Raw genomic sequence first — 57,671 nt, forward strand, 5'->3', positions numbered from 1 at the left:
TACGCATCGGCGAAGACGGGGAACGCCGCGTACAACTCACGCCCCATACCGATCCGCTGCGAACCCTGACCCGAGAACAGAAAGCCGACCTTGCCCTCGGAGCCGGCGCGTCCCAGCGTCACGTTCGCCGCCGGTTCGCCGGTGGCGACGGCGGTGAGGGCTTGCCGGAGCTGGTCCGAGCCCTGTGCCAGGAGCACCGCGCGGTCCTCGAACGTCTCACGGGAGGCCAGGGAGAGGCCGATGTCGGAAGCCGTCCAGCCGTCGTTCGCGTCGAGGTGGCCGGCCAGGCGGGCCGCCTGGGCGCGCAGCGCCGGCTCGCCCTTGCCCGACAGCACCCACGGAACGAGCGCGCCGGAGTCGGGCGTGGGGGGCAGCTCCGCCGTGGCGGGGGCCTGCTCGATGATGGTGTGGGCGTTGGTGCCGCTGACGCCGAAGGACGAGATCGCGGCGCGGCGCGGGCGGTCCGACTCGGGCCATGCGACGGCCTCGGTCAGCAGCCGGACGTCACCGGCCGACCAGTCCACGTGCGGCGTCGGCTCGTCCGCGTGCAGTGTCCGCGGCAGGATGCCGTGGCGCATCGCCATGATCATCTTGATCACACCTGCCACGCCTGCCGCGGCTTGCGTGTGGCCGATGTTGGACTTCAGCGAGCCCAGCCACAGCGGCCGGTCCTCCGGCCGCTCCCGGCCGTACGTGGCGAGCAGCGCCTGCGCCTCGATCGGGTCGCCCAGCGTCGTGCCCGTGCCGTGCGCCTCGACGGCGTCCACGTCGCCCGGAGCGAGCCCGGCCGAGGCCAGGGCCTGCCGGATGACCCGCTGCTGCGCCGGGCCGTTCGGCGCGGTCAGACCGTTGGACGCGCCGTCCTGGTTCACGGCGCTGCCCCGTACCACCGCCAGGACCTCGTGACCGTTGCGCACGGCGTCGGAGAGGCGCTCCACGAGCACCACGCCCACGCCCTCCGCCCAGCCGGTGCCGTCCGCGTCCGCGCCGAACGCCCTGCAGCGGCCGTCGGGCGCCAGGCCGCGCTGGCGGCTGAACTCCACGAAGACGCTCGGGCCGGCCATGACGGTGACGCCGCCGGCCAGCGCCATCGTGCACTCGCCGTTGCGCAGCGACTGCATGGCCAGGTGCAGGGCGACCAGGGACGACGAGCAGGCCGTGTCGATCGTGACGGCGGGCCCTTCGAGTCCGAAGGTGTAGGCCACCCGGCCGGAGACGACGCTGGACGCGCCGCCGACGAGCCGGTGTCCTTCCACGCCTTCCGGCGTGCGGCGCACATCGGCTCCGTAGCCCTGGTAGGCCATGCCCACGAAGACGCCGGTCCGGCTGCCGCGCAGCTGCGCGGGGGCGATCCCGGCCCGCTCGAAGGCCTCCCACGAGGTCTCCAGCAACAGGCGCTGCTGCGGGTCCATCGCCAGGGCCTCACGCGGAGAGATCCCGAAGAAGCCAGCGTCGAAGTCGGTGGCGCCATAAAGGAATCCGCCGTCGCGCGCGTACGTCTTGCCGGGGCGATCGGGGTCGGGGTCGTAGAGGGCCTCGACGTCCCAGCCGCGGTTCGACGGGAACTCGGAGATGGCGTCGCCGCCGGACGTCACCAGGTCCCACAGCGCCTCGGGCGAGTCGACGCCGCCGGGCAGGTGGCAGCTCATCGCCACGATGGCGATGGGCTCGTCGTGGGCGGCCGCGTGCTGCGCCTCCTCCACGGCGGCCTGCGATCCGAGCAACTCGCTCTGCAGGAAGCGGGCGAGCGCCGTGGCGTTGGGGTAGTCGAAGACCAGCGTGGGCGGCAGCGCGAGCCCGGTCGCCGTGTTCACCTTGTTGCGGAGTTCGACGGCGGTCAGGGAGTCGAAGCCGAGGTCCTTGAAGGCCCGGTCGGGCTCGACCTCCACCGCCGAGGAGTGGCCCAGGACGGCCGCGACGTGCGTGCGGACCAGGTCGATCAGGGTCTCCGTGCGCTCGGCCTCAGGCAGTCCGGCGAGCCGGGCCGCCAGGGGCGCGGCGCCGGTGGCGGCGTCGGCCGGCGCCGCGGTGCCGGCGCGGCGCACCTCGGGCAGTTCGGACAGCAGGGCGCTCGGGCGGCCGAGGGTGAACGGTCCGATGAACCGTTCCCAGTCGATGTCGGCCACGACGACCGCGGTGTCGTCGCAGTCCAGGGCGCACTGGACCGCGGTAACGGCAAGTGCGGCGGGCAGGGTGACGACGCCGCGGCGGCGCAGGTGTTCCTCGTCGGCGTCGGTGACCATGCCGCCGTCGGCCCACGGGCCCCAGGCGATCGCGGTGGCGGTCAGGCCCCGGGCCCGCCGCCGGGCGGCGAGCCCGTCGAGGAAGGCGTTACCGGCCGCGTAGGCGGCCTGCAGTCCGCTGCCCCACACGCCGGCGATCGAGGAGAAGAGGACGAAGGCGTCCAGCTCGCGGTCGCCGAGCAGTTCGTCCAGGTGCGCGGCGCCGCGGGCCTTCGCCGCCACCGTGCGGGCGAAGTCGGCCAGCGTCAGCTCGTCGAAGGGGGCGACCTGTTCCACGCCTGCGGCGTGGAAGACGGAGGTGAAGGTGTGCTCGGCGAGCAGCGCCGCCACCGCGTCGCGGTCGGCGACATCGCACACGGCGAGGGTGACGCGCGCTCCCAGCTCCTCCAGTTCGGCCTTGAGCGCGGTCGCGCCGGGCGCGTCGGCGCCGCGGCGGCTGGTGAGCACCAGGTGTTCGGCACCGGCACCGGCGAGCCAGCGGGCGACGTGCCCGCCCAGCGCACCCGTACCACCGGTGACCAGCACTGTGCCGCGCGGCGCCCACGGCCGGCCGGCGCCGCTTCGGGCGTGGGCGAGCCGGGCGGTGAACACGCCGGTGGCGCGGACTGCGACCTGGTCCTCTTGTCCATCCGCAGCGCCGGCTCCCTGGCTCAGTACGGCGGCGATACGGCCGGCGGCGCGCTCGTCGACGGCCGCGGGCAGGTCGATCAGGCCGCCCCAGCCTCGGGCGTGCTCCAGGGCCAGGGCGCGGCCGAGGCCCCACACCTGGTTCTGCACCGCGCTGAGCGGTGCGTCGTCGGAGCGGCCGGTGGCGGCCGCGCCGCGGGTGGCGCACCACAGCGGCGCGTCGACGCCCGCGTCGCCCAGCGCCTGGGCCAGGGCCACGGTCTGCGCGAGACCCTGGGAGAGCGCTGGGTGCTCGGGCGAGGCGGTCTCGTCGGTCGCGAGCAGCGACAGGACGCCGTCAAGCGATCCGGCTTCGGCTGCGACCCGGGGCAGCTCGTCGGCCAGGGACGCGCGGTCGGCGTCGGCGCCGACCGTCAGCGGGATCAGGTGCGCGCCGCGTCCGGCGAGGGCCGCGCGGACCGTCCCGGCCCACTCGTCGCCCTCGGGCGCGGCGAACAGCCATGTGCGGCCGGAGAGGTCCCCTGCGGACAGGCCCTTCAGCGGCTGCCAGGCCAGCCGGTAGCGCCAGCCGTCCACGACGGACTGCTCGCGCCGCTGGCGCCGCCAGGCGGACAGCTTCGGGACCACGACGTCCAGTTCCTCGGGGCTCAGCCCCAGCGTGGCGGCGAGGGCCTGGGCGTCCTCGCGCTCGACGCTCGCCCAGAACTCGGCGTCGACCGCGTCCACGGCGGCCGTCTCGGCCTCGGGGGCCTCCAGCCAGTAGCGCTGCTGCTGGAAGGCGTACGTGGGCAGGTCGACACGCCGGGCGCCCGGGAAGAGGGCGTGCCAGTCCACTACGGCGCCGCTGACGTGCAGTTCGGCGAGCGCGGTGACGACGGCCTGCTGCTCGGGGCGGTCGGCTCGGAGTACGGGGATGGTGACGATGTCGTCCACACAGCCCTGCGCCATGCCGCTGAGGACACCGCCGGGACCGATCTCCACGAACGTGGTCACACCAAGGTCGCCGAGGGTCTCGATGCCGTCGGCGAAGCGCACCGCTTCGCGCACGTGCCGGACCCAGTACTCGGGGGTGTACGCCTCGGCCAGGCGACCGGTGAGGTTCGAGACCACCGGGATCCGCGGCTCACCGAACGTCAGACCGCGGACGACCTCTGCGAACTCCTCCAGCATCGGGTCCATCAGCGGCGAGTGGAACGCGTGACTGACCTTCAACCGGGAGGTTTTGCGGCCCTGTTGGATGAAGACCTCGGCGATCTCCAGCACGGCATCCTCGGCTCCGGAGACCACGACGGACCGAGGCCCGTTGATCGCCGCGATACTGACGCCGTCGGTCAGGCGCGGCAGCACCTCGTCCTCGGCTGCCTGGACCGCCACCATCGCGCCGCCGGCGGGCAGGGCCTGCATCAACGCGGCACGCGCCGACACCAGCTTCGCCGCATCCTCGAGCGACAACACACCCGCCACATGAGCAGCCGCAATCTCACCCACCGAATGACCCGCCACATAATCCGGCCGGACACCCCACGACTCCAGCAGCCGGAACAGCGCCACCTCAACGGCGAACAGCGCCGGCTGGGTGCAACCGGTCTGGTTGAGCTGCTCCGCGTCCGCGTCGAGCGTGACGTCGAGGTGGACGCGGATCTCGTCGTAGGCCGCGGCGAACGCCGGGAAGGCGTCGTAGAGTTCGCGACCCATGCCGGGCCGCTGCGAGCCCTGGCCGGAGAACAGGAATCCGGTCTTGTCGCCGTGGCGGGCCGCGTTGTGGACGACGGCCGCGGACGGGGTGCCGGACACCAGTGCCCGTACGCCTTCGGTGAGTTCCTCCAGGCTCTCGCCGACGACGGCCGCCCGGCGGTCCCAGGCGGTGCGCGTCGTGGCGAGGGAGAAGCCGATGTCGGCCGGGGCGCTACCGGGGCCGCTCCGGCCGTGCTCCAGGAAGGCGAGCAGGCGCTCCGCCTGGGCGCGCAGCGCCGCGTCGCTCTTCGCCGAGAGCACCCACGGCAGCGTGCCGGCGGCCGGGTCCCTGGCCGGCTCGGCGGCGGGCTCCTGGTCGAGGGCCGGGGCCTGCTCGATGATCGTGTGCGCGTTGGTGCCGCTGACGCCGAAGGACGAGACCGCGGCGCGGCGGGGGTGGTCCGACTCGGGCCACTGGACGGCCTCGGTCAGGAGCTTGACTCCGCCCGCCGACCAGTCGACCTGAGCGGTCGGCTCGTCCACGTGCAGCGTCTGGGGCAGGACGCCGTTGCGGATGGCCATCACCATCTTGATCACACCGGCGACACCCGCGGCGGCCTGCGTGTGACCGATGTTGGACTTGATGGATCCCAGCCACAGCGGCCGGTCGCCCGAGTGCTCCTGGCCGTACGTGGCGAGCAGCGCCTCCGCCTCGATCGGGTCGCCGAGGGTGGTGGCCGTGCCGTGTGCCTCGACCGCGTCGACCTGGGAGGCGGTCAGGCGTGCGTTCTCCAGCGCCTGCCGGATCACGCGCTCTTGCGAAGGGCCGTTCGGGGCCGTGAGGCCGTTGGAGGCGCCGTCCTGGTTGACGGCGCTGCCGCGGATGACGGCGAGCACGTCGTGGCCGAGTCTACGGGCGTCGGACAACCGCTCCAGCAGGAGCACGCCGACGCCTTCGGACATGCCCGTGCCGTCGGCGGTCGAGGAGAACGCGCGGCAGCGGCCGTCGGGCGACAGGCCCCGCTGCGCACTGAACGCGATGAAGGTGTTCGGCGTGGCCATCACGGTCACGCCGCCGGCGAGGGCGAGCGAGCACTCGCCGCGGCGCAGCGCCTGGGCGGCCAGGTGGAGCGCCACCAGCGAGGACGAGCAGGCCGTGTCGACGGTGACCGCCGGGCCTTCGAGGCCGAGGGCGTAAGAGATGCGGCCGGACACCACGGCGGCGGTGTTCGCGGTGACGAGGTGGGTCTCGATGTCGCTGTCGCCCTGCCGTTGGAGGTAGGCGTGGTCCTGGCCGTTGGTGCCGACGAACACGCCGGCCCGGGTGCCGCGTGCGGTGACGGGGTCGATGCCCGCGCGTTCGAGGGCCTCCCAGGAGGTCTGCAGGAGCAGTCGCTGCTGCGGGTCCATGACCAGGGCCTCGCGGGGGGAGATCCCGAAGAACGCGGGGTCGAACTCGCCGGCGTCGTGGAGGAAGCCGCCCTCGCGCACGTATGTGCGGCCCGTCCGCCCGGGCTCGGGGTCGTGGATCGTGTCCAGGTCCCAGCCGCGGTCGGTGGGGAATTCGGACACGCCGTCGCCGCCCGAGGCAACCAGTTGCCACAGGTCCTCGGGCGAGCCGACCCCGCCCGGGTAGCGGCAGGCCATCCCGACGATGGCGATGGGTTCGGTGTCCTTCGCTTCCAGCTCACCTAGCTGCCTGCGGGTCTGGCGCAGGTCCACCATCACGCGCTTGAGGTAATCCCTGAGCTTGTCGTCGTTCGACATGTTTTACGTCCTCGGTAGCAGTGCGTGAGATGAGTCAGTGAGACCCGAGCTCTTGGTCGATGAGGTCGAACATCTCGTCGTCGGTGGCGGCGTCGATCCGGTCGAGGTCGAAGTCGCGGTCGGTGCCGGGGCCGGCGTCGGCGGTGTTCGCCGCGGCGTCCTGGTGGGTGTCGGTCCACTTCCAGAGCAGCGCCTTGAGCCGGGCGGTGACCTTGTCCCGCACCGCGCCCTCCATGGCGAGCGCGGCGAGCTGCGCCTCCAGCCGGTCCAGTTCGCCGAGCACGGGCGGGGCCTCGGCGGTGAGGTCCAGCACCAGGTCCTTGTGGAGGAGCCGGGCGATCGCGACGGGGGTGGGGTGGTCGAAGACCAGGGTGGGCTTGAGCCGGAGCCCGGTCGCGGCCTTGAGCCGGTTGCGCAGCTCCACGGCGGTCAGGGAGTCGAAGCCGATGTCCCGGAAGGCCGTGGTGGGCTCGATGCGGGCAGCGGTGGCGTGGCCGAGGGCGGCTGCCGCCTGATGGCGCACCAGGTCCAGCAGGACCTTCTCCTGGTCGGCCTCCGTTATCCAGGCGAGGCGGCGGGCCAGCGCGGGAGTCCCTGCGGCCGCGGCCTCGCCGGCCGCGGCGCCGATGTCGCCGACGAGGCCGCGGAGGACGGCGGGCAGCATGCCGGCGCGGGCCATGGCGCGCAGTCCTGGAACGTCCAGCCGGACCGGCACGATCACCGGCCGGTCCACGGTGAGGGCGGCGTCGAACAGGGCCAGCCCCTCCGCCGGGGTGAATGGCAGGACTCCGGCCCGCCCCATCCGGTTGCGGTCGGCGTCGGTGATCCGGTCGCCCATGCCGCCGTTGTCCGTCCACAGGCCCCACGCCAACGAGGTGCCGGGCAGGCCTGCGGCCCGGCGCTGCCGCGCCAGCCCGTCCAGGAAGGCGTTCGCAGCGGCGTAGCTCGCCGCGCCGGCGCTGCCCAGGACTCCGGCCAGGGAGGAGAAGAGCACGAACGCGGAGAGGTCCAGGTCCTTGGTCAGCTCGTGCAGGTGCAGCGCCCCGTCGGCCTTCGGCCGCAGCACGGTGTCCAGGCGCTCCGAGGTCAGGGCGGTGACCACGCCGTCGTCCAGGGCCGCCGCCGCGTGCACCACGGCCACGAGCGGGTGCTCGGCCGGGACGGAGGCCAGCAGTTCGGCGAGGGCGTCCCGGTTCGCGATGTCACAGGCGGCCACGTCGACGTGCGCGCCCAGCTCGGAGAGGGCGGCGACGAGTTCGCCGATGCCTTCGGCCGCGGGGCCGCGGCGACTGGCCAGCAGCAGCCTCCGTGCGCCGCGTTCGGCGACGAGGTGCCGGGCGAGCAACCGTCCGAGGCCACCGGTCGCGCCGGTGAGCAGCACGGTCCCCTCGGGGTCCCACGCGTGACCGGTGGGCTCCTCGGGCGGGGTGATCCGGGCGAGGCGCGGCACGTACAGCTTTCCGTCGCGCACCGCGGCCTGCGGCTCGTCCAGAGCGGCGAGGGCCGCGGCCAGCGCCGGGTCGAGGCCGCCGTTCGTGACCATGCCGCCGTTCGTGACCGAGTCGTCCGCGTCGACGAGCAGGAGCCGGTCCGGGTGCTCGGTCTGGGCCGACTTCACCAGACCGGAGACCGCGACGTGCGCGAGGTCCAAAGCCGTGCCGTCCAGCTCGACGGCTCCGCGCGTCATCACCACGAGCCGCGCGTCGGAGAACCGCTCGTCGGCGACCCACTCCTGAACGGCCGACAGCACATCGGCCAGCGGCCCGCGCGTCGCCTCGGCGGCATCGCCCTCGCTCGGGGCGCAGGGCAGGAGGACGTGGGCAGGCGTGGCCGCACCGCCGTCGACTGCCTTGCGGAGCCCGTCGATATCAGAGTGGGAACCCTCGTTGCCGAGGACCGCCCACTCGGCTCCGGGAGTAGCAGCGGGAGCGGAAGCCGCGGTGTGCTCGACCCAGTCGACCTCGAACATCCAGTCCTGGTGCGCCACGCGCGAGGCCAGTACCTGCTGCGGGGACATCGTCCGTGTCCGGACGGACGCGACCGAGGCGACGGGAGAACCGTCGGCGTCGGACAGTTCGATCGCCACCGCGTCGTCGTCGGCGGGCCGGATGCGTATGCGTACGGCCCCGGGTCCCGGAGTGTGCACGGACATGCCGCTCCAGGCGTGGGGCATGAGCATCTCGCCGGGGTCTTCGGTGCGGTCCGACGCCAGCATGCCGAGGGCAGCGTCCAGCAGTACGGGGTGCAGGCCGTAGCGGTCCGCCCGGTCCCGCTCTGTGACAGGCAGTGCGGCCTCGGCGTACAGCTCGTCCCCGGCGCGCCAGGCGGCGCGCAGACCCGGACGGCCCTCGACGTCCACGGGTTCGGCACCCGTCGGCGGCCACATCATCATGTCGAACTCCGGCGCCGGAGCGTTCCGGGTGAGTTCTCCGGTGACGTGGCGGACCCACGGCTCGCCGGCGCCGCCCGCGGCGGGCCGGCTGAAGACGCGCACCGAGCGCCGGTCAGGGTCGTCGCCCGCACCGACCTGCACCTGGATGCGGACGGCGCCCTGTTCGGCCAGAACCAGCGGGGCGTCCACGTCGAGCTGTTCCAGGTGCGGGAACCCGGCCTGCCGTCCCGCGGACAGGGCGAGCTCCACGAACGCGGCGACCAAGAGCACCGGTACGCCGCCGACCGTGTGTTCCGCGATCCAGGGCATGTCGGCCGGGGACAGTCGGCCGGTGAACAGCATGTCCTGCGCCCCGGCGGTCTCCACCACCGCGCCGAGCAGGGGGTGGCCGGAGGAGTCCAGGCCCGCCGAGGAGACGTCGAGCGCGGCCGTGCCTTCGAGCCAGTAGCGCTCGCGCTGGAAGGCGTACGTGGGCAGGTCGACACGCTGGGCGCCAGAGAACAGCGCCTGCCAGTCCGGGGAGACACCGTGCGCGTGCAACTGCCCGAGGGCGAGAGTGAGCGCCTGGGGTTCGGGGCGGTGGGTACGCAGGGCCGGAACGGTGACGATGTCCGCGTCGTCGAGGCAGCCCTGGGCGAGGGCGCTCAGCACACCGCCGGGGCCGATCTCCACGAACGTGGTCACACCCAGCCCGTGCAGGGTCCGAACGCCATCGGCGAAACGGACCGCCTCCCGGACGTGCCGGACCCAGTACTCGGGGGTGTAGGCCTCGGCCAGTCGGCCGGTGAGGTTCGAAACGACAGGGATCCGCGGCGCGTTGAAGGCCAGACCGCTGACGACCTCCGCGAACTCTGCCAGCATCGGATCCATCAGCGGCGAATGGAACGCGTGGCTGACCTTCAGCCGGGACGTCTTACGACCCTGCTCCCGGAAGGCCTCGCCAATGGCGACGACCACGTCCTCGGACCCGGAGACAACGACCGACCGCGGGCCGTTGATCGCCGCGATGCCGACCTCGTCGGTCAGGTGCGGCAGCACCTCGTCCTCGGTGGCCTGGACCGCGACCATGGCGCCGCCCGTGGGCAGGGCCTGCATCAACGCGGCACGCGCCGACACAAGCATCGCCGCATCCCCGAGCGACAACACACCCGCCACATGAGCAGCCGCAATCTCACCCACCGAGTGACCGGCCACATAATCCGGCCGGACACCCCACGACTCCAGCAGCCGAAACAACGCCACCTCAACCGCGAACAACGCCGGCTGCGTCAAACCCGTCTGATTCAACTCCTCCGAGTCGACGTCGACGGGCGCGTCCAGAAGCGCGCACACCTCGTCATACGCCGCAGCGAACACCGGGTACGACGCGTACAGCTCACGCCCCATCCCCAGCCGCTGCGAACCCTGACCCGAGAACAGGAACCCAACCCTGCCCCCGACGGCACCGGCACGCCCTGTCACCACCTGTCCTGCGGGCTCGCCCGCTGCGAGGGCGGTCAGCCCCGCGCGCAGCTCTTCCCCGTCGGCGCCGACGACCGCCGCCCGGTGCTCCAGCGCCGAGCGGGTGGCCGCCAGCGAGAACCCCACGTCGGCCGGGGACGCGGCCGCGAGGTCCACGGACGACAGCAGTCGTTGTGCCTGCTCCCGCAACGCCTCCCCGCTCTTCGCGGAGAGTACCCACGGCACCACCGTGGTCCCGGCCCGCACCAACTCCTCGGCCACGCCCTCGCCTTCAGTCATGTCGTCGGCCGGGTCCTCCGCCTTCGGTTCGGGCGCCTGCTCGACGATGATGTGCGCGTTGGTGCCGCTGATCCCGAACGACGAGATCCCGGCGCGGCGAGGGTGGTCGGTCTCCGGCCACGCGATCGCCTCGGTCAGCAGCTCGACCGAGCCGGCCGACCAGTCGACCTGCGGCGTCGGCCGGTCCACATGGAGCGTTTTCGGCAGCACGCCGTGCTGCATCGCCAGCACCATCTTCATCACGCCGGCGACGCCCGCCGCGGCCTGCGTGTGACCGATGTTGGACTTCAGCGAGCCGAGCAGGAGCGGCCGTTCGCGCTCTTGTCCATAAGTCGCCAGCAGCGCCTGCGCCTCGATCGGGTCGCCGAGATTCGTGCCCGTGCCATGTGCTTCGACGGCGTCGACCTCCTCGGCGGACAGCCGGGCGCCGGCCAGCGCTTCGAGGATCACGCGCTGCTGCGAGGGGCCGTTGGGCGCGGTCAGGCCGTTGGACGCGCCGTCCTGGTTGACGGCGCTGCTCCGGACGACCGCGAGCACCTTGTGGCCGAGTCGGCGGGCGTCCCGCAGCCGCTCCACGAGCAGCAGGCCGGCGCCTTCGGACCAGGACGCGCCGTCCGCCGCCGCAGCGAAGGACTTGCAGCGGCCGTCGGGGGCGAGTCCGCGCTGGCGGCTGAACTCGACGAAGGCACTCGGACCCGCCATGACCGTCACGCCGCCGGCGAGCGCCATGGAGCAGTCGCCGTTGCGCAGCGCCTGCACGGCGAGGTGCAGGGCGACGAGCGAGGACGAGCAGGCGGTGTCGACGGTGACCGCGGGACCCTCGAAGCCGAAGGTGTAGGCGATGCGCCCGGAGGCGACACTGCCGGAGTTGCCGGTGCTCATCAGCCCCTCGACCCCTTCGGGCAGGACGCCGGGCGTGAAGCCGTAGTCGTGGTACATCAGGCCGGCGAAGACGCCGGTGCGGCTGCCCTTGAGGCCGGCGGGATCGATGCCCGCGTGCTCGAAAGCCTCCCAGGCGGTCTCCAGCAGCAGCCGCTGCTGCGGGTCCATGGCCAGCGCCTCACGCGGCGAGATCCCGAAGAACCCGGAGTCGAAGTCCGCCGCGTCGCGGAGGAAGCCGCCCTGCCGGGTGTAGACCTTCCCGGGTTGCTCGGGGTCGGGGTCGTAGAGCGCGTCGACGTCCCAGCCGCGGTCCTCGGGGAATTGCGAGATGGCGTCTTTGCCCTCGGCCAGCAGCCGCCACAGCTCCTCGGGGGAGCCGACGCCGCCGGGGAACCGGCAGCTCATGCCCACAATGGCGATCGGCTCCTGGTCGCGGGCCTCCAGCTCGCGCACGCGCCGCCGGGCCTGGCGCAGGTCGGTGGTGGCCCGCTTGAGGTAGTCCCGGAGCTTGTCTTCGTTCATCATCGGTGTCGCCCGCCCCTTTTGGCCTGCACAGTTCAGGAGATGCCGAGTTCGTCGTCGAGGAGCTCGTACAGCTCTTCGTCGCTCGCCGAGCTGAGGTCGTCTTCGTCCTCGGCTCCGCCGGCGCCTCCCGGATCGGCCGACTCGTTCCCGTTCCAGCGGGCGAGCAGCGCCTGGAGACGCATATTGATCTTGGTTCGGCTGACGTTGTCGATGCTGTCCGCACCGGCGCCGTCGAGGGCGGCGGCGAGGCGGTCGAGCTCGTCGAAGACCGGCGCCGTCCCGGCCGTGCCACCGGGGAGGTCCTTCAGTACCTGCTGCGCGAGCGCCGCGGGCGTCGGGTGGTCGAAGACCAGCGTCGCGGGCAGCCGCAGGCCGGTGGCCTGGTTCATCCGGTTGCGGAGCTCCACCGCGGTCAGCGAGTCGAAGCCCAGGTCACCGAAGGCCTGGTCGGGCTGGACGGCCTTGGCCGAGCTGTGTCCGAGAACGGCGGCGACCTCGGACCGGACGAGGTCCAGTACGGCCTCTTCGCGCTCACCCTCGGGCAGGCCCGCGATCCGCTGCGCCAGCGGTACGGAAGCCGCCCGGTCCGTACGCCGCGGCCGGCCGCCGACGAGCGCCCTGAGCAGCGGCGGCACCGGTGCGGTCGCGTTCCGCAGGGCGGCGAGGTCCAGCCGTGCCGCCACCACCAGGGGCTCCTGCAACGCGATTGCGGCATCGAGAAGTTCCAGGCCGTCCTCGTCGGACAGCGGCAGCACGCCGCCGCGGGCGAGCCGGATCCGCTCGGCGCCGCCGAGGACCTCGGTCATGGTGCCGGTGCGCTGCCACAGGCCCCACGGCAGCGACACCGCGGGCAGCCCCTGGGCCCGGCGGCGCCGGGCGAAGGCGTCCAGGAAGGCGTTGGCCGCGGCGTAGTTGGCCTGGCCGGGGGTGCCGAGCGTACCCGCGAGCGAGGAGAAGACCACGAACGCCGACACGTCGCCCGCCAGTTCGTGCAAGTTCAGCACCGCGTCGGCCTTGGGGCGCAGCACCGTCTCCAGGCGCTCCGGCGTGAGCGAACCGATCACGCCGTCGTCGAGCACGCCGGCCGTGTGCACGACGGCCGTCACCGGTGTGCCGGACAGCACCTCGGCGAGGGCGTCCCGGTCGGCCACGTCGCAGGCGGCCCAGAGCACTTCGGCACCCGCGGCGGTCAGTTCCGCCCGGAGCTCCGCCGCACCCTCGGCGTCCGCGCCGCGCCGGCTCATCAGCAGCAGGCTGCGCACGCCGTGCTCGGCGACGAGGTGCCGGGCGACGAGCCCGCCCAGGGCGCCGGACGCTCCGGTCAGGAGCACCGTGCCGGTCCCGAAGTCCGAGGTGGCCCGCGGGGCGGAGGTGGCCCGCGGGGCGTCGGCGGCGGACCTGGCGAGCCGGGGCAGCAGGAGCGCGTCGCCGCGCAGTGCCGCCTGCGGCTCCTCGGAGGCGAGGAGCCGGGGGACGGCCGTCGACGCGACCCGCTCTACGTCGGCGCTCTCTTCGGTGTCGAGGAGGACGATGCGGTCCGGGTTCTCCGACTGTGCCGACCGGACCAGGCCCCACACGGCCGCCTGCACCGGGTCGCCCTCTGCCGGGTCGTCCCCGGCGGCGACCGCGCCCCGGGTCACCAGCACCAGGCGGGCGGCCCGGTCCTCGACCAGCCACCACTGCACCAGCCGGAGCACCTCGGCGAGGACTTCCCGGACCCGTTCGGCGTCGGTGCCCGACCCGGCCGGGCAGGGGACGACGACGGCATCCGCGTCCGCCTGCGCCCCGGTCTCCGCCGCGGGGGCGGCGAGGAGGGCGGCGATGTCGTCGTAGGCCCCTACGACGGGGGCGTGCGCATCGGCAGGGGCGGCGAGCCGTGCCCACTCCACGGTGAACAGGGAGTCCCGGGAGCTGGTGCGCAGTTGCTCGGCCGACACCGGGCGCAGCGTCAGCGACTCCACCGACACGACGGGACGGCCCATGCCGTCGGCGGCCTCCAGCCGTACGGTGTCCCCGCCGGCCTGGGAGAGCCGTACCCGCAGGCCGGCCGCTCCGGTTCCGTGCAGCGTGACGCGGGACCACGCGAAGGGCAGCAGGGGCCCGTCGGCGGCCGGTACGAGGCCGCCCGCGCCCAGCGCGTGCAGCGCGGAGTCGAGCAGAGCCGGGTGCAGGCCGAACGCGCCCGCGTCCGTCTGCGCCTCGTCGGTGACGGTGAGTTCGGCGTAGACCGCGTCGTGGCCGCGCCAGGCGGCACGCAGCCCCTGGAAGAGCGGGCCGTAGCTCAGGCCGAGGTCGGCCAGGCGGTCGTAGAAGCCGTCCAGGTCCACCGGCTGGGCGTCGGCCGGGGGCCAGCTGCTCAGGTCGGTGCCGGAGGGGGTCGCGCCGGTGGTGAGGACGCCGGTGGCGTTGCGTATCCAGGGGCCGTCCCCGGCTCGCGAGTGCACGCTCAGCGGGCGGCGGCCGGAGTCGTCCTGGGCGCCCACGAGCACCTGGAGCGCGACGCCGCCGTGCTCGGGCAGCACCAGCGGTGCCTGCAGGGTGAGTTCCTCGACCAGGTCGCAGCCGGTCTCGGCCGCGGCGTGGGCGGCCAGTTCCACGAAGGCCGTGCCCGGCAGCAGCACCGTGCCCAGCACCGCGTGGTCGGCCAGCCAGGGCTGGGCCCGCAGGGACAGCAGCCCGGTGAGCAGGTGGCCGCCGGCGTCCGGCAGCTCCACCGCCGCGCCGAGGAACGGGTGGTCGGTGGCGTCCAGCCCGGCCGCTCGCACGTCACCGGCCGGGGCGCCCGCCTCCAGCCAGTACCGCTCGTGCTGGAACGCGTAGGTCGGGAGGTCGACGCGGCGCGCACCCGGCACGACGGCGTCCCAGTCGATGGCGACGCCGTGCACGTGGGCCTGGGCCAGGGCCAGCATCAGCCGAGTCCGTCCGCCGTCGCGGCGGCGCAGCGTCGGTACGACCGCGGCGTCCGCGTCGGCGGCCTCGATGGCGTCCTGGATGCCCGCCAACTGGACGGGGTGCGGGCTGACTTCGACAAACACGTCGTGCCCGTCGGCCAGAGCGGCCCGGATCGCGTCGTGGAACCGGACCGTCTGCCGCATGTTGCGGTACCAGTAGCCGGAGCCCAGTTCGTCCGCGGCCAGCTTCCCGCCCGTCACCGTGGAGTAGAAGGGCACGGAGCCGGGGAGCGGGCTGATGCCGGCGAACCCCTCGCTCGCCTGCGCTTCGACGCGTTCGATCTGCGGCGAGTGTGCGGCGTAGTCGACGGCGACCCTGCGGGCCTGGATGCCCTCCTGTTGGCAGTGCGCGAGGACTTCGTCGAGGGCGTCGATGTCCCCGGAGACCACGACGGTGGCGGGCCCGTTCACGGCGGCGATGCCGAGGCGGCCGGTCCACCGGCCGACCAGTTCCCGCGCCTTCTCGTCCGGGAGCGGCACCGAGGCCATGGCGCCGCGGCCCTGGAGTTCGCGCACCGCGAGGCTGCGCCGTACCACGATGCGCGCCCCGTCCTCCAGAGAGACCGCTCCGGCGATCACCGCCGCGGAGACCTCGCCCTGGGAGTGCCCGACGACCGCGTCGGGGGTCACTCCGAAGGAGCGCCACACCTCGGCAAGGGCGACCGTCATCGCCCAGAGCACGGGCTGCAGCACGTCGACCCGGTCCTGCTCGACCTCGGACGTGCCGCGCAGCACCGCGGTCAGCGACCAGTCCACGTGCGGCGCGAGGGCGCGCTCGCAGGCGTCGATCCGGTCGCGGAAGACCGGGGAGGTCTCCAGCAGTTCGGTGGCCATGCCGACCCACTGCGACCCCTGCCCGGGGAAGACGAAGACGGTCTTGCCGCCGGTGCGTGCGGTGCCGGTCACCACGCCGGGCGGCATGGCGCCGCCGGCGACACCGGCCAGTCCCTGCCGGAGCTCCTGGAGGGTCTGCCCGACCACCACGGCGCGGTGTTCGAAGGCCGCCCTGGTCGTGGCCAGCGAGTACGCCACGTCGGCCGCCAGGGCCGCCTCGCCGTCGTCGTCCCTGTCGTCGTCGCTGTCGTTGTCGTTGTCGTCCAGGAAGGACGCGAGACGGGCGGCCTGCGCCCGCAGCGCTGCTTCGGTCCTGCCGGAGAGCACCCACGGCACGGCCGCGCCGGAATCGGACGCCTGGGGCGGTTCCTCGGCCGCGGGGGCCTGCTCGATGATTGTGTGCGCGTTGGTGCCGCTTACACCGAAGGACGACACGGCGGCCCGGCGCGGGCGGTCCGACTCGGGCCAGTCGACGGCCTCGGTCAGCAGCCGGACGTCACCGGCCGACCAGTCCACGTGCGGAGTGGGTTCGTCAACGTGCAGGGTCTGCGGGAGGACGCCGTGGCGCATGGCCATGACCATCTTGATCACACCGGCAACGCCCGCGGCGGCCTGCGTGTGGCCGATGTTGGACTTCAGCGAGCCCAGCCACAGCGGCCGGTCCTCCGGCCGCTCCTGCCCGTACGTGGCGAGCAGCGCCTGCGCCTCGATCGGGTCACCCAACCTCGTCCCCGTACCGTGCGCCTCCACCGCGTCCACGTCGGCTGGCGTGAGCCCGGCGGAGGCCAGCGCCTGCCGGATCACCCGCTGCTGCGAAGGGCCGTTGGGCGCGGTCAGACCGTTGGACGCACCGTCCTGGTTCACTGCACTCCCCCGCACGACGGCCAGCACACGGTGGCCGTTGCGCTCGGCGTCGGACAGCCGCTCCACCAGGAGCATGCCAACGCCCTCGCCCCAGCCCGTACCGTCGGCACCAGCAGCGAACGCCTTGCACCGGCCGTCGGGCGACAGCCCACGCTGCCGGCTGAACTCCACGAAGACCGTCGGGCCGGCCATGACCGTGACGCCGCCGGCCAGCGCCATCGTGCACTCGCCGTTGCGCAGGGCCTGGACGGCCAGGTGCAGGGCGACGAGCGACGAGGAGCAGGCCGTGTCGACCGTGACGGCAGGGCCCTCCAGTCCGAAGGTGTAGGACACGCGCCCGGAGGCGACGCTGCCGGAGCCTCCGGTGGTGAGCAGGCCCTCGACGCCCTCGGGCAGTTCGCGCGGGCCCTGGCCGTAGTCGTGGTACATCAGGCCGGTGAAGACGCCGGTACGGCTGCCCCGGATCGTCGCCGGGTCGATCCCGGCGCGTTCGAACGCCTCCCAGGACGCCTCCAGCAGCAGCCGCTGCTGCGGGTCCATCGCCAGGGCCTCGCGGGGGCTGATACCGAAGAAGCCGGCGTCGAACTCGGCCGCCTCGTGCAGGAAGCCGCCGTCGCGCGCGTAGGTCTTGCCGAGGCGCTCGGGGTCGGGGTCGTAGAGCCCGTCGACGTCCCAGCCCCGGTTGTCCGGGAACCGGGAGATGCCGCCCCGGCCGGAGGCCACCAGCCGCCACAGGTCCTCCGGCGAGCGGACCCCGCCCGGGAGGCGGCAGCTCATGCCGACGATGACGATCGGATCGTCGGCGGCGGCCGCGATCTGCCGCGCCGCGGTCGTGGCCGTGGCGGCGGGTGCCTCGCCGAGGAGTTTGGTGCCGATGTGCCGGGCGAGGGCGGCAGGGGTGGGGTGGTCGAAGACGAGGGTGGCGGGCAGGCGCAGGCCGGTCGCGGTGGACAGCCGGTTGCGCAGCTCCACGGCCGTCAGCGAGTCGAAGCCCAGGTCCTGGAAGGCGTGCGCGGGCGGGACGGCCCGGGGCGAGGAGTGCCCGAGCACGGCGGCGACCTCGGACCGGACCAGTTCCAGGAGGGCCTCGTCGCGCTCGTCGGCGGCCAGCCGGGCGAGGCGTTCGGCCAGGGATCCGGTGGCGGCGCGCTGGGCCGTGCCGCGTATGGAGACGCGGACGAGTCCGCGCAGCAGGGCCGGTACGGTTTCTGCCGCCCGGTTCCGCAGGGCCGCGGTGTCGAGGCGGACCGGTACGAGCACGGGCTCGTCGGAGGCGAGCGCCGCGTCGAACAGCCGCAGGCCGTCCTCCGTGGTCAGCGGCAGGACGCCGGAGCGCGCCATCCGCGACCTGCCCGCCTCGTCGAGGGCGTCGGCCATGGCGCCCTCCTGCTCCCACAGACCCCACGCCAGCGAGACCGTGGGCCGTCCCTGGGCGCGGCGGTGCCGGGCGAAGGCGTCGAGGAAGGCGTTGGCTGCGGCGTAGTTGCCCTGGCCGGGGTTGCCGAAGACGCCCGCGGCGGAGGAGAACAGCACGAGCGTCGTGCTCTGGCCGGTGAGTTCGTGCAGGTTGAGCACGGCGTCGGCCTTGGGCGCGAGGACGGCGCCCACGCGCTCCGGGGTCAGCGCGGCGATCACGCCGTCGTCGAGCACGCCGGCGGTGTGCACTACGGAGTCGACCGGGGTGGCGGCCAGCAGCCGGGCGAGGGCGTCCCGGTCGGCGAGGTCGCAGGCGGCCCACGTCGCTTCGGCGCCGAGCGCCGCGAGTTCGGCCGTCAGGTCCGCGGCGCCCGGGGCGTTCCCGCCACGGCGGCTGACGAGCAGCAGCCGGTGCACACCGTGTCCGGCCACCAGGTGACGGGCGAGGGTTTTGCCCAGCGCGCCGGAGGCACCGGTGAGCAGGACGACAGTGCCGAGGCCCAAGGCAGCGCCCTCGGCGCGGGCGGAGGCGGCTTCGTCCGCGGGGTCGGTGGCCGCGTCCTCCGTTGCCGGGGAGGCGGCGCGGGCCAGGCGCGGCGCGCTGACCTCCCCGTCGCGGACGACGACGTGGGGCTCGCCGGACCGCACGACGCCGGGCACGAGCGCGGCCGCCTCGTCCGGGCGGTCGGTTTCGAGCAGCACGATCCGGCCGGGGTTCTCCGCCTGGGCCGAGCGGACCAGTCCGCCCGCCGCGGCATGCGCGACGTCGTCGCAGCGCGCCACCAGCACGAGGCGCGACGTCCGGTCCTCGGTGAACCAGCGCTGAACCAGCCGCAGCACGTCGGTGGTGACCGCACTCACCCGCTCGGCCTCGGTCGCCCCTTCTGGGCCGTCGGGGCACGGGACCACGACCACGTCCGGCTGCGACGACCCGTCGGCCTCAGCCAGTGCGGCGATGTCCGGGATGTACGCCACCGCCGTCCCGTCCGCGTCGTCGGAGGGCAGGGTCAGCGGCGCCCGCTCGACGGTGAACATGGCGTCACCGGAGCGCTTGCGGAGCTGCTCGGCCGACACCGCGCGCAGCGTCAGCGACTCGACGGACGCCACCGGCTCGCCGGCGCCGTCGGCAACCAGCAGGGACACCGCGTCCGTACCGGCCGGCGCCAGCCTGACCCGTACGGTGGACGCGCCCTTGGCGCGCACGGACACCCTGGACCAGGCGAACGGCAGGAGCGGCCCGTCCGCCTCGGCAACGAGGGAGCCGTCCGCACCGCCCGCGCCGATCGCGTGCAGCGCCGCGTCCAGCAGAGCCGGATGCAGGAGGAAGGAACCGGTGTCCGTGCCGTCGGGGAGGGCGACCTCCGCGAAGACTCCCTCGCTCGCGCGCCAGGCACTCCGCAGTCCACGGAACGCCGGTCCGTAGGCCAGGCCGAGCGCGGCCAGCCGGTCGTAGAAGCCGTCGAGGTCGACCGGCTCGGAGCCCGCCGGCGGCCACGCCGTGAGCGCCCGGTCGGCAGCCGCGGCGCCCGCCTCTTCGGTCCCTTCGGTGACGAAGCCGGTCGCGTGGCGAACCCACGGCAGGTCGGCGTCGTCCTCGGGGCGCGAGTGCACGGTCAGCGGCCTGCGGCCGGTGCCGTCGGCCGCGCCGACCCACACCTGAACCGCGACGCCGCCCTGCTCGGGCACCACCAGGGGCGCTTCGAGGGTGAGGTCCTCCAGCAGTTCGCAGCCGGCTTCGTCGGCGGCGCGCACGGCCAGTTCGACGAACGCGGTGCCCGGCAGCAGCACGGTTCCGAGCACGGCGTGGTCGCTCAGCCACGGGTGCGTACGCCGGGACAGCCTGCCGGTCAGCAGCCGCTCGTCGCCGCCGGCCAGGGAGACGGCGGCGCCCAGCAGCGGGTGGTCGGCCGAGCCCAGGCCGGCGGCGCGGACGTCACCGGCAGCGGCTGGTAGGGCGTCGAGCCAGTAGCGCTCGTACTGGAAGGCGTAGGTGGGCAGGTCGACGCGGCGGGCGCCGGGGAAGAAGGCGTGCCAGTCCGGGGAGACGCCGTGCGCGTGCAGTTCGGAGACGGCGGCGACGAGCGCGGCCCGCTCGGGGCGGTCGGCGCGCAGGGCGGGCACGGTGACCACGTCGTCGTCCAGGCAGCCCTGGGCGAGGGCGCTCAGCACGCCGCCCGGGCCGATCTCGACGAACGTGGTCACGCCCAGGTCGTGGAGAGTCCGGACGCCGTCGGCGAAGCGGACCGCCTCGCGGACGTGCCGGACCCAGTACTCCGGGGTGTACGGCTCGGCCAGGCGGCCGGTGAGGTTGGAGACCACCGGGATCTGCGGCTTCTCGAAGGTCAGCCCGTGGACGACCTGAGCGAACTCCTCCAGCATGGGGTCCATCAGTGGCGAGTGGAACGCGTGGCTGACCTTCAGCCGGGAGGACTTGCGGCCCTGCTGCCGGAAGACCTCGGCAATTGCGGTGACCGCGTCCTCGGCTCCGGAAACCACGACGGACCGCGGACCGTTGATCGCCGCGATGCCGACGACGTCGGTGAGGTGCGGAAGGATTTCGTCCTCGGTGGCCTGGACGGCGATCATCGCCCCGCCGACGGGCAGCGCCTGCATGAGGTGGGCACGAGCGGACACGAGCTTCGCGGCGGCGTCGAGCGACAGCACCCCGGCCACGTGCGCGGCGGCGATCTCGCCCACGGAGTGACCGGCCACGTAGTCCGGCCGGATGCCCCACGATTCCAGGAGCCGGAACAGCGCCACCTCGACCGCGAAGAGTGCAGGCTGGGCGACGCCCGTGCGGTGCAGTTCTTCCGAGTCGACTTCGGCCGCGGCGCAGAGGTGCGCGCAGACCTCGTCGTACGCGGCGGCGAACGCCGGGTAGGACGCGTACAGCTCGCGCCCCATGCCCAGGCGTTGCGATCCCTGGCCGGAGAACAGGAACCCGACGCGCCCGCCGGTGCCGGACAGGCCGCGCGCCACGCCCGGTGCCGGGGAGCCGGAGGCCACGGCCCGCAGCCCCTCGGCGAGTTCCGCCACCGTCTCGCCCTGGACCACCGCGCGGTGCTCCAGGGCCGTGCGCGTCGTGGCGAGCGAGAACGCCACGTCGAGCGGGGGGACTTCGGCGTGCGTGCGGGACAGCAGGCGTTCGGCCTGGGCGCGCAGGGCCTCCTCGGTCTTGCCGGAGATCACCCACGGCACCGGTCCGCCCTCGGCCGGGCGCGCCGCCTCCGGGACGACGGCTTCGGCGCTCTCCGCGCCTTCCTCCGGCGCTTGTTGGGCCTCGGCGTCCTGTGTGAACGCTTCGGCCGACGGGGCTTCCTCGAGGATCGTGTGCGCGTTGGTGCCACTGATCCCGAAGGAGGAGATTCCGGCCCGGCGCGGCTGGTCCGAAGCCGGCCAGGGCGTGGGCTCGGTGAGCAGCCGTACGGCGCCCGCCGACCAGTCGACGTGCGGGGACGGCGCGTCGACGTGCAGCGTGCGCGGCAGTTCACCGTGGCGCATGGCCATGACCATCTTGATGATGCCCGCCACACCAGCAGCGGCTTGGGTGTGGCCGATGTTGGACTTGATCGAGCCCAGCCACAGCGGCTTGTCGTCGGGACGGCCCTGCCCGTACGTCGCGAGCAGCGCCTGCGCCTCGATCGGGTCGCCGAGCCGGGTGCCCGTGCCGTGCGCCTCCACTGCGTCGACCTGTGCGGTGGTCAGCCGGGCGGCGGCCAGGGCCTGGCGGATCACCCGCTGCTGGGAGGGGCCGTTGGGGGCGGTCAGGCCGTTGGACGCGCCGTCCTGGTTGACGGCGGAGCCCCGGATGACCGCGAGGACCTCGTGTCCGTTGCGGCGGGCGTCCGAGAGGCGTTCCACGAGCAGCAGGCCGGCGCCCTCGCCCCAGCCGGTGCCGTCGGCACCGGCCGCGAACGCCTTGCAGCGGCCGTCGGGTGCCAGTCCGCGCTGGCGGCTGAAGCCGACGAAGGTGGCGGGGCCGACCATCGCGGTGACGCCGCCCGCCACGGCCAGCGAGCACTCGCCGTTGCGCAGCGACTGGACGGCCAGGTGCAGGGCCACCAGGGACGACGAGCAGGCCGTGTCGACCGTGACGGCCGGGCCTTCGAGGCCGAAGGTGTAGGCCACGCGGCCGGAGGCGACGCTGCCCGAGGTGCCGGTCCCCAGGTAACCCTCCAGGTCCTGCGGGGAGTTCTGGAGGGCGCCGAGGAACTCGTGGTTCATCACGCCGGCGAACACGCCGGTCCTGCTCCCCGCCAGCGACGCGGCATCGATACCGGCCCGCTCGAAGAGCTCCCACGACGTCTCCAGCAGCAGCCGTTGCTGGGGGTCCATGGCGAGCGCCTCGCGGGGCGAGACCCCGAAGAGGCCGGCGTCGAACCGCCCCAGGTCGCGCAGGAACGCGCCCTCGCGGGCGTAGCTGGTCCCGCGGGACTCCGGGTCCGGGTCGTAGAGCGCGTCCAGGTCCCAGCCGCGGTCGGCGGGGAACTCCGAGACGGCGTCGCGGCCGCCTGCGACCAACTCCCACAGATCCTCGGGCGAGTCGACCCCTCCCGGGTAGCGGCAGCTCATCCCGATGATGGCCACCGGCTCCCCGGCGTCGTCCTCGTAGTCACGAAGGCGCCGCCGGGTCTCCTGGAGATCTGCGGTGACTCGCTTCAGGAAATAGCGGAGCTTGTCCTCGTTCGCCACCGAAATCGTCCCTCACCCCTGCGAAGACTTAGCGGAATTCGGCAAGGGGTCACCGGGACGCGCCGGAGCGGTCAGGAAATCCCGAATTCCTTGCCGAGCAGATCGAATACTTCGTCGTCCGTGGCTGATTCCAGATCGCTGCCGCCCATACCAGGGCCTTCCTGGGCCGACGCCTTGTCGAATTCACCGGCAATCGCCAACAGGCCCTGGAGTTTTGACAGGATCCGGTCGCGAGCTTCACTCGCTGCCAACTTCGTGACCAATTCTTGTTCGACCCTGTCCAGATCGGCAAGTAGGGAATTCACTAGGGCCGGTTCGGCCGCCCCCGCCGTCTCCATGAACACATGACGGGCCAGGAGAGCGGGTGTCGGATGGTCGAAGACCAGCGTCGCGGGGAGCCGCAGACCGGTGGCCTTGTTCAGCCGGTTGCGCAGTTCGACGGCCGTGAGGGAGTCGAAGCCCAGGTCCTGGAAGGCGTGTTCCGGCCGGATCGTACGGTCCGACGCGTGCCCCAGGACCGTGGCCACCTCGGTCCGGACCAGGTCCAACACGGTTTTCTCACGCTCGGCCTCCGGCAGCCCCTCCAGGCGCTCGGCCAGCGAGGACGCGGAGGAAGCGGCGGCCGCCTGCGCGGTCCTCCGGGCGGCCACGGCCGGCACGAGGGCGCGCAGCACCGGCGGTGCCTCACCGGCGCGCAGCGCGCCGGTGTCGATACGGACCGGGGCGAGTACCGCCTCGTCCGAAGCCAGTGCCGCGTCGAACAGCCGCAGCCCCTCCCCCGGCGGCAGCGGCAGCACGCCGCTGCGCGCCATCCGCGCCCGGTCGGCCTCGGCGAGGCCGACCGTCATCGCACCGGACTGTTCCCACACACCCCATGCCAGCGATGTGGCGGGCAGCCCCTCACGGCGCCGGTGCGCCGAGAAGGCGTCGAGGAAGGAATTCGCCGCCGCGTAGCTCGCCTGACCGGCGCTGCCGACCATGCCGGCGACGGAGGAGAACACCACGAAGGCGGACAGGCCCATTTCCCGCGTGCACTCGTGCAGGTTCAGCACGGCGTCCACCTTGGGGCGGAAGACCTCCCTCATCCTCTCCGGTGTGACCGAGGCGACGACCCCGTCGTCGAGAACACCCGCGGTGTGCACGACGGCCGACAGCGCATGCTCGCCGAGCCCGTCCAGCATTCCGGAGACGGCCTCCCTGTCCGCGACGTCGCAGGCCGCCCAGGTGACCTCGGCACCCCATGCGACCAGTTCGGCCTCCAGCTCGGCCACACCGGGTGCGTCCGCGCCCCGGCGGCTCGCCAGCAGGAGTCGGCGCACCTTGTGCTCGGACACCAGGTGCCGCGCGACGAGCGCGCCCAGCGACCCGGAGGCGCCGGTCACGAGGACGGTGCCGTCGGCGAGGTCCGGCAGGTCGGCGGCGGCGGTGGCTGCCCCGGTGGCCTTCACCAGGCGCGGTACGAACACCTCCCCGTCACAGACCGCGAACTGTGGCTCACCGGAAGCGAGCGCGGCGGGCAGCACACGGACCGCTGCCTCCGTCTCCTCGGCCTCCGCCAGCACGATCCGGTCCGGGTTCTCCGACTGCGCAGACCGCACAAGCCCCCACACCGCAGCATGAGCCAGATCGCCCGGACGCGTCACCAACGCCAGACGCCCCGCACGCTCCTCCGCCAACCACCACTGCACCAACGCCAGAGCCTCACTCGCGATGCCGTGCACGCGGTCGGCGGTCTCCGTACCGGAACCTGCCGGGCACGGAACGACCGTGACCACCGCGACATCGGGAAGGACCGGCTCGACGGACAGAGCGGCCAGGTCCGCGTAGCTCCGTACGTCGAGGCCGGCGGCAGCGTCAGTGTCCGTGAGGGCCGCGGGCTGCCAGGCGAGGCCGAACAGCGAGTCGTCGGCACGCCTGCCGGAGCCGCCCGCCGCGAGCAGTTGCTCGCGCGACACCGGCCGCAGCGACAGCGAGCCGGCCGTGGCCACCAGACCACCCGAGGCGTCGGCCACGGTCAGCGACACCGCGTCCGTACCCGTGCGAGAGACCTTGACCCGCAGCGCCGTCGCCCCCGGGGCACGCACAGCCACTTCGGACCAGGCGAAGGGCAGCAGCGGCCCGTCGACGACGGGGACGAGCCCACCCGCGCCGATCGCGTGGAGCGCCGCGTCCAGCAGCGCCGGATGAACGGCGAACGCGCCCGCCTCCGTGCCCTCGGGGAGGGCGACCTCGGCGAGGACGTCGTCCCCGCTGCGCCACACCGACCGCAGGCTGCGGAAGACCGGGCCGTAGCCCAGGCCGAGTCCGTCCAGGCCCTCGTAGAACCCGGCCAGGTCGACGGCCTCCGCATCCGCCGGCGGCCACGCGCCGAGGTCCGCGCCGTGCGGCGGCGCGGGCAGCGCGTCCGTCAGGAAGCCGACCGCGTGCCGCACCCACGGCGCGTCGTCCGGGGCATCCTCCAGTCGCGAGTGCACGCTCAGCGCGCGCCTGCCCGGCTCCTCCTCGGCCCCGACCCACACCTGCACGGCCACACCGCCGCAGTCCGGGACGATCAACGGTGCTTCCAGCGTCAGGTCCTCGACCTGTGCACAACCGGCCTCGTCGCCCGCACGCACCGCCAGCTCCACGAGCGCGGTACCCGGCAGCAGCACACTGTCCATGACCATGTGGTCGGCGAGCCAGGGGTGCGTCCTGAGCGACAGCCGCCCGGTGACCAGGAACCCGCCGGCGCCGGGCAGCGCGACCGCCGCACCGGCCAACGGGTGCTCCGCCGCACCCAGCCCGAGTCCGGTGGCAGCGGCTCTGCCGGTGAACTCCTCGGGCGCTTCCAGCCAGAAGCGCTCGTACTGGAAGGCGTAGGTCGGCAGGTCGACGCGCCGGGCGCCCGGGAAGAGCGCCTGCCAGTCCGGGGAGACGCCATGGGCGTGCAGCTCGGCGAGCGCGGTGACGACGGCCTGCGGCTCGGGGCGGTCGGTCCGTACGATGGGGACGGTGACGATGTCACCGTCGAGGCAGCCCTGGGCGAGGGCGCTGAGGACGCCGCCGGGGCCGATCTCGACAAAGGTCGTCACGCCCAGCTCGTACAGGGTCTGGATGCCGTCGGCGAAACGGACCGCCTCACGGACGTGCCGCACCCAGTACTCGGGCGTGTACGCCTCGGCCAGCCGGCCGGTGAGGTTCGAAACGACGGGAACCCGCGGCTCGTTGAAGGCCAGACCGCTGACCACCTCCGCGAACTCTGCCAGCATCGGATCCATCAGCGGCGAATGGAAGGCGTGACTGACCTTCAGGCGGGACGTCTTACGACCCTGCTCCCGGAAGGCCTCACCGATGGCCCCGACCACGTCCTCGGGCCCGGAGACCACGACCGACCGCGGGCCGTTGATCGCCGCGATACCGACGCCGTCGGTGAGATGCGGCAGCACCTCGTCCTCGGTCGCCTGGACGGCGACCATCGCCCCGCCGACGGGCAGGGCCTGCATCAGCGCGGCACGGGCGGACACCAGCTTCGCCGCGTCCTCGAGCGACAGCACCCCGGCCACGTGCGCGGCCGCGATCTCGCCGACCGAGTGACCGGCCACGTAGTCCGGCCGGATGCCCCACGATTCGAGAAGCCGGAACAGGGCGACCTCGACAGCGAAGAGCGCGGGCTGCGTCGAACCCGTCTGATGAAGCGTTTCCGCCTCGACGTCGACGGGCGCGTCCAGAAGCGCGCACACCTCGTCGTACGCCGCAGCGAACACGGGGTACACCGCGTACAGCTCGCGCCCCATGCCGATCCGCTGCGAACCCTGACCCGAGAACAAGAACCCGACCTTGCCGCCGGTGCCCGGTTCACCCATGAGGACCCGGGTGGACGGGGACCCTGCGGCGAGCGCGCGGAGCCCTTCCAAAAGTTCGTCCCGGTTCTCCCCCACCACGGCAGCTCGGTGCTCCATGGCCGAGCGTGTGGTGGCGAGCGAGAAGCCGATGTCGGCCGGCTGCAGGTCCGTGTCCGGGGCAAGCGACAGCAGGCGCTCCGCCTGTGCCCGCAGCGCCGCCTCCGTCCTGCCCGACAGCACCCACGGCACGACCGCGCCGGAGTCGGGCGCGGGCGGCAACTCCGCCGAAGCGGGAGCCTGCTCGACGATCACGTGGGCGTTGGTGCCGCTGATACCGAAGGACGACACGGCGGCACGACGCGGCGCGTCGGTCACCGGCCACTCCACGGCCTCGGTCAGCAGCTGTACCCCTCCCGCCGACCAGTCCACGTGCGGCGTCGGCTCGTCCACGTGCAGGGTCTGCGGCAGCACACCGTGCCGCATCGCCATGACCATCTTGATCACACCACCGACACCGGCCGCAGCCTGCGCATGGCCGATGTTCGACTTCAGCGAACCCAGCCACAACGGCCGGTCCTCCGGCCGCTCCTGACCGTACGTGGCGAGCAGCGCCTGCGCCTCGATCGGGTCACCCAGCTTCGTCCCCGTACCGTGCGCCTCCACCGCATCCACCTGATCCGAAGACAGACCCGCATTCGCCAGCGCCTGCCGGATCACCCGCTGCTGCGCCGGACCGTTCGGAGCCGTCAGACCGTTCGACGCACCGTCCTGGTTCACCGCCGTACCACGGACCAACGCCAACACCTGGTGCCCGTTCCGACGGGCGTCGGACAGCCGCTCCACCAGCAGCATGCCCGCGCCCTCGGCCCAGCCCGTACCATCCGCAGTCGCGGCGAACGCCTTGCACCGGCCGTCCGCCGACAGGCCGCGCTGACGGCTGAACTCCACGAACGTCGAGGGACTCGCCATGACGGTGACGCCGCCGACCAACGCCATCGAGCACTCGCCACTGCGCAGCGCCTGAGCCGCCAGGTGCAGCGCCACCAGCGAGGACGAGCACGCCGTGTCGACCGTGACCGCCGGGCCCTCAAGCCCGAACGTGTACGAGACCCGGCCGGAGGCAATGCTGCCCGCGCTGCCGCTGCCCAGGTAGGCGTCCATGCCCTCCGGAGCCGTTTTCACGCGCCCGCCGTAGTCGTGGTACATCACGCCGGCGAAGACACCGGTCCTGCTGCCCCGCACCGTCACCGGGTCGATCCCGGCCCGCTCGAACGCCTCCCACGACGTCTCCAGCAGCAACCGCTGCTGCGGGTCCATCGCCAACGCCTCACGCGGCGAGATCCCGAAGAAGGCCGGGTCGAACTCAGCAGCCTCGTAGAGGAAGCCACCATGCCGCACATAGGACTTGCCGGAGCGGTCGGGGTCCGGGTCATAGAGGTCCTCGACGTCCCAGCCACGGTCCTCGGGGAAGCCCGAGATCGCGTCGCCGCCGGAGGCGACGAGACGCCACAGGTCTTCGGGCGACCGCACGTCACCGGGGAACCGGCAGGCCATGCCCACGATCGCGATCGGCTCGTCCGTCCCGGTCACCGCGGCGACCGCGGCCTCGGACCGCTCCTGGACACCCAGCGTCTCGGCCAGCAGGAAGCGGGAGAGCGCGACGGGCGTGGGGTGGTCGAAGACCATGGTCGCGGGAAGCCGCAGCCCGGTCGCCGCGTTCAGCCGGTTCCGGAGTTCCACGGAGGTGAGCGAGTCGAAACCGGCGTCCTGGAACGCGTGTTCCGGCTGGACGGCCCGGGCCGAGGCGTGGCCGAGCACGGCGGCGACCTCGGTGCGCACCAGGTCCAGCACCATCTGCTCGCGCTCGACCTCGGACAGCCCGGCCAGCCGCCGGCCCAGCGATCCCTTCGGCGCGGTCTGCGCCGTGCGCCGCGCGGTGCCCCGTACAGGGCCGCGCAGCCCTCGCAGGACCGGCGGCACCGTGCCCTGCAGCCCGCCCAGGTCCAGCCGGAGCGGGGCGACGGCGGCCCGGTCCAGGGCCAGCGCCGCGTCGAACAGCCGCAGGCCCTCGTCGACGGCTATCGGGGCCAGGCCCACCCGCTTGAGCCGGGCGAGGTCGGCCTGGTCGAGCCGGTCGGCCATGCCGCTGCCCTGCTCCCACAGGCCCCACGCCAGCGACGTGGCGGGAAGCCCCTGGGCACGGCGGGCTTCGGCGAAGGCGTCGAGGAAGGTGTTCGCCGCCGCGTAGTTGCCCTGTCCCGCGCTGCCCAGGATGCCGGACACCGAGGAGAAGACGACGAACGCCGACAAGTCGCTCGCCAGCTCATGGAGGTTGAGCACGGCGTCGACCTTCGGACGCAGCACCTTCTCCATGCGCTCCGGGGTGAGCGCGGCGATCACACCGTCGTCGAGGACGCCGGCCGTGTGCACCACAGCGGTCACCGGCGTGCCGGCCAGCACCTCGGCGAGGGCGCCCCGGTCGGCCGCGTCGCAGGCCGCCCAGCGCACCTCGGCGCCCCACGCGGCCAGTTCGGCCTCCAGCTCGACCGCGCGGGGGGCCTGAGCACCGCGCCGGCTGAGCAGCAGCAGGCTGCGCACGCTGTGTTCGGCGACCAGGTGTCGGGCGACGAGCCCGCCGAGCGCGCCGGACGCACCGGTCAGCAGGACGGTGCCGACGCCGAAGTCCGGCGTGCCGGTGGCGGCGTCCTTGTCGGTCCCGGTGGTCTTCACCAGGCGCGGTACGAACACCTCCCCGTCGCGGACCGCGAACTGCGGTTCACCGGAGGCAAGCGCGGCGGGCAGCACACGTACCGCCTCGTCGGTCTCCTCGGCCTCCACCAGCACGATCCGGTCCGGATTCTCCGACTGCGCAGACCGCACAAGCCCCCACACCGCAGCATGAGCCAGATCGCCCGGACGCGTCACCAACGCCAAACGCCCCGTACGATCCTCCGCCAACCACCACTGCACCAACGCCAGAACCACACTCGCGATGCCGTGCACGCGGTCGGCGGTCTCCGTACCGAACCCCGCCGGGCACGGAACGACGACGACATCCGGTACCCCTTCCGACTCGCGCAATGCGTCGAAGTCCGCGACGGTCTCGATCGTCAACGCGTCGGTCGCGGAGGGAAGCATGAGCGGCGTCCACTCCAGCCCGAACAGCTGAGCGCTGCCACCAGCACTGCGTAGTTGCTCCGCCGAGACGGCCCGCAACGACAGCGACTCGACCGAGGCCACCGGGTCACCGGCGCCATCGGCCGCGGCCAGCGTCACCGAACCCGTGGCCGTCCGCGACAGCTTCACCCGCATCATCGCCGCACCGGCAGCCTGCACGCCGACGCCGGACCAGGCGAACGGCAGGGTCGGGCCGTCGTCCAGCGACACCAGCCCACCGGCGACCAGTGCGTGCAGGGCGGCGTCCAGCACCGCCGGGTGCAGGGCGAACGCCGCCGCCTCGGCAACCGACTCCTCCGGCAGTTCGACCTCGGCGAAGACGTCGTCCCCGCCGCGCCACACCGAGCGCAGGCCCTGGAAGACCGGACCGTAGTCCAGGCCCGCAGCGGCCATACCCTCGTAGAACGCCGTCAGGTCGACGGCCTCCGCACCCGCCGGCGGCCACGCGCCGAGGTCCGCGGCGAACGGTGCCTCTGCCGAGGACAGCGCACCGGTCGCGTGCCGCAGCCACGAACCGTCGTCGACGCGCGAGTGCACGGTCAGCTGCCGCCGGCCGGACTCGTCCTCCGGGCCGACAGCCACCTGAAGGCTGACGCCACCGCGCTCGGGCACGACCAGCGGAACCTCAAGGGTGAGGTCTTCGATCCATCCGCACCCCGTCTCGTCGCCCGCCCGGATCGCCAATTCGACGAACGCGGTGCCGGGCAGCAGAACGGTCCCGTTCACGGCGTGGTCGGCGAGCCACGGGTGGGTTTCGAGGGAGAGCAGTCCGGTGAGCAGGACCCCATCGCTGTCGGCCGTCGCAATCGCGGCACCGAGCAGCGGATGGTCCGCCGCCCCCAGACCGGCGGCCCGGACGTCACCGGACGCCTGGGGAACGTCGAGCCAGTAGCGCTCGCGCTGGAAGGCGTAGGTCGGCAGGTCGACGCGGCGGGCGCCCGGGAAGAGCGCCTGCCAGTCGGGCGAGATGCCGTGGGTGTACAGCTGCCCGATTGCGGCAGTGATCGCGTACGGCTCGGGGCGGTCGGCGCGCAGGACGGGAACGGCGACGATGTCCGTGCCGTCGTCGAAGCAGCCCTGGGCGAGGGCGCTGAGGACGCCGCCCGGGCCGATCTCGACGAACGTGGTCACACCCAGGTCGCCGAGGGTCTCGATGCCGTCGGCGAAGCGCACTGCCTCACGGACGTGCCGGACCCAGTACTCGGGGGTGTAGGCCTCGGCCAGGCGACCGGTGAGGTTCGAAACCACAGGGATCCGCGGCTCACTGAACGTCAGACCGCGGACGACCTGCGCGAACTCCTCCAGCATCGGATCCATCAACGGCGAATGGAACGCGTGACTGACCTTCACACGGGACGTCCTACGACCCTGCTCCCGGAAGGCCTCACCGATGGCGACAACCACGTCCTCGGCACCGGAGACCACGACCGACCGCGGGCCGTTGATCGCCGCGATACCGACCTCCTCGGTCAGGTGCGGCAGCACCTCGTCCTCGGTGGCCTGGACCGCGACCATCGCCCCGCCGACGGGCAGGGCCTGCATCAGCGCGGCACGCGCCGACACGAGCCTCGCCGCATCCCCGAGCGACAACACACCCGCCACATGAGCAGCCGCAATCTCACCCACCGAATGACCCGCCACATAATCCGGCCGAACCCCCCACGACTCCAGCAGCCGGAACAACGCCACCTCGACCGCGAACAACGCCGGCTGCGTCGAACCCGTCTGATGAAGCGTTCCCGCATCGACGTCGACGGGCGCGTCCAGAACCGCGCACACCTCGTCATACGCCGCCGCGAACACGGGGTACGCCGCGTACAACTCGCGCCCCATCCCCAGCCGCTGCGAACCCTGACCCGAGAACAAGAACCCGACCTTGCCCCCGACGGCACCACCCACCGGAGCGGCCCCGGACACAATCCCCTCCAGCCCCCGCCGGAACTCCCCAAACTCCTCCCCCACGACCACCGCACGGCGCTCCAGCACCGCACGCGACGTCGCCAGCGAGAACGCCACATCCTCCGGTCGAACCCCAGCACCCACGACGCCCTCAACGTCCAGGAAGGACAACAGCCGACCCGCCTGCTCCCGCAACGCCGCATCGCTCTTCGCCGACAGCACCCACGGCACGACCACACCCGAGGCCGAAGCCGGGGACTCCGTCACGCCAGGCGCCTGCTCGACGATCACGTGCGCATTGGTGCCGCTGACGCCGAAGGAGGACACCGCTGCCCGGCGCGGCCCGTCGCTCGCAGGCCACTCAACCGCCTCGGTCAGCAGCTGCACCGCGCCCGCCGACCAGTCCACGTGCGGCGTCGGCTCGTCCACGTGCAGGGTCTGCGGCAGCACACCGTGCCGCATCGCCATGACCATCTTGATCACACCACCGACACCGGCCGCAGCCTGCGCATGGCCGATGTTCGACTTCAGCGAACCCAGCCACAACGGCCGGTCTCCAGGCCTCTCCTGACCATACGTGGCGAGCAGCGCCTGCGCCTCGATCGGGTCACCCAGCTTCGTCCCCGTACCATGCGCCTCCACCGCATCCACCTGATCCGAAGACAGGCCCGCATTCGCCAGCGCCTGCCGGATCACCCGCTGCTGCGCCGGACCGTTCGGAGCCGTCAGACCGTTCGACGCACCGTCCTGATTCACCGCCGTACCACGGACCACCGCCAGCACCTCGTGCCCGTTCCGACGGGCGTCGGACAGCCGCTCCACCAGCAGCATGCCCGCGCCCTCGGCCCAGCCCGTACCATCCGCAGTCGCGGCGAACGCCTTGCACCGGCCGTCCGCCGACAGGCCGCGCTGACGGCTGAACTCCACGAACACGGACGGGCCTGCCATCACCGTGACGCCGCCGACCAGCGCCATCGAGCACTCGCCGCTCCGCAGCGCCTGGGCCGCCAGGTGCAGCGCCACCAGCGAGGACGAGCACGCCGTGTCGACCGTGACCGCCGGGCCCTCAAGCCCGAACGTGTACGAAACGCGCCCCGAAGCGACGCTGCCCGCGCTGCCGTTGACGAGGTAGCCCTCCAGCCCTGCCGGCGAAGTGTGCACGCGCCCGCCGTAGTCGTGGTACATCACGCCAGCGAAGACACCGGTCCCGCTGCCGCGCACCGTCGCCGGGTCGATCCCGGCCCGCTCGAACGCCTCCCACGACGTCTCCAGCAGCAACCGCTGCTGCGGGTCCATCGCCAACGCCTCACGCGGCGAGATCCCGAAGAACTCGGCGTCGAAGTCCGCCGCGTCGTGGAGGAAGCCGCCCTCTCGGGTGTAGCTGGTGCCCCACTGGTCGGGGTTCGGGTCGTAGAGCTTCTCCACGTCCCAGCCGCGGTCCTCGGGGAAGCCCGACACGGCGTCGTGGCCGGAGAACACCAGCTGCCACAGGTCTTCGGGCGACTGCACGCCGCCGGGGTAGCGGCAGGCCATGCCCACGATCGCGATGGGCTCGTCCGCCGTTCCGGTGGCCGTGGAGAGGGTTGCCGGCACGGCTGCCGCCGCCTCGCCGGAGCCTGCGGCTTCGGCGGTGAGGAAGCGGGCGAGGGTGAGCGGGTTCGGGTAGTCGAAGACCAGGGTGGCGGGCAGGCGCATACCGACGGCCGAGTTGAGCCGGTTACGCAGTTCGACGGCGGTCAGCGAGTCGAACCCGATGTCCTTGAACGAGTCGTCCCCGCCGACCGACTGCGCGTCGGCGTGCCCGAGCACGGCGGCGACCTCGGTGCGCACCAGGTCCAGTACCACCCGCTCGCGCTCGGCCTCCGGCAGCCCGGCCAGCCGCCGGCCCAGCGATCCCTTCGGCGCGGTCCGCGCCGCGCGCCGCACCGGTACGACCCGTACCAGTCCGCGCAGGACCGGCGGAACGGGCTGCCCCTGTCCGTCGCGGAAGGCGGACGTGTCGAGCCGGATCGGGGCGACTGCTGCCCGATCGGCGGCCAGTGCCGCGTCGAACATCCGCAGGCCGTCCGCCGACGGGATCGCGGCGAGGCCCATGCGCTTGATGCGCGTGAGATCGGAGTGGTCGAGCCTGCTGGTCATGGCGCTCTCGCTGTCCTGCGCCCACAGGCCCCAGGCCAGCGACGTGGCCCGCAGGCCCGCGGCACGGCGGTGCTCGGCGAGGGCGTCGAGGAAGGTGTTGGCAGCGGCGTAGTTCCCCTGGCCCGGCGTGCCGAGGGTGCCCGCCACCGAGGAGAAGAGCACGAACGCGGACAGGTCGCCGGACAGCTCACCCGCCAGGTCGTGCAGGTTCAGCGCCGCGTCCACCTTCGGGCGGAACACGGCGTCCAGCCGCTCGGGGGTCAGCGAGCCGATGATTCCGTCGTCCAGGACACCGGCGGCGTGAATGATCGCGGACAGACCCTGCCCGGGACCGGTCAGGAGTGCGCGGACGGCGTCGCGGTCGGCCACATCACACGCGGCCCAGGTGACGTCGGCGCCCTGCGCGGCCAGCTCGGCGGCGAGCTCGGCGGCACCGGGCGCGTCCCCGCCGCGGCGGCTGACGAGCAGCAGACTCCGGACGCCGTGCTCAGCGACCAGGTGCCGGGCGAGCAGCCCGCCCAACCCGCCCGACGCGCCGGTCAGCAGGACGGTGCCGGAGCCGAGGCCGGGAAGCTGTGGCTCCGCGTCCGGCACGGCGACGCGGACCAGCCTCGGCACCCGGACCTCGTCGTCCCCGTCAACCGCGGCCTGCGGCTCACCCGACGCGATCAGGCCGGGCAGGACCCGGGCAAGACTCGCGTGGTCAACACCGCTGCCGACGACGGCATCGGCATAGGCATGGGCATCGCTGGAGGTCTCGACCAGCACGATGCGGTCGGGGTTCTCGGTCTGCGCCGAGCGCACGAGTCCGCGGACCGCCGACTGGGCGAGGTCTCCCGTACGCGTCACCAGCACCAGGCGCGCCGGGCGTTCCTCGGCCAGCCACCACTGCACCAGCTCCAGCACGGCGTGGCTGACCTCACGGACCCGGGTGGCCAGGTCCGCGCCGGCCCCGGTCGGGCAGGGCACGACCACAGCATCGACGACGGCTCCGGCATCGGCTTCGGCGTCCGCCAGCGAGTCGGCGGCCCGAAGAGCGGCGAGATCCCGGTACGTCTCGATCCTCATGCCGGCCGGCGCCGGCGGCAGGCTGACCGGCGTCCACTCCAGGCCGAAGACCGCGTCGTCGCTGCCGGAACCGGCGCGGAACTGGTCGGCGGGCACCGGGCGCAGCGTCAGCGAGTCGACCTGCGCGACCGGCTCACCGGTGCCGTCGGCCAGCACCAGCGACACCGTGGACGTGCCGGTGCCGGCGCGCGAGACCTTCACCCGCAGGTCGGAGGCTCCGGCAGCCGCCAGGCGCACGCCGCTCCAGGCGAACGGCAGCAGCCCGTTCCCCGTCCCGGCCTCGGGCTCGACCGCGCCCAGCCAGACGGTGTGCAGGGCGGCGTCGAACAGCGCGGGGTGCAGGCCGTACGCGCCCGCCTCCGTCCGCTCCGCGCCGGGCAGCTCCACTTCGGCGAACAAGTCGTCCCCGCTCCGCCACGCGGCGCGCAGCCCCTGGAAGACGGGGCCGTAGTCGAGCGTCATGCCGGCGAGGCGGTCGTAGAACCCGTCGACGTCGACCGGCTCCGCACCCACGGGCGGCCACGCGGTGAGCGAGCCGTCCACGGGCCCTCCTGTGGCGACGGTCAGCGAGCCGGAGGCGTGCCGGACCCATGCCCGCTCGGAGTCGTCCTCGTGGGCGTACGCGTCCCCGTCGTCGATCCGCGAGTGCACGGTCAGCGGCCTGCGGCCCGAGCCGTCGTCGGCGCCGACGCGCACCTGCAGGGCGACGCCGCCGCGCTCGGGCACGAGCAGCGGTGTCTCCAGCGTCAGCTCTTCCAGCAGGTCACAGCCCACGGCGTCGGCAGCGGTGACCGCCAGCTCTACGAACGCGGTTCCCGGCAGGAGCGCGACCCCACTGACGGCGTGGTCCACCAGCCACGGGTGCGTGTGCGTCGAGAGCCGCCCGGTGAGCAGGTGTCCGTCGCCGTCGGCCAGCGGCACGGCGGCGCCGAGGAGCGGGTGACCGGCCTCCCCCTGCCCCACCGCGCGCATGTCACCGGCTGAGGCGGGGGCGTCGAGCCAGTAACGCTCGCGCTGGAAGGCGTACGTGGGCAGGTCGACGCGCCGGGCGCCCGGGAAGAAGGCGTGCCAGTCCACTTCGGCGCCGCTGACGTGCAGTTGGGCGTACGCGGTGGTGAGCGCCCGGGGTTCGGGGCGGTCGGCTCGGAGTACGGGGATGGTGACGATGTCGTCCACACAGCCCTGCGCCATGCCGCTGAGGACCCCACCGGGACCGATCTCCACGAACGTGGTCACACCCAGATCGCCGAGGGTCCGCACGCCGTCGGCGAAACGGACCGCCTCACGGACGTGCCGCACCCAGTACTCGGGCGTGTACGCCTCGGCCAGGTCGCCGGTGAGGTTCGAGACCACAGGAATCCGCGGCTCACTGAACGTCAGACCGCCAACGACCCCAGCGAACTCCTCGAGCATCGGATCCATCAACGGCGAATGGAACGCGTGACTGACCTTCAGACGGGACGTCTTACGACCCTGACCGGCAAACACATGGGCAATCACCGTAACCGCGTCCTCCGCACCGGAGACGACAACGGATCGCGGGCCGTTGATCGCCGCGATGCCGACCTCGTCGGTCAAGTGCGGCAGCACCTCGTCCTCGGTGGCCTGGACCGCGACCATGGCACCACCCGTGGGCAGAGCCTGCATCAGCGCGGCACGGGCCGACACCAGCTTCGCCGCATCCTCGAGCGACAACACACCCGCCACATGAGCGGCCGCAATCTCACCCACCGAATGACCCGCCACATAATCCGGCCGGACACCCCACGACTCCAACAGCCGGAACAACGCCACCTCGACGGCGAACAACGCCGGCTGCGTCGACCCCGTCTGATTCAACTCCTCCGAGTCGACATCGACCCTGGCATCGAGATGCGCACACACCTCGTCGTACGCCGCCGCGAACACCGGATAGGACACATACAGCTCACGCCCCATCCCCAGCCGCTGCGAACCCTGACCCGAGAACAAGAACCCAACCTTGCCCCCCGAGTGAGCGCGCCCGGCGACGACGTTCGCCACCGGTTCGCCTGCCGCGAGGGCCTCCAGCCCCGCCCGCAGCTCGACCGGGTCGGTGCCGATCACCGCGGCCCGGTGCTCCAGCGCCGACCGCGTCGTGGCCGACGAGAATCCGGCGTCGACGGGCGACACATCGTCGGTCGCGAAGGCCAGCAGACGCTCCGCCTGGGCTCGCAGCGCCACTTCACTCTTTGCTGACAGCACCCACGGCACGGGCATCGGGCGGTGTTCCCGGGCCGACTCGGCCACGGCCGCGGCGGGCGCCTCCTCGATGATCGTGTGCGCGTTGGTGCCGCCGATACCGAAGGACGACACCGCGGCCCGGCGGGGCCCGGCGGTCCCGGGCCACTGCACCGGCTCGGTCAGCAGCCGCACGGCGCCCGCCGACCAGTCGACGTGCCCGGTCGGCTCGTCCACATGGAGCGTCTGCGGCAGCACGCCGTGCTGCATCGCCAGCACCATCTTGATCACACCGGCGACGCCCGCGGCGGCCTGCGTGTGACCGATGTTGGACTTGACCGAGCCCAGCCACACCGGCCGGTCGTCGGAGTGTTCCTGGCCGTACGTGGCGAGGAGCGCCTGCGCCTCGATCGGGTCGCCGAGCCGCGTGCCCGTACCGTGCGCCTCCACGGCGTCCACGTCGGCCGGCGTGAGCCCGGCGGACGCCAGCGCCTGCCGGATCACCCGCTGCTGCGAGGGGCCGTTGGGCGCGGTCAGACCGTTGGACGCACCGTCCTGATTCACCGCACTGCCGCGGACCACCGCCAGCACCCGGTGCCCGTTCCGACGCGCGTCGGACAGCCGCTCCACCAGCAGCAGACCGACGCCTTCGCCCCAGCCCGTGCCGTCGGCACCGGCCGCGAACGCCTTGCACCGGCCGTCGGGCGACAGCCCGCGCTGCCGGCTGAACTCCACGAACAGGTCCGGCGTGGTCATGACGGTGACACCCCCGACCAGGGCCATCGAGCACCCGCCGCTCCGCAGTGCCTGTGCGGCGAGGTGGAGGGCCACGAGCGACGACGAGCACGCCGTGTCGACTGTGACCGCCGGGCCCTCGAGGCCGAACGTGTAGGAGATGCGTCCGGAGACGACCGAGGCCGCCTTGCCGGTGAGCGCGTACCCCTCGATCTCCTCGGGCGCGTTGCGCAGCCCGTTGGCGTAGTCCTGGCCGTTGGTGCCGATGAAGACACCGGTGCGGCTGGCGCGGACGGACGCGGGGGCGATGCCGGCGCGCTCGAAGGCCTCCCACGCGGTCTCCAGCAGGAGCCGTTGCTGAGGGTCCATGGCCAGCGCCTCGCGCGGCGAGATCCCGAAGAGGCCGGCGTCGAAGCGGTCGGCGCCTTGGACGAAGCCGCCCTCGCGCGAGTACGTCTTGCCGGGCCGGTCGGGGTCGGGGTCGTAGAGCGCGTCGATGTCCCAGCCCCGGTCGGTGGGGAAGCCGGACATCGCGTCCCGGCCGGAGCTCAGCAGCTCCCACAGGTCCTCCGGTGACTGGACGCCGCCGGGGAAGCGGCAGCTCATGCTGACGATCGCGAGAGGCTCGTCGGCCGCGGCGGCCGTCGCCTGCGCGGCGTCCGCCTCCAGGCCGTGCCGACCGAGGAGTTGCTCGCCCAGGTGACGGGCGAGGGCGGTGGGGGTCGGGTGGTCGAAGACCAGCGTGGTGGGCAGCTTGAGGCGGGTGGCCGTGTTGAGCCTGTTGCGCAGTTCGACGGCGGTGAGCGAGTCGAAGCCGGTCTCACGGAACGTCCGGTCGGCTTCGAAGGCGCCCTTGCCCGTGTGGCCGAGCACCGTGACAGCCTGCTCGCGGACCAGGTCCAGCAGGATGCGGCCCTGTTCCCCCGGCGTGGCGCCGAGGAGGCGCTGTACCAGCTCGGAGGCGGGCACTTCGGCGCTCTGCGCGGCCTGGGCGCGTGCTTCGAGGGCCTTGCGGGCCTCGGGCACGCCGTGCAGCAGCGGGCAGGGGCGTGTGCCGGCGAACGCTGGGACGAAGCGGTCCCAGTCCACGTCCGCGACGGTCACGGAGGTCTCGCCATGGGTCAGCGCACCGTGCAGCACGGAGATCGCGGGAAGGGCCGCGATCGCCCGTACGCCGCGCCGCCGCAGGTGGTCACCGGCGGCGCCGTCGGCCATGCCTCCGTCCGCCCAGGATCCCCAGGCGACGGCCAGCGCAGGCACGCCCTGCGCCCGGCGGTGCTCGGCGAGGGCGTCGAGGAAGGCGTTCGCGGCACCGTAGGCGCCCTGGCCGCCGTTGCCCCAGACACCGGTCATCGAGGAGAAGAGCACGAAGGCGTCGAGGTCCCGGCGGTCCCGGGTGAGTTCGTGCAGGTGGAGCGCTGCGTCCACCTTGGGGCGCAGCACGTGGTTGAGGCGCTCGGGCGTGAGCGATTCGACCAGGCCGTCGTCGAGTACGCCTGCGGTGTGCACCACAGCGTTCACGGTGTGCCGGCCGAACAACTCGGCGAGCGCGTCGCGGTCGGCCGCATCGCACGCGGCGACGGTGACCTGAGCGCCCAGTTCCTCCAGCTCCGCCTTGAGTTCGGCGGCGCCCGGGGCGTCGGGGCCCCGGCGGCTGGTGAGCACCAAGTGCTCGGCACCGGCACCGGCGAGCCAGCGGGCCACGTGTCCGCCCAGCGCACCCGTACCACCGGTCACGAGCACGGTGCCGCGCGGCGACCAGGGTGCGTCCGCCGGTGCCGCACTCTGCGGCGCGCGCACGAGGCGGCGGCCGGACACGCCGGAGGCGCGTACGGCGAGCTGGTCCTCGTCGGCCTGGGCCAGCAGGCCGGCCAGTCGCTCCAGCGCGCGGGAGTCGAGCTCGGCGGGCAGGTCGACGAGCCCGCCCCAGCGCTGCGGCTGTTCCAGGGCGACGGTCCTGCCCAGGCCCCAGAGCTGGGCGGAGAGGGGGTCGGTCAGCAGGTCCGCCGTGCCGGTCGACACTGCGCCGCTGGTCAGGCACCACAGTGGGGCCTCGATCCCGGCGTCGCCGAGGGCCTGGGCGAGCAGGACGAGCCGCTGGAGGGCGTCCGTCCCCGCTTCTCCCTGTACTGCGGCAAACAGGATGCCGTCGGCCTGCTCGTGCCCGGCGTCGGCGAAGGCCCGGGCGAGCGCGTCGCGGTCGGTGTCCTCGCCCACTGCGAACGGTACGAGCATCACGCCGAGTTCCATGAGCCCGGCGCGGATCGCCTCAGTCCATACGGTCTCCTCGGATGCCACGTAGAGCCAAGTCCCCGACGGAGCGGCCCCGACCATGTCGCCGAGCGGCTGCCAGGTGATCCGGTAGCGCCAGCCGTCGGTGGTGCACTGCTCGCGCCGCTGCCGGCGCCAGGCGGACAGCTTGGGTGCGACCACGTCCAGTTGTGCGGGCTCCAGTCCCAGGAGCGCACCGAGAGATGCCTGGTCCTCGTTCTCGACGGAGTCCCAGAACTCGGCGTCCATCGCCTCTGGGGCGCCGACGGTCGCCGCCTGAGGCGCATCGAGCCAGTATCGCTCGCGTTGGAAGGCGTACGTGGGCAGGTCGACGCGGCGGGTGCCCGGGAAGAGCGCCTGCCAGTCGGGCGAGATGCCGTGAATGTGCAGCTGCCCGATTGCGGCAGTGATCGCGTACGACTCGGGGCGGTCGACGCGCAGGGCGGGAACGGTGACGATGTCTGTGCCGTCATCGAAGCAGCCCTGGACAAGGGCGCTGAGGACACCACCGGGACCGATCTCCACGAACGTGGTCACACCCAGATCGCCGAGGGTCCGCACGCCGTCGGCGAAACGGACCGCCTCACGGACGTGCCGCACCCAGTACTCGGGCGTGTACGGCTCGGCCAGCCGGCCGGTGAGGTTCGAAACGACGGGAATCCGCGGCGCGTTGAAGGCCAGGCCGCCGACGGCCTGCGCGAACTCCTCCAGCATCGGATCCATCAACGGCGAATGGAAGGCGTGACTGACCTTCAGGCGGGACGTCTTACGACCCTGCTCCCGGAAGGCCTCGCTGATGGCCACGACCACGTCCTCGGACCCGGAGACCACGACCGACTGCGGGCCGTTGATCGCCGCGATGCCGACCTCGTCGGTCAGGTGCGGCAGCACCTCGTCCTCGGTGGCCTGGACCGCGACCATGGCGCCGCCCGTGGGAAGGGCCTGCATCAGCGCGGCACGGGCGGACACCAGCTTCGCCGCATCCTCGAGCGACAACACCCCGGCCACGTGCGCGGCCGCGATCTCGCCGACCGAGTGACCGGCCACGTAGTCCGGCCGGATGCCCCACGATTCGAGAAGCCGGAACAGGGCGACCTCGACAGCGAAGAGCGCGGGCTGCGTCGAACCCGTCTGATGAAGCGTTTCCGCCTCGACGTCGACGGGCGTGTCCAGAAGCGCGCACACCTCGTCGTACGCCGCAGCGAACACCGGATACGCCGCGTACAGCTCGCGCCCCATGCCGATCCGCTGCGAACCCTGACCCGAGAACAAGAACCCAACCTTGCCCCCGACCGCACCGCCCACCGGAGCAACGCCGGAAACAAGCGCCTCCAGCCCCTGCCGGAATTCCCCAAGCCCCTCCCCCACGACCACCGCACGGCGCTCCAACACCGCACGCGACGTCGCCAGCGAGAACGCCACGTCCTCCGGCCGAACCCCGACACCCCCGGCACCCCCGACGCCCTCAGCGTCCAGGAAGGACAGCAACCGGCCCGCCTGCTCCCGCAGAGCCGCATCGCTCTTCGCCGACACCACCCACGGGACCGGTCCCGCAACGGCCGTCCCGCGGGCGGGCTCTTCGCTCGTCGCGGCCTGCTCGACGATGACGTGCGCGTTGGTGCCGCTGATGCCGAAGGAGGACACCGCTGCCCGGCGTGGCAGGTCGCCCGCGGACCACTCCACCGCCTCGGTCAGCAGTCGTACGCCGCTGGCCGACCAGTCCACGTGCGGGGTCGGCTCGTCCACGTGCAGAGTCTGTGGCAGCACGCCGTGCTGCATCGCCATGACCATCTTGATCACACCGGCGACGCCCGCCGCGGCCTGCGTGTGACCGATGTTCGACTTGAGCGAGCCCAGCCACAGCGGCCGGTCGCCGTCCCGTCCCTGGCCGTAGGCGGCGATGAGGGCTTCCGCCTCGATCGGGTCACCGAGCCGCGTGCCCGTACCGTGCGCCTCCACGGCGTCGACGTCCGCGGGCGCGAGTCCGGCGGCCGCCAGGGCCTGGCGGATGACGCGCTGCTGGGAGGGGCCGTTGGGCGCCGTGAGTCCGTTCGACGCGCCGTCCTGGTTGACCGCGCTGCCCCGCACGACGGCCAGCACCTCGTGGCCGTTGCGCCGGGCGTCGCCGAGCCTCTCCACCAGGAGCATGCCGACGCCTTCGCCCCAGCCCGTACCGTCCGCGCCGGCCGCGAACGCCTTGCACCGGCCGTCGGCCGACAGGCCGCGCTGGCGGCTGAACTCGACGAACATGCCGGGCGTGGACATCACGGTGACGCCGCCGGCCAGGGCCATCGTGCACTCGCCGCTCCGCAGCGACTGGACGGCCAGGTGCAGGGCCACCAGGGACGACGAGCAGGCCGTGTCCACCGTGACTGCGGGACCTTCGAGGCCGAACGAGTAGGCCACGCGGCCCGAGGCGACGCTGGTCGTCGTGCCGGTCAGCAGGTAGCCGTCGACGCCGTGGACCGGCTCGTGCAGCCGGGGGCCGTAGTCCTGTGCCGTCGTGCCGATGAACACTCCCGCCCGGCTCCCGCGCAGCGTGGCCGGGTCGATGCCGGCCCGCTCGAAGGCCTCCCACGCGGTCTCCAGGACCAGCCGCTGCTGCGGGTCGATCGCGGCGGCCTCGCGGGGGCTGATACCGAAGAAGCCGGCGTCGAACTCGGCCGCCTCGTGCAGGAAGCCGCCGTGCCGCGTCGAGGACTTGCCGGGCGTGCCGGGCTCCGGGTCGTAGAGCGCTTCAACGTCCCAGCCGCGGTCCGTCGGGAATCCGGAGATGGCGTCGCCACCGGAGGCGACCAGTCGCCACAGGTCCTCCGGGGAGCTCACGCCGCCGGGCAGGCGGCAGCTCATGGCCACGATGGCGATGGGCTCGTCGGGGTCGGCCACCGTCGCGGGCACGGAGGCCGCCGCGTCCTCGCCGCCCAGGGACTGGGCGGCGAGGTGGCGGGCGAGCGCGGCAGGGGTCGGGTGGTCGAACAGCAGCCCGCTGGGCAGGCGCAGGCCGGTGGCCTCGCCGAGCTGGTTGCCCAGTTCCACCGAGCTGAGCGAGTCGAAGCCGAGGTCCTTGAACGTCCACTCGGTCTCGACCTGGCGGGCTTCGGCGTGGCCCAGGACGGCGGCGATGTGTGCGCGGACCAGGTCGAGCACGGCCTCGTCGCGTTCGGACTCGGGCAGTCCGGCTAGCCGCCGGCCCAGGGCTCCGACAGGCGCGCTGTCAGTCTCCTCGATGGCGTCCAGCTGCGGAGCCGCAGGAGCCCATCGGGTGGTGGCGACGGACGACATGGTGTCGCCGTCCAGCCAGTAACGCTGCCGTTCGAACGCGTAGGTGGGGAGCGCGACCTTGCGGCGTACGCCTCGCCCGCCGTCGAACAGGGCGTCCCAGTCCGGCTCCACGCCGTGGACGTGCAGCGAGGCGACCGCCGCCAGCAGGGCCTGCGCCTCGGGGCGACGGGCGCGCAGCGCGGGGACGAACAGGGACTCGCTGTCAGCGCCGGCGCGGGCCATGGAGGTGAGCACGCCGCCGGGGCCGAGCTCCAGGTACGTGCGGACGCCCTGCTCGTCGAGGCGGGCGACGCCGTCGGCGAAGCGGACCGCCTCGCGCACGTGGCGGACCCAGTACGCGGCCGTGCACCCTTCGTACCCCGAGGGCTCCTCGGACAGCCGGCCCGTCACGTTGGACACGATCGGGATGCGCGGGGCGTGGAAGGTCAGCCCCTCGGCCACGTCGCGGAACTCCGCCAGCATGGGTTCCATGTGCGGGGAGTGGAAGGCGTGGCTGACCCGCAGCCGGCCGGCCTTGCGGCCCAGCGCGGCGAAGGCGTCGGCGATCTCGGTTGCGAGGTCCTCGTCGCCGGAGACGACGACGGAGTCCGGGCCGTTCAGCGCGGCGATGCTCACACGATCCGTGCGGTCGCCGATGCGGGCGCGGACCTCGTCCTCCGCGGCCTGGACGGCGATCATGGCGCCCCCGGCGGGCAGCACCTGCATCAGGCGGCCGCGCGCGGCCACGAGGGCGCAGGCGTCGGCGAGCGAGAGGACGCCGGCCACGTGCGCGGCGGCGAGTTCGCCGATGGAGTGGCCCATCAGCACGGCGGGGGTGATGCCCCAGCTCTCCATGAGCCGGAACAGGGCGACCTCGATGGCGAACAGCGAGGTCTGCGTGTAGAGGGTCCGGTCGAGTTCGGCCGCTTCCTCGGTGCCTTCAGGGGCGAACATGACCTCGCGCAGCGGCCGCGGCAGCAAGGGGTCGAGGTGTGCGCACACCTCGTCCAGCGCGGTGGCGAACGCCGGGACGGCCTCGGCCAGTTCGCGGCCCATGCCGGCTCGCTGGCTGCCCTGGCCCGAGAAGAGGAAGGCGAGCTCGCCGCGCGGGCCCGTACGGCCCGTGGTCAGTGCGGTGTCGATGCCGCCGGTGGACAGCTCGCGCAGGGCGCGCAGTAAGTCGTCGCGGTCCACGCCCACGACAACGGCCCGGTGTTCGAAGGCGGTGCGGCCGGTGGCCAGCGACCAGCCGACGTCGGGCAGGGCGAGACCGGGGTGCGCCTCGGCGTGTGCGAGCAGGGCGGCGGCCTGGGCGCGCAGCCCGGATTCGGTCTTGGCGGACAGCGGCCAGAAGGTCGGAGCCGCGCCCGTACCCGCCTTCGCAGCCGCGCCAGTACCCGCCTTCGCCTGGTGTTCCGCCAGCACGATGTGGCAGTTGGTGCCGCCCATGCCGAACGAGCTGACGCCGGCGAGCAGCGGGCGACCGTCCTCGGCGGCCCATTCGCTGTGCTCGGTCTGCACCCGCAGGTTCAGCCGGTCCAGCGGGATCGCCGGGTTCGGCGTCTCGAAGTTGAGGCTGGCGGGCAGTTCACGGTGGTTGAGCGACAGGACCGCCTTCAGCAGGCCGGTGATGCCGGCGGCGCCCTCCAGGTGGCCGACGTTGGTCTTGGCCGAGCCGACCCGCAGAGGTCGGCCGGGCTCGCGTCCCGTGCCGAGCACTGCGCCGAGCGCGGCTGCCTCGATGGGATCGCCGACCTTGGTGCCGGTGCCGTGCAACTCCACGTAGTCGACGTGGGCGGGGTCGATCCCGGCCCGTTCGTAGGCGAGCCGGAGCACCTGTTCCTGCCCGGACTGCAGGGGTACGGTCAGCCCGCCGCCGCCACCGTCGTTGTTGACGGCGCTGCCGCGGATCACGCAGTAGACGGGGTCGCCGTCCGCGACGGCCCGGGCGAGAGGCTTGAGGACGACGATGCCGCCGCCCTCGCCGCGGACGTAACCGTTCGCGCGGGCGTCGAAGGTGAAGCAGCGGCCGTCGCGGGACAGGCCGCCGAACTTGGCGGCGCCCAGGGTGCTCTCGGGGACGATGTTGAGGTTCACGCCGCCCGCGAGGGCGATCGTCGATTCGCCTTTGCGGAGGCTCTCGCAGGCCAGGTGGACCGAGACCAGGGAAGAGGACTGGCCGGAGTCCACGGTCAGGCTGGGGCCGTTCAGACCGAGGAAGTACGAGACCCGATTGGCGATGATGCTGCGGTGCAAGCCGGTGACGGTATGCGGGGAGATGTCCGTGAGTCCCAAGCGGTGGTGCAGGGTCGCGTAGTCGTCCCAGATGGCGCCGACGAACACTCCGGTGCGGGTGGAGCGCAGCGTCTCGGCGCGCACGTGCGCGTCCTCCAGCGCTTCCCAGGCCAACTCCAGCACGAGGCGCTGCTGCGGGTCCATGGCGGCGGCCTCCTTGGGGGAGAGCCCGAAGAACCCGGCGTCGAAATGGCCGATGCGGTCGAGGAATCCGCCCCGGCGGATGTCGGTCCTGCCGGGTGCGGACGGGTCGGCGTCACCCACCGCGGCCCCGTCCCACCGGTCCGGGGGGACGTCGGTGATCGCGTCCGCGCCCTCGCTGAGCAGCCGCCAGAAGGTGACCGGGTCGGCGGCCCCCGGCAGTCGGCACGCCAGGCCGATGACAGCGATGCCATCGGCCGAATCCACCGAAGCCGAACCGGCCCGATTCCCCATTCCGTTGAGCTCGGACTCGACCATATTGCACTCCACCCACCCACACAGAGAATGAAAAGGCCCGCACCGTGGCGGCCACGGCACGTGTGATCGGCCCGACCGCGCGGCAACAAGTTGCGGCGTGACCCTAGTTTCGGTCCCGCAGCCGCGCTCCGCCGCTGCAGCAGATCAGGTTTAGGGGAATCCCCAAATGGTCGACGTGCACGAACATTGACAGCCGGGGACATCTCTAAGGAGAACCCTAGGGACAGTTGTGAGAGAAATGCAGCATATACAGCCTCCCCAATTCTCCTCCGATGATGAGGGTCCAGGTCTTTCATGGTGCATTTGCAAGCAACCGAGAATCACCCAGCGCAGCCCTTTCCTGCAGCGCGCCCCACAGGTTGCCCTGCCCGAGCGCTGGTGAGGGGACGCCAGTGACCAGGATCGAGATCGACAAGCACCTCTGCCGCGGCACAGGCACCTGTGTGCTTGCCGTCCCTGCCGTCTTCGACCAGAACGACGAGGACGGCACGGTGATCCTGCTCGACGCCGCCCCCGGCGCCGAGCAGCGGGTGGCGGTGAAGGAGGCCGCCGAGCGGTGCCCTACAGCGGCCATCAGAATCGTGTGACCGCGGTGCCCTCGGAGGATCCCCTGGACATCGCCGCCGCGGCCGAGCGCACCACCGATCGCCTCGGCGGGGCCGACCGGGTTCACGGCCCCGCAGATCTATCTGCTCGCTCCACTACTGATCCCATTGCGGTGGGCAAGGCCCGGCTCGTGACTGGCTGTAGTCACCCCTGGCACAAAGGCGTCCACTTCGAGGAGCTGTCGGTCGGATACCCGCGCGAGTGGCGCAGGTATCCGCAACCGCCGGGACAGCTGCGCCGCATTCCGCCCAGGGAGGACAGGCCCCGTTGATCGAGGATCTGCTGCCGGAGTCCGTGATCACCGTCGAAGCGTACGGCGACGACGAGCCCGGCAACACGGCCCTGTATCCCGAGGAGGAGGCACTCGTCGCCCGGGCGGTCGCCAAGCGTCGCCGCGAGTTCGCCGTCGTACGCGCCTGCGCCCGACGCGCCATGGAGAAGCTCGGCGTGCCGCCGCAGCCGATCCTGCGCGGCGAGCGCGGCGCACCCACCTGGCCGGACGGGCTGGCCGGCAGCATGACCCACTGCGACGGCTACTGCGCCGCCACCCTGGTCCGCGCCGCCGACCTGGCCTCACTCGGCATCGACGCCGAACCCCACCAGCCGCTCCCGGACGGCATCCTGGACGCGGTCTTCCTGCCCACGGAGGCGGAGCGGCTGCGCCGCCTGGCCCTCGACCATCCGGACGTCCACTGGGACCGGCTCCTGTTCAGCGCCAAGGAGTCCGTCTACAAGGCCTGGTACCCCCTCACCGGCAAGTTGCTGGACTTCACCGAGGCCGACATCAACGTCGTCGTAGACCCCGACGACCAGCACAGCGGCGGCTTCCGCGCCCGGCTCCTCGTCCCCGGCCCGTCGGTGGGTGACCGGCGGCTCGACCTCTTCGAGGGCCGGTGGACCGTCCAACAGGGGCTGGTGGCGACAGCGGTCAGCGTGCCGCACGCCTGACCCGGCCGAGGGCGTGATCGTCCGGTTCGTCCGGCCGGTACTGCCCCCCCTTTTTCGCCCCGTGGCGGCGGTGTCAATCCCCTCGCAGCGTGGAGACGATCTATGCGGCCAGTCCCTCGGCGAGAGTGGCCCGGTAGTCACGTTCGTAGTCGATCGGGCTCTTGAACCCGCAGGCGGCTGTGTAGCCGCCTGGCGTTGTAGAAGTCGGTGATCCAGGTGGCGATCTTGAGGCGGGCCTCGGTGCGGGTGCGGAAGGTGTGCCGGTGCACGTACTCCACTTTGAGGACGCTGTTGAACGCCTCGCTCACGGCGTTGTCGAAGCAAGATCCAACTCTGCCCATGGACTGGACAATGCCGAGCTTTCGACAGGCCCGCTTGAAGCGACGCGAGCAGTACTCGGCGAGTTCAACCGGTCGTTGCAACACTGGGCTGTTGTAGCGAGCGTAGCTGTTCCTCGAAGACCTCGGCCGGTGTCCGCCAACCGAGGACCTTGCGGGGCCGGTTGTTGATCGCCGTGGCGACCGCTTCGAGGTCCTCGGCGGGCCATCGGGACAGGTCGGTCCCCTTCGGGAAGTACTGACGCAGCAGCCCGTTGGTGTTCTCATTCGTCGGTCGTTGCCAGGGCGAGTGCGGATCGGCGAAGAACACCTTCGTCCCGGTATCGAGAGCGAACTGGGCATGGCCGGAGAGTTCCTTCCCTCGGTCCCAGGTGAGGGTCTTGCGTAGCTGCTCGGGCAGCTGCGTCATCGACGTCGTGAGCGCCGCGTTCATCGCGATCGCACCATAGCCCCCGAGCGAGGTGCCGTTTTTCACCGGCGGGTTCTCGCCCCAGCCTTCGAGCCGGGGCAGATGCACCAGGAGCGTGGAGCGGCTGCTGCGCTCGACAAGCGTGCCGATCGCGGAGCGGCCCGTCCCGATGATCAGTCGGGTAGCGGGGACACATTGCTGCGTCCCCGCCCCCTCAGAACCGTGCAAGCAGCTGTTCACCGCACACGGCTCAAGCAAGCCCCAAGGGCTCGCGGTCAGGAGAAGGTGCGGGACTTGTCGGATCGGCGGCTCCATTCCGCCGTTGACATTGGGTGTGGAGGAGACGGATTCGCTGATCATCCGGTGAGCCCTTGCCCGGGAATGCGACGTACTGCTTGGAGATCGCCTTCCTGAGGACGGCCCGCCACGCTTCCCATTCCTGGGGGCTTCGCGGCGGGTGATCGGCGTGCAGCAGGAGCCCTCCGCAGATCGGGCAACGACCTTGTTGTGCCTGAAGCAGGCGCACGGTCATGGCGTCGACCGGCGGGGGCGGTCCTTTGCGGCGCCGCTCGGCCCAGTACGTCTCCAGTGCCGGGTCATCCGGGGACGCCCTGCCCTTGACTAACTGGTGCCGGACGATCTTCGTCCAGGAGAACTTGAGCAGGTAGGCGCCGCTGGCGCGGTCGCCGAACACCCACCGGTCCCTCCTGGCCTTGTTGAACCGGCCGAAGTACTTGTCGGATATCCAGTGCTTCGGCTTGTTCGGGTGGCTGTGCTTGGCCCACTTGTAAGCGAGCTTCCACATGTGATTGTCCAGTGCGGTGAACACCTCGCTGGACACCACCGTCCGGTAGTAGGCCGACCAGCCCCGCACGATCGGGTTGATCTTCTTGAGTACCGCACCCGCATTGGCCCCTCGCAGGGCCAGCATCTCGGTGCTCAGCCGTTCCCGGATCCGTCGTTGAGCCGCTGTGCTCGGCTTGATCAGCAGCTTGCCGTGATAGCGGCGGACGTTGAACCCCAGGAATTCGAACCCGCTCTCCGCGTGGACGATGCGTGTCTTGTCCTCGTGGAAGGCGAGCCCCCTGGGCGTCAGCCATGCGGCCATCCGTTCCTTGGCCTGTTCGGCCTGCTCACGGCTGGTGCACATCGCGACAAAATCATCTGCGTACCTCACCAGCACCGGGCTTCCGCTCTGAGCACTTCCGGCGTCTCTGCCGGTCGTGAAGTAGCGGACGCCTGCGGCTTCCTCCATCCCGTGCAGGGCCACGTTGAAGAGCAGCGGGCTGATCACTCCGCCCTGCGGAGTTCCTGCCTCGGTCGGGGCGAACCGGCCTCGATCCACGGCCCCGGCCTTGAGCCATTGCCGGACCAGTCCCCGGGCGGGGAAGGTACCGAGCGCGGCCATCAGCCGGTCGTGGTCGATGCGGTCGAACGCCGCCGTCAGGTCCGCGTCGAGCACCCACACACGCTGCGGGTTCTTCCCGTTGAGCGTGGAGTAGATGGCCCCGATCGCGTCGTGACAGCCGCGGCCGGGCCGGAAGCCGTACGACTTCGGCTCGAACCGCGCTTCCCACTCGGGTTCCAGTGCGCCCAGTGCCACAGCTTGCAGGCACCGGTCGACGATCACGGGAATTCCGAGGCCGCGCTTCTTCGTAGTCCCCGGTTTGGGGATGAACACCCGCTTGACGGGCTTGGGGATCCACGGTCGGGCCCGGTGCTGGACCCAGTCGGCCAACGCGGCCTTGGACTGGGACATCAGCACCACCTTCCCGTCGACTCCCGCCGTCGCGCGTCCCGCGTTGATCTCCGTGACCCGCCGCACGCTCAGGAGCGTGTTGGACCGGGACCGGAGCATCAGCTTCTGCAAGTTGCGGACCTTCTTGAGGTCCCCTGCCTGCGATGCCGTGAAGATCCTCTGTCGCAGACGCCGTACGTCTTCCTCGACCCGGCGCCAGTCGATCGACGCCCAGTCCAGGTCTTCGTCCTCGGGTCCGTTCACCGTCGCGGCGCCGGACGGGACGGCCGAGACCGCTCCGTCCGTATCCGTCAGGGTGTCCAACTTGTCCCTCGGTTCCGTCGTCCTTGTCCAGTGAGTCCGCACAGGCTCACCTGGCCCACGTCAGCACCCTTTCGGGTCCGGGCAGTGCACCCGTATCCGGACGGTTATGCGGGGCGACCGGCGGAGAGGCCGGTCGTCATGCCCCGGGTTCCCGTTTCCTTTCGGCTTCCGGCATTGGCTTCTTGGGCCATCCTGTTCCCGCTGGGGAGTTGAGCCTTCCTCGCGGTCGGCCGACCGGGCCACGAAGGCCCGGACCCCAACGGGGTTTCCACGTTCCACACGAAGGAGATGCGACCGGTGTGGGTGCTCCCTTTACCCCGAGGCGGCGGTGTCCACCTGGCCGGAGTGACCTCTGCCGGCCAGCGCCTACCGCTTCTCAGCGGCCAGCCATGCACCCCGCTGGAACCTTCCATCGGCGGGGCTTGGGATCACGAGGCATCATCGGGAGTTCACTTGCGTTCACCCGTCCGGTCTTCCCCTTGCCGGTGACTCCCGGATGGAACAGGAGTCCTTGGGCTTTCCCCTGAGCTTCGCACCACGCCGTTACCGGCATCGCACGTCAAGGGCGGGGACGGGTCATACGGACACGGACCCGTGACTGCACCTACAGCTTCATCAACTGCCTCTCCAATCGGTCAGTCCACTCGTATTCGTGTGACTTCGTGTCGCACAGTCACCTTCCCAGTGTCCGGGGACCGCGCGGTCCCCGGCCTCGGCGGGGCGTTCGCTGAGGACGACGTCCGCGGTGACATGCCCCTGCGGCTTGTTCTGCGACCGCGCACGGGGAGTCCGCAGCGCCCGGCCGGTACGCAGACACGTGACCAGCTCCCGCTTGAGCGCGCCACGGCCCTCGATGAACAGCGCCTGGTAGATCGCTTCGTGGCTGATGCGCATGGACTCATCATCGGGGAAGGAGACATGAAGCCGACGCGAGATCTGCTCCGGGCTCCATGCCGTCGCCCATCTTCTGTCCTGCCGGTGCGGCTTGTTCAGCCCCTTCCACGCGGGCGTCTTGGGCCCGGTGACGATCGTGCCGTCGGGACGACGGACACTGCCGGCGAGCCGATCCTGCACGTGCTCACGCAACCTGTCGTTGCCTGCGAGCTTCGCAGTCTTCAGGCGCTTCGCGGTCTGCTGCGCCTTCCACTGAGCGACCGTGGCCCGGTATTCCTGCTTCCCGCTGCGGGTGGCGGCGTTGCGACGCAACTCGCGCGAGATCGTCCCCGGGTCACGTCCGATCGCGCGGGCGATCTCTCGCACGCCCTTGTCCTGGGCGCGCAGAATCGCGATCTCCTCGCGCTCCTCGAAGCTCAGGTAGCGGCCGGTGGGCTCGGCCAGAGAGATCGGCAGCATGCCGCCAGCGTGACGGAACCACCGAGAACCGACCGGCCACGACACTCCGACCGCCAGCGATGCCTCAGCCGTCGTGACGCCCGTGGCGATCAGCCGCCAAAATTGCCGCTGCACCACCCGCGACGGATCAGGCCGGCCAGGCGAGCGCATCGCCGGCCTCAGCGCCCGGTCAGCACGCCACTGCCGCCGAAGTCCCTCGGGCGCATCGCCGGTCTTCCTGCTCCAGTCCTCCGTAGCGATCTTGAACACCTCCGAAATCAAGGTGTTGCGACGACCGATTGATCCGCCCTCGCTGCCCCTGTCCGTGTGCATGATCACGCCGCGCACGTCACCGCCGCGGGTGGCCGCGGCCATGTTCAGGGACGCAACGACCAGGTCGGCCTCATGACGGGCGGCCATCGCGTAGCCGAGCAGCCGGCGGGAGAACAGGTCGATGACCGTCGCCAAGTACAGCTTGCCCTCGCCGGTTTCGATCTCGGTGAGGTCGCCCGCCCAGACGAGATCGGGATCCTCGGCGGTGAAGTCCCGGCGGACGGAGTCCGGGGCGGCTGGCCGATTGCCCGGCCTCGTCAGCGACCGGCGCCTGCGGATCTTACGTCCGGCCAGCCCGAGCTCGGCCATGGCCTTTGCGACCGTGTTCACCGATACCCGCCAGCCTCTGCGCACCAGCTCGATGAACACCTTCGGCGAGCCGTAGGTGCCGCCCGAGCCGTGGAAGACCTCCTCGATCTCCTCGGCCAGCTGCTGCCGGCGCACCTCACGCGTGGTCGGCTCGCGGTCGCGCCACTTGTAAAACCACGACTCCGAGACGCCCAGCGCCCGGCAGCCGGTGCGGTACGGAATCTTGTGCTCGGCCTTGCAGCTGCTGATCACCCCGACCGCGACGGCCGGGTCCGTCTCAGCTACTTCACCCACAAACCACGAATCGCTTGCACACATCACGCTCCATCTCCAGCTCGCGGATGCGCTTGTCCTTCTCCCTGGCCTCGGCCCGCAGCCGCTCCAGCTCAGCGCGCTCGCTCTCCCGCAGCCGAACACCGGGCGATGGCTCGGCCACCAGCCGGTCCGACGACGGCGACCCGTTGCGCCTCGCTCGCGACACCCAGCTGTGCAGGGTCCCCGGGTGAATACCCAGGTCCTCAGCCACTTCCGGAATCGGCGGCTTGTGGGTTGCCGCGAAGGAGTACAAGTCCGGGAAGAGAAGCTGCAGGGCTTCCATGAGCACCTGGTCGGCCGGGTTGACCTCCCCCGCCATGATCGGGAGAGCGAAGTCGGCTTTACTCAGAAGCCGCTTGCCCTGACGCAGTGATGTCACGCATGGCCAGACAGCCGCCTCCAGCGCGTTGTCCAGGCGTATGCGCTCGCCCGGCTCGTTCAACAGCACCCGGTGGGTTGCGAGTACCTGATCGAGCATCTCGCGCAGCACCTGGGCGACCACCGAAGGATCCGCCCGAGGAAGCTGCAGTGGCGCGTTGATGATCTTCTCCAGGAACTCCCAGCCTCCCCCGGCCCCTCCCGCCCGGTAGCGTGCACCGAGAGCCTCGGCGACGACGTCCTGGTCGAAAGCCAGGAGAAAGCACAGGTTGGGGAAGTCGGCGGCCAGCTTCACCATCCGGAAGACGGCGGAGATCTGCGCGTCGTCCAGACGGTCGATGTCGTCCATGAGAACGACGACCCGGCGCGCGGCTGCGCTGGCAGGTGCCAAGACCTCACGCAACCGGTCGTGGAAGTCGCGAAGTGTCGGCTGCCCGAGCCCGCCAACGGCGCCCAGCAGTGTGGATACCTTGACGATGTTGTTCACGCTGTTCGTCAGCCCAACGCTCTCAGCGAACCGCTGCGCACGGCTTGCCCGCCGGATTGCCTTCTCGTATTTCCGCTCCAGGTCCGCCCCGGCCGCGGCGGCGACCGCGTGGAGGAACTCCGCGTACAGGTGGGTCTCGTCAGAGTCGAACCACGGGTTGAACTCAACCCCCGTCACCTGCTCAGCCGGGTACGAGGCAAGCCCATGCCGGACGAAGTTCAAGACGGTCGACTTGCCCTCTCCCCAACGGCCGTACAAGCCGACGACATAACCGCGATCACCAGTGCGCTCGGCAAGCGTCCGCGCCAACCGCAGCGCAAAGCCCTTGCGTTCCAGACGGTCCATCGCCACGTCGGGAAGCGGTAGATCCGAAAGCACCAGTCCAGTCGGCAAAGGCACACCCCTGGATGCTGTTCTGGTCGACGCCACCGCAGCCGACCGTCTCCATCTCAACCGCATGTCACGCATTCTCCCCGCCCCAGCGCGCCCCCCGTGCCGTTCAAGGAGGATGCGCTGGATGCTTGATCATCTGAGAGTGCCGGGTTCAGTTGAGAGTGCCGTCTGTCCTGTCGACCAGCGCGCCGGCCGCGGCCTCCCGTACGCGACGGCCATACCGCTGAAAGCCGCCAGCCCTAGCCGCTCACACGGCGGCCTCCTGCACTGATCCGGCAGGGTCGCACTACGCCGCAATGCGTGCCGTCACCCGAAAAGCAAGTAAAAGCCACTGGCCGCCGTCCGGGACACGGACGCCCGGTGTGTCAGGCAGGACCGGGGCAGTGCGACACACGCACAGCCCGTCAAGGGAAGCCACACACTGGTCACCGAGCTGGCAGCGACTGAGGCGACTCACTTCACTAGTACGGACCCAAGCGACGCAGCCACGGGCAGAGAGCAGTTCACCATCCGGCGCCCCTTCCGTGGCGCCGCGCCTCAATAGGCCGGGTGGCGTGAGTGGTTGGGCCCGGAAGGGTCCCGGGGCCTGACAGGTGCTTTCAGGAGCAGACTGTGGCGAGCGCACAATCACGGCGGCTGCGAGGGGGGAGCACCGCGAGAAACGTGATAGCGGCCTGCTGTATAGCGGTGGGCCAGGTGGCGCCGTCCGGCCGGCAAGCACGCAGGCGTCGGCCGCGGCCAGCACCGCGCAGACGACGACCACGGCTGTGGTGAGCATGTCCGTGCCCTGCCTTCGCAGCCGCACGGCTTCTTGCACATCTCACTCACCTCCCCATGCGTGGATAGGGCCAGGATTCCACCTGGTTCTTGCTGTTTCCGGTACGGCGGGGCAGTTCCGCGGAAGCTGGGCGCCTCTGGGGCGTTTCGGGTCTACTCTGGCGGCCTCCGCTCTCGGATTCGGTTGGGAGCGCTGCATCTTGGGGGGCTCGATGGAGAGACGTCTGGAAGCTGGGTGGGGCCAGAAGATCGCCTGGTCGGTACTCGCGGTCGGGTCGCTGTCGATTCTGGTGTGGGTGCCGTTCCTGTATGTCGGAATCCGGCGGGGCCGGCGCGGGGACTGGGTGACGTTCGCGGTGTTCGCCGCGTACACGGTGGTGTCCGCGCCGTGGGCGATCTCGACGAGTGACGGTCCTGGTGACCCGGTGCTGGGGATCGTAGCGATCGTGGCAATGGCGGCCGCGGTGTGCATGTTGCTGTTCACCGTCTTCGACGTGCCGGGCACCAAGTTCGACTCAGTCCACATGACGCAGCCTCAGGGCCGCCAGTTCTTGTAGGAGCCGCGCGGCGCGGACGGTGCGGCCAGGCCCCACACGGTGACGAGGACTGGGCGTTGCATCGCGGGTGGTAGGGGCCGCCTGCGGTGCTCCTCCGGACGGTGGCCTGGGCGCGGCGTGCAATAGGTCAGACCGCCTGGGAGAGCAGGTCCGGCCGCCGTGCGGCGCCTCCCGTCGGGGTGATCGGGCCAGAAGTCGTCGTCACCGGTGCCAGACTGTTCGCGGGGAGAGGGGTGCTTCATGGGGTTCGGGTTCCGCGTCGGTGTTCCTGGGATGAGTGTGCGTGTGCAACTGACGATCACCGATTACGCCTGGGCCGTGGTCTTCTGCTTGAGGCGTTCGTAGGGGGTCTGGCCGCCGAGGCCTCCGTGAGGGCGATGATAGTTGTAGTAGTCCTCCCACTCGCGCAGCTTGTCGTTGAAGACCTCGGCGTCGTCGATGATGACGCCATCGAGGAGCTGGTAGAACTCTTCGGCATCGATGCGGTGTGACCGCTCAACCTTGCCGTTCAGCCGCGGGGTGCGGGGCTTGATGTAGGTGTGGGCGATGCCCTTGTCGAGAACGTGCCAGTGGAAGGCGGACTGGAACTCGGCACCGTTGTCGGTCTGGATGACCTCGACCTGGAACGGCAGACGCTGGATGACATAGTCGAGGAACTGGATCGCCGTGGCTTGGTTCAGCGTCGGATAGATCCGCAGCACCCGCAGCCGCGTGCAGTCGTCGATCGCGGTGAACTGGAAGTACTTGTTGCGCCCGCCGCGCCGCCCCTGTGGCATCGAGGCGAGGGGCTCGATGAACTTCACATCGATCTGCACCCGGTGGCCGGGCAGCTGCTTCTCGTACCGCTTCCATCGGCGGTCGTGACGCTTGTAGCGCTGCGAGGCCGGCAGGCGGCCCATGTCCAGCCGGTTCAGGATCCGCCACACGCCCGACTTGCTGATGGTGACGTCGTGGTACCGCTTGAGGTACATCGCGATCTTCTCGGGCCCGAAGTGGTAGTTCTGCCGCAGGTAGATGATCTTCCCGACCACTTCGACATGGGTCGCGTTCGGAGAGGTCTTGGGCGCCTTGGAGCGGCTGCGCAGGCCCTCGACACCCTCGGCCTGGTAGCGGCGGTACCAGGTGTAGTAGGCCTGCCGGCTGATCCCGAAGTATCGGCAGGACATTGCGACGTTCCCGCTGACCTCTTCGACGTGGCGTATGACGGCCAGGCGCCGCTTGGCCTCACGGTCAAGCGGCGGGGCGGGGGGAGTGGACTTCGTCATGCGGATCTCCGTAGTGATCGGAGACCCAGGTGTCAACGATGATCGTCAGTTTTAGAACCCCGGTGCCGCCGAGCCGGGCCGCCCGCTCTGACGGGGCTTCGGCGACCATCAGCGGGTGCACGGCAAGCGAGTTCGGGGCATCGCAGGTCGACCGCACAGTCCCAGGCTCAGCAGCCGCTGCCGGTGCGGTGGACGTGCGGTTCGGGTCGAGACGCTGGGCCCGCGCTCTGGTCTGGCCGCGCCCGCCCACGTACGACAGCACTCCCTCACACGCCGGCAGGAGACCGGATGGCTTCGACGGCGGGAGACGGTGTCACGGCGCGCCGGACGAGACCCAGATCCGGATGGTGCCGCCGGGATCGATGTGGCTGGAGCTGCTCGGCTCCTGCCTGACGACTTCGCCGCTCGGCCAGACCTTGTCCGGAACGCGTTGCTCCTCCAACTTGAAATGCCCGATGTCAGCGCAGGTGCGGGCGTTCGCCACGGTCATGTACTGGAGTGACGGCGCTTCGGGTTGTTCATCGGTCGCGCTGTCGCAGCCGGAGAGCTCGCCAACGGCCCTGGGGTCACCGCCGGTGGAGATCCAGACCTTGACGGTGCCGCCGACGGCGATGTCCTCCGTTTCCGGCTCCTGTCGTGCCACCTGGCCGGCCGGTATGAGCCGGTCCTGGACCTTCCCGGCCTCCTTCAGCTTGAGATGGGCGATGTCCGTGCAGATCCGGGCGGCGTCCGGGGTCCTGCCCTTGAGCCAGGGAGTGGAGACCTTGCCGTGGTGCTCCTCGACCTCGCAGTTGGCAAGGTCGCCCTTGGCCCTGGGATCACCACCCGTCGACACCCAGATGGTGATGGTGCTGCCCCGCTTGACCGACTGGGAGATCTCCGGTTCCTGCCGCGTGACGGTGTCCTTGTTGTACTTGGCCCCGGTGGTGGTCTTCTGGTCGATCTTCAGTCCGGCGATCTCCGCACAGGTCTGCGCCTCGGCGGGCGACATGCCCGTGAACGAGGGCGGGTTGAAGCCGCCGCCAGAGGAAGGCGTCGGATCGCAGGGGAGGTACGGCCCGGTCGCCCGCGGATCCGGGGTGTGGGCGTGGTCCGGGAACACGTACCGTGCGCCGAACACGCTCACCACGAGCGCGAAGACGGGAACCGAGGTCCAGGCGACGATTCTGGCGTTGCGCAGGGTCCGCCGTTGAGCCTGCTGCCGGCTGGCGACGTAGCGGAAGGTCGCAGC

Annotated in this window: 12 protein-coding genes and 4 pseudogenes (1 of these 16 running past the window's edge); 4 read left to right on the forward strand and 12 right to left on the reverse strand. The window is 71.9% G+C overall.

What is annotated here, in order from left to right:
• From ACFY1J_RS42600 to ACFY1J_RS42615, 4 genes are all read right to left on the reverse strand, one after another.
• On the reverse strand, nucleotides 1-6,311 hold a 6,311-nt coding region (locus tag ACFY1J_RS42600), incomplete at its 3' end, for a type I polyketide synthase (protein ID WP_390712873.1).
• A 34-nt stretch (nucleotides 6,312-6,345) separates the two neighbouring features.
• The gene (locus tag ACFY1J_RS42605) at nucleotides 6,346-11,886 is read right to left on the reverse strand and encodes an SDR family NAD(P)-dependent oxidoreductase (RefSeq protein WP_390733095.1); all 5,541 of its coding nucleotides are present in this window, start codon (nucleotides 11,884-11,886) and stop codon (nucleotides 6,346-6,348) included.
• Complete coding sequence (locus ACFY1J_RS42610; RefSeq protein WP_390733088.1) at nucleotides 11,883-22,607, reverse strand: SDR family NAD(P)-dependent oxidoreductase; 10,725 nt, start codon at nucleotides 22,605-22,607, stop codon at nucleotides 11,883-11,885. The genes ACFY1J_RS42605 and ACFY1J_RS42610 overlap by 4 nt, the downstream gene beginning before the upstream one ends.
• Before the next feature lie 71 nt (nucleotides 22,608-22,678).
• Nucleotides 22,679-45,931, reverse strand: a complete 23,253-nt coding sequence (locus ACFY1J_RS42615) for a type I polyketide synthase (protein WP_390733089.1) — start codon at nucleotides 45,929-45,931, stop codon at nucleotides 22,679-22,681.
• Between the two features lie 392 nt (nucleotides 45,932-46,323).
• Here ACFY1J_RS42615 and ACFY1J_RS42620 point away from each other — a divergent pair, with 392 nt between their 5' ends.
• From ACFY1J_RS42620 to ACFY1J_RS42630, 3 genes and pseudogenes are all read left to right on the forward strand, one after another.
• A complete protein-coding gene (locus ACFY1J_RS42620) occupies nucleotides 46,324-46,518 on the forward strand; it encodes a ferredoxin (RefSeq protein WP_390712870.1) in 195 nt (64 codons plus the stop codon).
• Nucleotides 46,519-46,688: 170 nt separating this feature from the next.
• A pseudogene (locus ACFY1J_RS42625) lies at nucleotides 46,689-46,808 on the forward strand (metallophosphoesterase); the annotation flags it as partial.
• Complete coding sequence (locus ACFY1J_RS42630) at nucleotides 46,805-47,485, forward strand: 4'-phosphopantetheinyl transferase (protein WP_390712869.1); 681 nt, start codon at nucleotides 46,805-46,807, stop codon at nucleotides 47,483-47,485. The pseudogene ACFY1J_RS42625 and the gene ACFY1J_RS42630, both read left to right, overlap by 4 nt.
• A 137-nt stretch (nucleotides 47,486-47,622) precedes the next feature.
• On the opposite strand, the gene ACFY1J_RS42635 is transcribed toward ACFY1J_RS42630, so the two are convergent.
• The 6 genes and pseudogenes from ACFY1J_RS42635 to ACFY1J_RS42660 form a co-directional block, all read right to left on the reverse strand.
• The gene (locus tag ACFY1J_RS42635) at nucleotides 47,623-47,826 is read right to left on the reverse strand and encodes an integrase core domain-containing protein (protein WP_390733090.1); all 204 of its coding nucleotides are present in this window, start codon (nucleotides 47,824-47,826) and stop codon (nucleotides 47,623-47,625) included.
• Between the two features lie 64 nt (nucleotides 47,827-47,890).
• Nucleotides 47,891-48,409, reverse strand: a pseudogene (locus tag ACFY1J_RS42640) (IS30 family transposase); the annotation flags it as partial.
• Between the two features lie 73 nt (nucleotides 48,410-48,482).
• Nucleotides 48,483-50,285, reverse strand: a complete 1,803-nt coding sequence (gene ltrA / locus ACFY1J_RS42645; RefSeq protein ID WP_390733096.1) for a group II intron reverse transcriptase/maturase — start codon at nucleotides 50,283-50,285, stop codon at nucleotides 48,483-48,485.
• A 681-nt stretch (nucleotides 50,286-50,966) separates the two neighbouring features.
• Nucleotides 50,967-51,647, reverse strand: a pseudogene (locus ACFY1J_RS42650) (transposase); the annotation flags it as partial.
• 246 nt (nucleotides 51,648-51,893) lie between these two features.
• Nucleotides 51,894-52,586 (reverse strand): annotated as a pseudogene (locus ACFY1J_RS42655) (IS3 family transposase); the annotation flags it as partial.
• Nucleotides 52,555-53,793, reverse strand: a complete 1,239-nt coding sequence (locus tag ACFY1J_RS42660; protein WP_390733091.1) for a P-loop NTPase fold protein — start codon at nucleotides 53,791-53,793, stop codon at nucleotides 52,555-52,557. The pseudogene ACFY1J_RS42655 and the gene ACFY1J_RS42660, both read right to left, overlap by 32 nt.
• Before the next feature lie 1,037 nt (nucleotides 53,794-54,830).
• On the opposite strand from ACFY1J_RS42660, the gene ACFY1J_RS42665 reads away from it, so the two are divergent.
• Nucleotides 54,831-55,175, forward strand: coding sequence for a hypothetical protein (locus ACFY1J_RS42665; protein WP_390733092.1), 345 nt, complete (start codon nucleotides 54,831-54,833; stop codon nucleotides 55,173-55,175).
• Between the two features lie 305 nt (nucleotides 55,176-55,480).
• Here ACFY1J_RS42665 and ACFY1J_RS42670 read toward each other — a convergent pair whose 3' ends face one another.
• Together ACFY1J_RS42670 and pknB are read right to left on the reverse strand one after the other, a co-directional pair.
• Complete coding sequence (locus ACFY1J_RS42670; protein ID WP_390712866.1) at nucleotides 55,481-56,440, reverse strand: IS481 family transposase; 960 nt, start codon at nucleotides 56,438-56,440, stop codon at nucleotides 55,481-55,483.
• 313 nt (nucleotides 56,441-56,753) lie between these two features.
• Nucleotides 56,754-57,671, reverse strand: the final stretch of a protein-coding gene (gene pknB, locus ACFY1J_RS42675; protein ID WP_390713374.1) for a Stk1 family PASTA domain-containing Ser/Thr kinase. The gene runs 1,020 nt beyond the window's last position; the window shows 918 of its 1,938 coding nt (coding positions 1,021-1,938); its start codon lies beyond the right edge, outside the window — the gene reads right to left on this strand; its stop codon occupies nucleotides 56,754-56,756.

The organism is Streptomyces sp. NPDC001406, assembly GCF_042895285.1.
In the GTDB taxonomy this organism is placed as follows: Bacteria; Actinomycetota; Actinomycetes; order Streptomycetales; family Streptomycetaceae; genus Streptomyces.

Coding starts and splice junctions, on each gene's coding strand:
- ACFY1J_RS42670 (WP_390712866.1), bottom strand. CDS start 56,440: ATGACGAAGTCCACTCCCCCCGCCCCGCCGCTTGACCGTGAGGCCAAG.
- ACFY1J_RS42635 (WP_390733090.1), bottom strand. CDS start 47,826: ATGGGCAGAGTTGGATCTTGCTTCGACAACGCCGTGAGCGAGGCGTTC.
- ACFY1J_RS42615 (WP_390733089.1), bottom strand. CDS start 45,931: ATGGTCGAGTCCGAGCTCAACGGAATGGGGAATCGGGCCGGTTCGGCT.
- ACFY1J_RS42660 (WP_390733091.1), bottom strand. CDS start 53,793: ATGGACCGTCTGGAACGCAAGGGCTTTGCGCTGCGGTTGGCGCGGACG.
- ACFY1J_RS42665 (WP_390733092.1), top strand. CDS start 54,831: ATGGAGAGACGTCTGGAAGCTGGGTGGGGCCAGAAGATCGCCTGGTCG.